The 52067-nt window shown below is 62.2% G+C and carries 46 protein-coding genes; 24 read left to right on the plus strand and 22 right to left on the minus strand.

Going from position 1 to position 52067, the window contains the following annotated elements:
* Window positions 1–66: 66 nt before the first annotated feature.
* Window positions 67–951 carry a hypothetical protein gene (locus AC1Q7O_RS26095; RefSeq protein WP_492662130.1) on the minus strand — a complete coding sequence of 295 codons (885 nt, stop codon included), beginning with the start codon at window positions 949–951 and terminating at the stop codon, window positions 67–69.
* Window positions 952–1246: 295 nt separating this feature from the next.
* Between AC1Q7O_RS26095 and AC1Q7O_RS26100 the strand changes: the two genes are divergently transcribed.
* Genes AC1Q7O_RS26100 through AC1Q7O_RS26110 form a run of 3 tightly spaced genes read left to right on the plus strand, consistent with a single transcriptional unit; the run spans window position 1247 to window position 3755 of the window.
* Complete coding sequence (locus AC1Q7O_RS26100; RefSeq protein WP_492662770.1) at window positions 1247–2713, plus strand: hypothetical protein; 1467 nt, start codon at window positions 1247–1249, stop codon at window positions 2711–2713.
* Window positions 2714–2721: 8 nt separating this feature from the next.
* On the plus strand, window positions 2722–3327 hold the full coding sequence (locus AC1Q7O_RS26105; RefSeq protein WP_492662132.1) for a hypothetical protein: 606 nt from the start codon (window positions 2722–2724) through the stop codon (window positions 3325–3327).
* Window positions 3327–3755 (plus strand): hypothetical protein, encoded by a 429-nt coding sequence (locus AC1Q7O_RS26110; RefSeq protein WP_492662133.1) that lies wholly within the window; start codon window positions 3327–3329, stop codon window positions 3753–3755. Before AC1Q7O_RS26105 ends, AC1Q7O_RS26110 begins: the two co-directional genes overlap by 1 nt.
* A gap of 113 nt (window positions 3756–3868) precedes the next feature.
* Here the strand turns inward: AC1Q7O_RS26110 and AC1Q7O_RS26115 are convergent, their stop codons facing one another.
* Genes AC1Q7O_RS26115 through AC1Q7O_RS26125 form a run of 3 tightly spaced genes read right to left on the minus strand, consistent with a single transcriptional unit; the run spans window position 3869 to window position 7739 of the window.
* Window positions 3869–5602, minus strand: a complete 1734-nt coding sequence (locus AC1Q7O_RS26115; protein WP_492662134.1) for a hypothetical protein — start codon at window positions 5600–5602, stop codon at window positions 3869–3871.
* A complete protein-coding gene (locus AC1Q7O_RS26120; RefSeq protein ID WP_492662135.1) occupies window positions 5599–7542 on the minus strand; it encodes a hypothetical protein in 1944 nt (647 codons plus the stop codon). The genes AC1Q7O_RS26115 and AC1Q7O_RS26120 overlap by 4 nt, the downstream gene beginning before the upstream one ends.
* Complete coding sequence (locus AC1Q7O_RS26125) at window positions 7539–7739, minus strand: hypothetical protein (protein WP_492662136.1); 201 nt, start codon at window positions 7737–7739, stop codon at window positions 7539–7541. Before AC1Q7O_RS26125 ends, AC1Q7O_RS26120 begins: the two co-directional genes overlap by 4 nt.
* A gap of 422 nt (window positions 7740–8161) precedes the next feature.
* On the opposite strand from AC1Q7O_RS26125, the gene AC1Q7O_RS26130 reads away from it, so the two are divergent.
* Window positions 8162–9346 (plus strand): ABC transporter substrate-binding protein, encoded by a 1185-nt coding sequence (locus AC1Q7O_RS26130; RefSeq protein WP_492662137.1) that lies wholly within the window; start codon window positions 8162–8164, stop codon window positions 9344–9346.
* Window positions 9347–9489: 143 nt separating this feature from the next.
* Here the strand turns inward: AC1Q7O_RS26130 and AC1Q7O_RS26135 are convergent, their stop codons facing one another.
* From AC1Q7O_RS26135 to AC1Q7O_RS26180, 10 genes are all read right to left on the minus strand, one after another.
* On the minus strand, window positions 9490–11037 hold the full coding sequence (locus tag AC1Q7O_RS26135; protein WP_492662138.1) for a methyl-accepting chemotaxis protein: 1548 nt from the start codon (window positions 11035–11037) through the stop codon (window positions 9490–9492).
* A gap of 266 nt (window positions 11038–11303) precedes the next feature.
* The gene (gene pcaF / locus AC1Q7O_RS26140; protein WP_492662139.1) at window positions 11304–12506 is read right to left on the minus strand and encodes a 3-oxoadipyl-CoA thiolase; all 1203 of its coding nucleotides are present in this window, start codon (window positions 12504–12506) and stop codon (window positions 11304–11306) included.
* Entirely contained in the window at window positions 12503–12928 is a 426-nt protein-coding gene (locus tag AC1Q7O_RS26145) for a MaoC family dehydratase (protein WP_492662140.1), read from the minus strand. Before AC1Q7O_RS26145 ends, pcaF begins: the two co-directional genes overlap by 4 nt.
* On the minus strand, window positions 12925–13698 hold the full coding sequence (locus tag AC1Q7O_RS26150) for an enoyl-CoA hydratase/isomerase family protein (protein WP_492662141.1): 774 nt from the start codon (window positions 13696–13698) through the stop codon (window positions 12925–12927). The genes AC1Q7O_RS26145 and AC1Q7O_RS26150 overlap by 4 nt, the downstream gene beginning before the upstream one ends.
* Entirely contained in the window at window positions 13695–15173 is a 1479-nt protein-coding gene (locus AC1Q7O_RS26155; protein ID WP_492662142.1) for a 3-hydroxyacyl-CoA dehydrogenase, read from the minus strand. Before AC1Q7O_RS26155 ends, AC1Q7O_RS26150 begins: the two co-directional genes overlap by 4 nt.
* Window positions 15170–15964 carry an enoyl-CoA hydratase-related protein gene (locus AC1Q7O_RS26160; protein WP_492662143.1) on the minus strand — a complete coding sequence of 265 codons (795 nt, stop codon included), beginning with the start codon at window positions 15962–15964 and terminating at the stop codon, window positions 15170–15172. The genes AC1Q7O_RS26155 and AC1Q7O_RS26160 overlap by 4 nt, the downstream gene beginning before the upstream one ends.
* 78 nt (window positions 15965–16042) lie before the next feature.
* The gene (boxA, locus tag AC1Q7O_RS26165) at window positions 16043–17305 is read right to left on the minus strand and encodes a benzoyl-CoA 2,3-epoxidase subunit BoxA (RefSeq protein ID WP_492662144.1); all 1263 of its coding nucleotides are present in this window, start codon (window positions 17303–17305) and stop codon (window positions 16043–16045) included.
* Window positions 17306–17393: 88 nt separating this feature from the next.
* On the minus strand, window positions 17394–18821 hold the full coding sequence (boxB, locus tag AC1Q7O_RS26170; RefSeq protein ID WP_492662145.1) for a benzoyl-CoA 2,3-epoxidase subunit BoxB: 1428 nt from the start codon (window positions 18819–18821) through the stop codon (window positions 17394–17396).
* Between the two features lie 10 nt (window positions 18822–18831).
* Window positions 18832–20511: a 2,3-epoxybenzoyl-CoA dihydrolase gene (boxC, locus tag AC1Q7O_RS26175; RefSeq protein ID WP_492662174.1), complete on the minus strand. Its 1680-nt coding sequence runs from the start codon at window positions 20509–20511 to the stop codon at window positions 18832–18834.
* 119 nt (window positions 20512–20630) lie between these two features.
* Complete coding sequence (locus AC1Q7O_RS26180; protein WP_492662146.1) at window positions 20631–21566, minus strand: helix-turn-helix transcriptional regulator; 936 nt, start codon at window positions 21564–21566, stop codon at window positions 20631–20633.
* Between the two features lie 94 nt (window positions 21567–21660).
* On the opposite strand from AC1Q7O_RS26180, the gene AC1Q7O_RS26185 reads away from it, so the two are divergent.
* The 11 genes from AC1Q7O_RS26185 to AC1Q7O_RS26235 all read left to right on the plus strand — a co-directional run bounded on the left by AC1Q7O_RS26185 (window position 21661) and on the right by AC1Q7O_RS26235 (window position 33982).
* Entirely contained in the window at window positions 21661–22128 is a 468-nt protein-coding gene (locus AC1Q7O_RS26185; protein WP_492662147.1) for a 4-hydroxylaminobenzoate lyase, read from the plus strand.
* A gap of 1 nt (window position 22129) precedes the next feature.
* The gene (locus AC1Q7O_RS26190) at window positions 22130–23686 is read left to right on the plus strand and encodes a 3,4-dehydroadipyl-CoA semialdehyde dehydrogenase (protein ID WP_492662148.1); all 1557 of its coding nucleotides are present in this window, start codon (window positions 22130–22132) and stop codon (window positions 23684–23686) included.
* Window positions 23687–23719: 33 nt separating this feature from the next.
* On the plus strand, window positions 23720–25327 hold the full coding sequence (locus AC1Q7O_RS26195) for a benzoate-CoA ligase family protein (RefSeq protein ID WP_492662149.1): 1608 nt from the start codon (window positions 23720–23722) through the stop codon (window positions 25325–25327).
* The gene (locus tag AC1Q7O_RS26200; protein ID WP_492662150.1) at window positions 25324–26115 is read left to right on the plus strand and encodes an alpha/beta fold hydrolase; all 792 of its coding nucleotides are present in this window, start codon (window positions 25324–25326) and stop codon (window positions 26113–26115) included. Before AC1Q7O_RS26195 ends, AC1Q7O_RS26200 begins: the two co-directional genes overlap by 4 nt.
* Before the next feature lie 18 nt (window positions 26116–26133).
* Window positions 26134–27285, plus strand: a complete 1152-nt coding sequence (locus AC1Q7O_RS26205) for an ABC transporter substrate-binding protein (protein ID WP_492662151.1) — start codon at window positions 26134–26136, stop codon at window positions 27283–27285.
* Between the two features lie 107 nt (window positions 27286–27392).
* Entirely contained in the window at window positions 27393–28271 is an 879-nt protein-coding gene (locus AC1Q7O_RS26210; RefSeq protein ID WP_492662152.1) for a branched-chain amino acid ABC transporter permease, read from the plus strand.
* 10 nt (window positions 28272–28281) lie between these two features.
* Window positions 28282–29301 (plus strand): branched-chain amino acid ABC transporter permease, encoded by a 1020-nt coding sequence (locus AC1Q7O_RS26215; protein ID WP_492662153.1) that lies wholly within the window; start codon window positions 28282–28284, stop codon window positions 29299–29301.
* Entirely contained in the window at window positions 29298–30056 is a 759-nt protein-coding gene (locus AC1Q7O_RS26220) for an ABC transporter ATP-binding protein (RefSeq protein ID WP_492662154.1), read from the plus strand. Before AC1Q7O_RS26215 ends, AC1Q7O_RS26220 begins: the two co-directional genes overlap by 4 nt.
* 1 nt (window position 30057) lies before the next feature.
* The gene (locus AC1Q7O_RS26225) at window positions 30058–30765 is read left to right on the plus strand and encodes an ABC transporter ATP-binding protein (RefSeq protein ID WP_492662155.1); all 708 of its coding nucleotides are present in this window, start codon (window positions 30058–30060) and stop codon (window positions 30763–30765) included.
* 47 nt (window positions 30766–30812) lie between these two features.
* Window positions 30813–31673, plus strand: a complete 861-nt coding sequence (gene fdhD, locus AC1Q7O_RS26230) for a formate dehydrogenase accessory sulfurtransferase FdhD (RefSeq protein ID WP_492662175.1) — start codon at window positions 30813–30815, stop codon at window positions 31671–31673.
* Between the two features lie 26 nt (window positions 31674–31699).
* Window positions 31700–33982 (plus strand): FdhF/YdeP family oxidoreductase, encoded by a 2283-nt coding sequence (locus AC1Q7O_RS26235; protein WP_492662156.1) that lies wholly within the window; start codon window positions 31700–31702, stop codon window positions 33980–33982.
* A gap of 229 nt (window positions 33983–34211) precedes the next feature.
* On the opposite strand, the gene AC1Q7O_RS26240 is transcribed toward AC1Q7O_RS26235, so the two are convergent.
* The 3 genes from AC1Q7O_RS26240 to AC1Q7O_RS26250 form a co-directional block, all read right to left on the minus strand.
* Complete coding sequence (locus tag AC1Q7O_RS26240) at window positions 34212–36053, minus strand: translation initiation factor IF-2 N-terminal domain-containing protein (protein ID WP_492662157.1); 1842 nt, start codon at window positions 36051–36053, stop codon at window positions 34212–34214.
* A gap of 77 nt (window positions 36054–36130) precedes the next feature.
* Window positions 36131–36865, minus strand: coding sequence for a hypothetical protein (locus AC1Q7O_RS26245; protein ID WP_492662158.1), 735 nt, complete (start codon window positions 36863–36865; stop codon window positions 36131–36133).
* The gene (locus AC1Q7O_RS26250) at window positions 36862–37380 is read right to left on the minus strand and encodes a hypothetical protein (protein ID WP_492662159.1); all 519 of its coding nucleotides are present in this window, start codon (window positions 37378–37380) and stop codon (window positions 36862–36864) included. The genes AC1Q7O_RS26245 and AC1Q7O_RS26250 overlap by 4 nt, the downstream gene beginning before the upstream one ends.
* 200 nt (window positions 37381–37580) lie before the next feature.
* Between AC1Q7O_RS26250 and AC1Q7O_RS26255 the strand changes: the two genes are divergently transcribed.
* The gene (locus AC1Q7O_RS26255) at window positions 37581–39080 is read left to right on the plus strand and encodes an alpha/beta hydrolase (protein ID WP_492662160.1); all 1500 of its coding nucleotides are present in this window, start codon (window positions 37581–37583) and stop codon (window positions 39078–39080) included.
* 520 nt (window positions 39081–39600) lie between these two features.
* Window positions 39601–41241, plus strand: coding sequence for a hypothetical protein (locus AC1Q7O_RS26260; RefSeq protein ID WP_492662161.1), 1641 nt, complete (start codon window positions 39601–39603; stop codon window positions 41239–41241).
* A gap of 96 nt (window positions 41242–41337) precedes the next feature.
* Here AC1Q7O_RS26260 and AC1Q7O_RS26265 read toward each other — a convergent pair whose 3' ends face one another.
* A complete protein-coding gene (locus tag AC1Q7O_RS26265) occupies window positions 41338–42123 on the minus strand; it encodes a helix-turn-helix domain-containing protein (protein WP_492662771.1) in 786 nt (261 codons plus the stop codon).
* 344 nt (window positions 42124–42467) lie between these two features.
* On the opposite strand from AC1Q7O_RS26265, the gene AC1Q7O_RS26270 reads away from it, so the two are divergent.
* From AC1Q7O_RS26270 to AC1Q7O_RS26285, 4 genes are all read left to right on the plus strand, one after another.
* Window positions 42468–44306 carry a tannase/feruloyl esterase family alpha/beta hydrolase gene (locus AC1Q7O_RS26270; protein ID WP_492662163.1) on the plus strand — a complete coding sequence of 613 codons (1839 nt, stop codon included), beginning with the start codon at window positions 42468–42470 and terminating at the stop codon, window positions 44304–44306.
* A 254-nt stretch (window positions 44307–44560) separates the two neighbouring features.
* Window positions 44561–45022 carry a cache domain-containing protein gene (locus AC1Q7O_RS26275; protein WP_492662164.1) on the plus strand — a complete coding sequence of 154 codons (462 nt, stop codon included), beginning with the start codon at window positions 44561–44563 and terminating at the stop codon, window positions 45020–45022.
* 33 nt (window positions 45023–45055) lie between these two features.
* Complete coding sequence (locus AC1Q7O_RS26280; RefSeq protein WP_492662165.1) at window positions 45056–46573, plus strand: methyl-accepting chemotaxis protein; 1518 nt, start codon at window positions 45056–45058, stop codon at window positions 46571–46573.
* 124 nt (window positions 46574–46697) lie between these two features.
* Window positions 46698–47816 carry a porin gene (locus AC1Q7O_RS26285; RefSeq protein ID WP_492662166.1) on the plus strand — a complete coding sequence of 373 codons (1119 nt, stop codon included), beginning with the start codon at window positions 46698–46700 and terminating at the stop codon, window positions 47814–47816.
* Window positions 47817–47912: 96 nt separating this feature from the next.
* On the opposite strand, the gene AC1Q7O_RS26290 is transcribed toward AC1Q7O_RS26285, so the two are convergent.
* The gene (locus tag AC1Q7O_RS26290) at window positions 47913–48275 is read right to left on the minus strand and encodes an H-NS histone family protein (protein WP_492662167.1); all 363 of its coding nucleotides are present in this window, start codon (window positions 48273–48275) and stop codon (window positions 47913–47915) included.
* 116 nt (window positions 48276–48391) lie between these two features.
* Between AC1Q7O_RS26290 and AC1Q7O_RS26295 the strand changes: the two genes are divergently transcribed.
* The 3 genes from AC1Q7O_RS26295 (at window position 48392) to AC1Q7O_RS26305 (ending at window position 50210) form a co-directional block, all read left to right on the plus strand.
* Window positions 48392–48721 (plus strand): hypothetical protein, encoded by a 330-nt coding sequence (locus AC1Q7O_RS26295; protein ID WP_492662168.1) that lies wholly within the window; start codon window positions 48392–48394, stop codon window positions 48719–48721.
* A gap of 122 nt (window positions 48722–48843) precedes the next feature.
* Complete coding sequence (locus tag AC1Q7O_RS26300; protein WP_492662169.1) at window positions 48844–50037, plus strand: diguanylate cyclase domain-containing protein; 1194 nt, start codon at window positions 48844–48846, stop codon at window positions 50035–50037.
* Between the two features lie 38 nt (window positions 50038–50075).
* Entirely contained in the window at window positions 50076–50210 is a 135-nt protein-coding gene (locus tag AC1Q7O_RS26305; RefSeq protein ID WP_492662170.1) for a hypothetical protein, read from the plus strand.
* Between the two features lie 47 nt (window positions 50211–50257).
* On the opposite strand, the gene AC1Q7O_RS26310 is transcribed toward AC1Q7O_RS26305, so the two are convergent.
* The 3 genes from AC1Q7O_RS26310 to AC1Q7O_RS26320 form a co-directional block, all read right to left on the minus strand.
* Window positions 50258–50722, minus strand: a complete 465-nt coding sequence (locus AC1Q7O_RS26310) for a hypothetical protein (protein WP_492662171.1) — start codon at window positions 50720–50722, stop codon at window positions 50258–50260.
* Window positions 50723–50761: 39 nt separating this feature from the next.
* Window positions 50762–50959, minus strand: a complete 198-nt coding sequence (locus AC1Q7O_RS26315; RefSeq protein ID WP_492662172.1) for a hypothetical protein — start codon at window positions 50957–50959, stop codon at window positions 50762–50764.
* A gap of 82 nt (window positions 50960–51041) precedes the next feature.
* A complete protein-coding gene (locus AC1Q7O_RS26320) occupies window positions 51042–51659 on the minus strand; it encodes a hypothetical protein (RefSeq protein ID WP_492662173.1) in 618 nt (205 codons plus the stop codon).
* Window positions 51660–52067: the final 408 nt, after the last annotated feature.

Raw genomic sequence — 52067 nt, forward strand, 5'->3', positions numbered from 1 at the left:
CATCCGAACATCATCCCGACGCCGCTGCTGCCTTGCCACCAGATCAACCCGGAAGGCAGACCTTAATCAGCGTAGCCTTAGTCCGAAGAACGTACCCACAATAAAGGCAATCGTCGGATCGGTCGCAATCTGTGCGGTCGAATATGAACCTAACTTCAGTTCGACGATGCCGCTGGTGAACAGCAAACCGAACAGCATCGTCAAGGTGCCAATGAACAGCAATCGGGTAGACGGGGGAAGTCGGTCAGGGCTTGGACTTATCAGATCTGTCAGCGTGAGCGTAGTGGTACGGATCCCATACGACAAGCACACGCCAGTGAAGCAGCCGATCCACAGAATCAGGAAATTGGCCAAAACAGTGCGGTCGATTCGCAGCGTAGTCAGCATCTTGTCAATGTCGCCCTTGCCGGCGACAAGCAACACGAAGTAAGCAATTGCCAACGGCAGCGAGAGCATCAGCGCCGTCTCGCCGAGCTTCGAGATGTTGCGTGTCTTGACCCCGAATCCTTCATCTTCAATCAGAGAATCCTTTAGTGTCTTGAGCTCGCTAAGCGCGGTCTTTGGCACTGGATCGCCCCCTTCCAAACCGACCTGCGCAAGACGGAAGATGCGAACGTAGTAGCGCCTGAACCGTGTTGCATCACGCCGCAGCGGGTCGTCCAGGTAGAGCCGTTGGACGACGGTGAGTACGTGCCCGACATCTTCGAGAAGCGTTTGCTGATCGTCGGTTGGACGGCTGTTGGGATGCGGGTAAACGTAGAGTTCGGCGGCCTCCGGATTGCCTGGATCCGGATCGTCGAAATGCTGTCCCTCCCGTGTCGCGGTCAGAACGGTGTACGCCCCGACCTTTTCATCGGCTGGTGCCGCGACTGCGGCCGGCTGCTGCGGCGGTGCAGCGTCTTTGATCTGTGGCTTGTCGCCTGACTGAACTACAGACTTCTCCTCCGCCATCGCCGGTCCCTCCGTGACGTGTCGTCGCCAGAGTGTTGCATCAGCTTGTTCGCACGAGCCTAGGCTTCGATGCTTGAGTCATTAGGGTTGATGAAGTGCTCATCCCGAAAACTGAGGATGACCTGCCGAGGTGGCCTCTGCATCCTCCGCCCCTCGACAAAGAGGGGGATGCATGCAAGGCGTTAGATTCATAGTCGATGAAGGCCCTGGTGCCGCGCCGAGAAAATCGGGGTCAGGTCGTGCCATAACCGGCCGGATGTGTTGGATCTCGGTCGCTCTTGCGGCCTGCCAAACCATGACTGGCTGCGCGCTGCTGCACCGGCCGGATGACGACAAGATCGCGCAAAGCGCTTCCAAATCCTTCGACGAGGCAGCGCTCGGCAAGACGCTCGACGCTGAGCGTGATGCGCTGTCCAAGACGCAGCAGGAACGTCAAGAGCTGGTCAAGCGCTCCGAGTTCGCGCTGCGCGACGCGATGCTCGCCGCCGTCATCGGTGGAACGACTCCTGACACGACTTGGGGGGCCTTCAAGGATGCGGTATCGCTGCGCATCAGGTATCTGCAGGGCTCGGAGAAGGTCACCCTTCCTGACGGTTGCAATCCGTCCCTCAGTGTCGCCCAGTCAGACGCCGGTTTCGACAACACCAAGGTCCTCCTGACGGAGGACAAGGTCAAACAGTCGGCTCTGAGCGCGCACGAAACCGTACCCTTGTCCTGCTCCAAGCAGCCTACCCAACTTACGCCCAGTCAGGCTTCCAACATCGAGCTCAAAGGCCTTGTACAAGCCTATGACCGGGCATGCGATGGCTTGAACCGCAGGAACGTTTGCGTTAGCGCACACCTGTCCAGCGGCGGCGAAGTGAAGCTGGCCCAGACCAGGATCGAGACCGCTGAGGGTGAGCGTCAACGGGTGAAGGACCAGATCGCTAAAGCGACCACGGCGTATCAGGAAGCGCTTAAGACGGCCGACGCCGCTAAGCCCACGGCCGGGGCAGCGCGGCAACTGGCCAAGACTCTTCAGGATCGCCTTGACGACATCGGCGCCCTCGCCAAGAAGGCAGCGGACGTGAACGATAAGGCGGCCAAACTCGGCTTCGCCGAGCTTGCCAACCTTGAATCGCTGGAGCAGCGCAAGGAGATCATTGAGAGCTACATCAAAGCGCTTCAAGGCACCGACCCAGGTGCGAAGGAGCTGGCGCAGCACCGAACATTCCTCATCGCGAACCTGGTCAACCGCGCCAGCGAGAAACCAGCGCCGCCGACGGCGGGCATCGTGCTTCAGGCTGAGCTCTATCGGCAGCAGATCGCGAACTCGCAAGCGCGAATGCGGCGGGTCGATGAGGCGCTACAGGCACTCAAGGCGCGCCACGCTTCCCTGGTGATCGAGCTCGCGGAACTGCAGAAGGCGTCCGCCTACCTCGCCAGCGCAGCCGGTGCGCAAGGCGGTTGCAACCAGACCGTCGCCTTCTACGAGAGTTTTTCGGCCGGCAAAGGCTGCGAGATCCATACAGGCGGCGCGCTGCTTGCCTTTAACAACGCCTGGACCTTGGGGCGAATGCCCGCGGAGCAGGCTGACTATCGTCAGATCGACGTGCAGGAGCAGATCGCGCTGGATGAGTCGGAGGCAGGGCTGAAGCAGACACAAACGGTGCTTCGCGCGTCGCTCGATCAGATCGTCAAGCTCAACGCCGCAGGCATAAGGCCTGAGAACGTCGCCGCGCTCTGGCAAGCCCTAGGCATCACCGTGATTGCGTTCAAGTGAGGTAGCACATGCGGTTCCCCATCACTCACCTGGGCCTGAGCGCGCTGGCCGCGTCCTGGCTGCTGTCCGGCTGTGGCGGCATGCGAAGCCTTGAAGATACGCGCCAGGACACCCGCACCGTTGGTTTGCTGGTCAAGTCTGTGTCGAGCAACGTCGAGAGTTTTCAGAAGCAGCGCGACGCGATCGCGGTCTCTTCGATGCGCAACCGACAGGCGCTCGAAGCTCTGGCGGTGCAGTACGAGGCCAGTTCGGCAGCAACCATCGCTGTTTGGGAAATCGGCGGCGATCCCAAGCGAAAGGAACTTTTCACGCGTGTGCATACGCAAGCCGATGCCTTGGCTGCGGCCCAAGAACAGCGTGCCGCGCGCAAGGCGGAGCAGGAGAAAGAACTGTCCAAGGCCCGCAGCGCCGTGAATGCCAACACCGCCAAGCTGGCGGAGGCCTCAGTCGCGCTCATCAAGCTCGGCGAGGCAAAGAACGTCAATGACGAGGTGGCCTTCTACCTCCAGTTCGCGAAAGAAACGCAGGCCGAGATTGCCAAGGCGAGCGAGGCCGCAGCGTCCGCCGCCAAGGGCGCGGCCGTCGACACCACCACCGGCAAGGGAGCCCCGTGATGCCAAAGAAGAAAATTCAATTCGCCACATTGGCCTTTCCGGTCGAGATGGCCGCGGCAGCTGCACCGCAACCCACTTCCGAAGGTGAGCGCTATCTGTTGGCGCTGCTGGACTCGCAGCGTGCGTTGGATGTCGCGCTTGACGCGCTGATCGCGCGAGCGGCCGCTGCCAGCCAGGAGGAGTCCGCTTACATCGAAGTCCAGAAGGGCAACATCAAGGCCGACTACTTAAAGATGGACGCGATGCTCAACGCCTACCTTTCCTCGAAGGCGATCTTCAAGCCGATCAGCGATCAGGAACTTGCAAACATCCGAGCCATCCTGGACCGTATGCAGGCGTTCACCGCGAAGAAGGACAAGGCCAGCGCGGTCATGCAAGCGGTCACCGACCTCTTGAACGAGTGGAGCCCCGACGACGCTGAAGCTTGAAGCGTCTGGTCGAATGAGCTTGGTGGCAACGTGGGACTGGCACCCGGTCGGGGAGTTCGCTTTGCGATCAGCTCGGCTTTGTGCGCCGGCGTTGTGACCGCGCCTCCATCACGCTAGAGCCGTGCGGACTCTGCTGATGTGCTCGCCGTCTGCCCGTACGCCCGATACCAAGCGGATGCGGGCAGCGGGATGCGGAAATGTCTGCAGGCGATGAAATCCAGCGCGCCGAGCCCCGCGTCACGACTTGGCGAGCTCCCAAGCCACTCGTACTCGGGCTTCGCCAGGAAGTCCGCGATCCGCTGACGCATCTCGTCGACCTCCTCGGGTAGCGCATACGGCGCCTCGCTGTAGCCGCTTTGCGTGGCGTCGCCGAAGTACCAACGCTCAGCCCAATCAGACGTGGGATGCCACAGTTGGGGGCACACGCTCTTGTACGACTTGGAAACTCCACGGGACAGCATCTCGTAGTGCTGATCCAAGCCCAACACCGCGCACCATCCTGCGATGGTCGCCACGCACCACGACGCCCGCATCAGCTCCTGGTTTCGCTCGGTATCTCCGGGAAATAGTTCCAGGTCGACGAGGTCTTCCAGCGAATCGGTCGATACCGGAAACCGGGTCTTTGTAATGAAGCAATAGTCCAGTCGTTCCGTCAGCTGTCCGAGCCAGGTCGTCGCCTGTTCGACACGACCTACGACAACCAGGAACTCCAGGGCGAGGCAAATGTCGATAGCGTGCCGGTCCAGTCGTGGGGACGCGCTGGCGGGATTGTTTTGAAGCAGCGCGCACAACGAGTCCGCCACCACTTCGGCGTTCGCGCGCATCGCGCGATTACCTTCGTCATCGCTGACACGCTGAACCATGCAAGTCATGCCGACCGAAGCATGGAGCCCGATGTGTTCGAGGAGCACGATGGCGAACTCAGCGCCTTCGCGCCCGTAGCCAGCCAATCCATCGCGCACAAACACATGCGGCTGTAGAACCTCGACATAGCGCTTGGCAGCTGCCGTGTAGGAAATCAGCAGGGCGCCGATCTCCGGATACAGGTGCTTGCGGTGCTCTGCTGGCAGGAGCTGAACGCGATGCCAAGCCCAAAGCAAGGCCCGCTCGCTGACCCACAGCGCCTGTCGACTGTCAGCGTCGGTCTCATCCTCGGTCCAACTCGCGCAGATCCCCGCAGCCAAGTGCGCTCGGCGAGTCGCCTTGCGCAAAGTCCGCGCGTCCGTCGCCGCCGTGGCCAAGCTGCCATCGGCGTTCAACCCGAGTTGGCGCAGCAACAACCAATTCAGGTGCCGAAAATCGTAGTCACCGTCGCCGGCAAGTGCGAGCGCCTTGCGCAGATCCGCGCGATCCTCATCGACGAACAGGTGCTCGTCGAGCATGTGCACCTCAAGGAGTCCGGCGACCATGTCGGCGCCCCAGAAATCGAACTCAGCTCGGGCGGCGTTGCTTTCCTTGAAGCCCGTCCAGACAAAGTCGACGTCCTGCTTGAAGTCGCCTGTGGTGGCAAGGATGATCTTCTTTCTACGCGCCGCATGCTCTGGCGGGATGAGCTTGGTCAGGTAAAGGTCCAGCACCTCGTTGAGACTGGGCCTGATCGATGTGGGTTTGCCGTTGTCCCAGTCGTTCCGGCCTACGTCGCCGCGTTTGATGACGAACAGCAGGAGTTCATCGGTGCCGTCCGCCGCCTTGCCAACTGCAGCCAGGTCAACCCCATACTGGCGAACCCCAGTTTGCGGCTTGGCCAAGGGCACGTACCCCATGGCCACCAACAGATCTGGGAGCAGTCGATCAAACTCGTCGCGCTCGCGGAGGGTGCGCAGGTACTGGGAGAGGATGAGCCTCATGCCGCACCCTTCTTTGCCAGCCTGAAGTTCATGATTCTGATTTCGTTGCCCACGGGGTCAAAGACTTTGCGGCGCGGCACCTCTATGGAGTGGGAGAACGAGACCATCTTCATAGGCGGTCCGTATGAAGCATTGAAGTAGCTGAACGACCCTTGCCCGGCCTTGACGGGAATCTCGGTTGCCATCTGGCTCAAGAGCGTGCTTTTCCTGGCGCGATCCATGTCCTCGTTCATCTTGCGCCAGCGCGCGACCAAAAGCTGGTGTCGCAATCCGGCTGGTGGGTGCAGTTCCCTCCGGCGCGGCAACGCCTCAAGCGACCTGTCCAAGGTCTCGAGAGCCTCCACCACTGCATTTAGGAACTGCACCGTCTCCTCGGCGGCGCCATCCACGGCAGCCCTGCACGCGTCGGCAGTGCTTCCAGGGTAGTCATAACCGATCTCATCGACGAGCAACAGGCGCAGCAGGGGGAAGATCCGATCCTTGGCATCGTGAGACTCCACCATGGACAGGGCCAGGTTCGTGACCTGTTGTCGATCGAGGACAAAGCCCAGCATGCGGCGAGCCAGGAAGTAAAAGTCGTCCTCGCTCAAGCTGTCGAGGCGCTCCTTGTGCAAGTGCAGGCGATGAGCATCCAGTTTTTGCAGCTTGCTGAACAAGCAGGCGAGGTTCGCGACGTGCTGACGGGGTTCGCGTAGCAGCCAATCGGTCAGCAGCGCAGACCACGCAGGTTCCATGGTGCAGAGCTTTTCGAACGTGCTATCGAAGCTGGTGGCGACCGTATCGTCGAGCAGAGCCTGCGTACCATGTCGCTCGGTCCAGCGCGTGATCATCGCAACCACCACCGGCACCTTGTCGGGCTGGTCCAGCACGCGAGACAGCGCGAAGTCGAGGCTTCTGATGGCATTGCTTTTTCCGGGGGCAAGCCCATCCATCAGATCAATCCACTCATTGCAGTCCGATCGCTCGTTCATCTCCTTGCTGCGCAGGAACATCGACGTTGCCACGCCGGCAAGCACGTCCTGATCCCCACCGACCGCCAGCTCCTTCAGCACGTGGTCAAACGCCGGCACGAGATGCATCGAACGGGTCGCGACGACGATGGCCTGCTTGCGCACATCCTCAAGGGGACTCTCCATCAGACCAGATATCGCCGTGCAGACCTCGTCATGCATCGCCGCAGTAGAAGGTACGTTCAGCAGACGACCCAACGTCCAGATGCCGACCCTGGCTCGCAACATCGACGCATCAGTCGCGTCGTCCCTGGCAAGTTCGAAGGCGCCGGCGTAGTCCATCATCGCCAGCCCCACGATCGCGCTGCTCAGCAGATTGGCCGTCGCATCACTTAGGCGGGCAACCAGGGCGCGATGGAGCTGCCTGGCGGTGGCGGGTCGGCTCCCGAGCCATGACTCCAGGGGCTGATGAAAGGTACCGCTGGCCAGGTCGTCCTTCGTTCCCTCGAACTTGGCATCGCACAAGTCGACAAGCGACTCGACGGTCATGTTGTCCAGAAATGGGACGGCGGCTTCCAGGAGGAGGAGTACTTCAAATGGATCGTGACCTTCTCGGATGCGCTGAGCCGCGAGAGACAGGACATCGACCTGCTGCGCTGCTAGCGCCAGCAGCCTCGCCGACGCGAAATCATCGTAGGCGCTCTCGCGACGCCATAGCTCATTTGCTCGTTCGAACAGCAGACCTGGCGTGCTCGCAAGGTCCTCGGCGACGTGCGCGTAGGCCAGGTCAGCGACCCGCCGGTTCCTCTGCGCCAGCGACGCAAACTCGATGCTGTCGACGGCCAGCTCGTAGCCCTCTCCAGGCTGGGCGTCCGCGATCGCTGTGCCGGGCTCCAGTTCGAGTCGAAGCGCGGGCTTCTCGGTCTGGTGCAGCCTAAGGGCGAGTTCTGCAACAGTGATTGGAGACGACATGGTCTGCAGCCGGCTCACGGCCCGCCATCCTTGAAGAAGAAGCTGAAAGCCCCTTGTGATGGTCGGCGCAACAAATGCTCTGGCTTCAGGTGAAGACGTGCACTTGAAGGAACCCCGTCTTCTCCGAGCACTTGCACCTGCCGATCGGCGGTCAGTTTCAGCAACGCCCTCTCAACCATGTCGCGCGTTGCCGGTGTCGAGTTGATCACCCGCATGAAGAAGTCGTCGAAGGATATGCCGTCGGAACCTCACTAAGCAGCCGGGGAATCTGTTCCGGCATGGTGTCTTGACTCACCGTGGCAGCTACCTCGGAGAAGTCGAACCCTGACTGCAGCTTACCCCAGACCACCTTCGAGAACGTCGGCCAATGGCGCCTGCGCATTTCACGCAGTTGCCAGACGCCCACCGGCTGCGCCACGACCTCAACAGCACGCCCGTCTTCTGGTTGCGCGCGAACCTCCTGTTACACGCCAAAGAGCGGCAGGTGCGGCGCTGCGCGACGCCTCCCAATCCGTTGAAGTGGTGCTTCCAGTCCTCCAACTTGACCGCATGGCGTAAACCACGAGCACCACACATCAATGCATGAACTATGCTGCCATAAACGCACTATTGTGCAAAAAAACAAGACGGAGACAGCATGGCGAGTTTCAAGCTGGGGCACGTTGAGCGCCCCCAAAGGCGGAGCTATTGTCTTTTCAACGTGGCACGGCTTCGAATCTGGCTTGGGCTTCTGTGCTTAGTCTTCTTGCCTCCCGCAGCACATGCAGGAGAGATCGTAATCGCCCAGGTGGCGCCCAAGAGCGGCCCCCTGGGTCCCAATGGAATTGGCAACTATATTGGGGCAAAGGCAGTATTTGACGACGTGAACGCCCGGGGAGGTATTCACGGGCAGAAAATACGATTCATCTCTGAAGATGACAAATACCAACCAAGCGAAACGGTTCGGCTTCTAAATCTGGTCGGCACCCGAGAACGTCCCGTCCTGTTTGTCAATCTGCTTGGATCCGCCAATGTGACGGCTGTGCTCAAGGACCAGACGCTGGAAAAGTTGGGCATCCCTGCCGTGGGGGTCACGCCCGGCGTAGAGAGCCTACGATCGCCAGGTAGTGCGCTGATCTTCCACACCCAGGCAGGCGACAGGCTGCAGTTGGAGCGAGCGGTTGCTCATCTCTCAACGGTAGGCATCAGGAGCCTCGGCGTCGTCTACCAAGACAATCCCTTCGGGCACAGTGGCCTGGCGTATGTAGAAGACTCAGCCAAGCGCCTTGGCCTGGCGCTTTTGGGCCGAGTGGCCGTCAAGGTTGGCGCGGACGACCTCACTCACGCTGCCGCAGAGTTGAAGGCAACAAACGCGCAGGCGTACATCATGGTGCTTGCCTCGAACAGCGGGGCCGCATTCGTCAGAGATGTCCGCAACGGCGGGGACAGAACGCTGATCTACGGCATGTCGTACGTGGCTGTTGCCGAGGTAATCGAGAAAGCCGGCGCCAACGCGGCCGAAGGCGTCGCCCTGACACAAGTCACTCCGAACACATTCAACGAGGGCGCCGGAGTCGTCCGCTCCTTCCGAGCGCTGATGCTTCGACAAGCCCCCAAGGAGGTGCCAACGCAACTCCACTTCATCGGATATCTCGCCGCACGGGCCGCAGTGGATGCACTACAACGAGCAGGTGCTTCCGTCACCCCAGCCACAGTTGCAAGCGCATTGAAAGCCGTGCGAATTGACGAAAACGGGTACACCCTAGATTTCACGAAGGGAAATATAGGTTCGTCTTACGTCAATATAGGTATGATTGACCGGCGCGGCCGGCTGATATTCTAAAAACCTGAAAACACTGCTCCGCGTTTTATCGAAAACCAGCGGATAGGAGCTGCGGGGCAAGGCCAAGGAACTTGCACCCCGGAGGCAATCGAACGTCGCCGACAAGCAAGATCTTGCTAGCCGACGCCGCGAGCCCGCCCTTGTCAGCCCTCGGTCTTGAAGACAGAGACGGTCAACGCCAGACGCTTTGACTGATCCCTGAGCGACGCCGCCGCCGCCGCTGCTTCTTCCACCAACGCTGCGTTCTGCTGCGTCACTTGGTCGATGTGGCTGACCGCATGGTTGATCTTCTCCAATCCGCTGCACTGCTGAACTGAAGCCGCGGATGCGTTGGCAATCAGACCAGCAACCGCCTGAACGCCAGTCACCACGCCGTCGATCACCGACTTGGCGACGCCGACCTGCCGGGATCCAGCCTCCACGGTCTCCGATGACTGCGCAATGAGCGCCTTGATCTCACGAGCCGCCTCACCGCTTCGCTGCGCCAGAGTTCGAACCTCGCTCGCCACGACTGCGAAGCCCCTGCCCTGCTCTCCCGCACGAGCCGCCTCGACCGCAGCATTAAGCGCCAGGATGTTGGTTTGGAACGCGATGCCGTCAATCACGCCAGTGATGTCGGCGATCTTGCGCGACGCCACCGTGATCTCTTCCATCCGCGCCACAACCTCAGCGACGACCTGGCCACTCTGAATGGCGGAGTCACGCGCCTCGCTCGCAAGCTGGTCCGCTTGAGTCGCGATCTGGTTGGACTTCTGTGCGCTTGCCGTCGCCTCATGCAGGTTGGAAGCTGTCTGCTGCAGGCTCGAAGCCGTTCGCTCAGTGCGGTTGGATAGATCCAGGTTTCCTGCGGCGATTTCAGAGGACGCGCTGTCGACCATCTCGACGCCTTGCCGGACTTCATGCACGACGTTGCGCAGCTTCTGCCCCATGGCATTCATGGCATCCATGAGCCTGCCGACTTCATCTCGCCGGTCGACAACGTGGGTTTGCCTGAGGTCCCCAGTCGCGATTCGTTCTGCTGACGCCACCGCGGTGCCGAGGGGCCCAACGATCGACCGAAGCAGAAGAGCAGTGGCCGCCAATGCAACCAGCAGTACCGACACAACCTGGACCACGGCCCACGTAGCGTTCCTGTCCAAGCTTGCCTGCGCCTGCGCCAATGCCTCGTCGCGCTTCGACTCCTGCAGCTTCAGCATGTCCAACTGCGCTTTGTCATAGCCGGCCAGCGCGGGCATGAACTCTTGCTCGACAAGTTTTCGAGCCCCGTCCATGTCACCCTGCTTTCGAAGCGCGCCAATCTTCGGAATGACCGCAAGCACTGCCTTGCGCTTCTCCTGCATCTGTTCAGCCTGGGCCTTGTCCCGGTCTGACTGCGCCAGTTCGCCAATACGTTTTTGCAGATCAGAGCTTTCCGCGATGCCGTCCTTCAGGCGCTGAGCGAAGAACGCGGAGTCAGCGTCATCTCTGTTCAGATGGGTGGCGAGCGTTCGATCGGTGTTGCGCTGGCTGATCATTCGCCACTGCGTCACGAGCGTGATCAGCTCGTCGGCGCTTCGAAGCTTCGCGGTGCTTTCGTCGTGAATTCGGCGCGCACTTTGCTGGAGCAGCACCGTGACTGCTGTCGTCGCCAACAGCAGGGCAACTACCAGACTCCAGAGCTTCGTCGAGATTGGAACGTCGTTGATTCGCACCGTGATGTCTCCACTTGATGTTGCAGCGATGCCGTCTGCTCTGACGGTCTATGGCGGATCGGAAGCCGCTCACAATGTTGTGCTTGTCGGGAGATTTTTTCTAGCCTGTCCGCAGAGCTCTTCGTGAATTGATGCAGGTCTAGTGACGGTCAGAGTGATCAGTGGTTGCTCCCGAGCATCGATGTCATCGGCTCCTGCGACAGCCTATGGCAAGGAATCGCAACGACATCGACTCGCAACTGAAGTCGATGTCGGCCAGGCGGGTATCAAACTCGCTCGACAAGCAGCGCGATCCCCTGGCCGACACCAATGCACATGGTGCAAAGCGCGTACCGGCCATTGATCCTGTGCAGTTGATTGATCGCGGTAGTGACCAGGCGCGCGCCACTAGCTCCGAGTGGATGGCCGAGTGCGATAGCGCCGCCATTGGGATTCACCCGACGATCGTCGTCGTCAATTCCCAGGCCGCGCAGGACCGCCAGACCTTGCGCAGCGAACGCTTCGTTCAGTTCGATGACGTCCAGCTGATCGATCCCGATGCCAAGCCGATGCAACAGCTTCTGCGTTGCAGGCAGGGGACCGATGCCCATGATGCGCGGCTCCACACCGGCCGTGGCCATGCCCAGGACGCGAGCTCGTGGCTTGAGCCCCTGGCTGGCACATGCTGCTTCGTTTGCCAGGATCAAGGCGCAGGCGCCATCGTTGACGCCGCTTGAGTTACCCGCCGTAACGGAGCCTTCCGGCCTCACGACGCCCTTCAGCTTTGCCAGGGCTTCAAGGCTCGTTTCACGAGGATGTTCGTCCTTCGCCACAAGGATCGGATCACCCTTCTTCTGCGGAACGGACACGCCAACAATCTCGGCGTCGAACACGCCGTCTCGCTGCGCGGCAAGGGCCTTCACCTGACTTGCAAGTGCCATCCTGTCCTGCGCCTCCCTCCCGATGCCGTATTGGGCAGCGACGTTCTCAGCGGTCTCTGGCATCGAGTCGATGCCATGGGACTTCTTCATCAGCGCATTGACGAAGCGCCATCCGATGGTGGTGTCTTCGATCTTGGCGCTGCGGCTGAAGGCGGACTCCGCCTTGCCCATGACGAACGGCGCGCGGCTCATGCTCTCGACACCGCCGGCGAACATGATCTCGGCTTCGCCAGCCCTGATAGCGCGTGCAGCGGTGCCCACGGCATCCAACCCAGATCCACACAGCCGGTTCAGCGTGCTGCCCGGCAACGTGACAGGCAGGCCTGCCAGCAACGAGCTCATGCGGGCGACATTGCGGTTGTCTTCGCCAGCCTGGTTGGCGCAGCCCAAGATGACATCGCCCACTCGATCCCAGTCAAGGTTCGGATATCGAGCTGCCAAAGCGCGCAGGGGGATTGCGGCGAGATCGTCCGGGCGAATGCTGGACAGTGCGCCACCGTAGCGGCCGAAGGGTGTACGCAGCGCGTCGCAAATGAAGACGTCAGTCATGGCTTGAAGAGGCTTGTGGCCTCGAGGTCGAGTACCTCTTGGCCGTTCTGGTTGTGAAGCTGCCAACGCCACCGCAGGATGCCGAGGCCGCGACTGGAGAGCCTCGCTTCGATCACGGTGGCGGTGAGTTGGAGGCGGTCATCCGGGCGAACCGGGTTGGGCCACTTCAGGCCGGCAAGGCCGGGCGACGCGTAGCTCTCGGATCCGGCCAGCGCGGCATCGGCGACGAGACGCATGGCGATGCAGCACGTGTGCCAGCCGCTCGCGATCAACCCTTCGAAAGGACCCTCTGCTGCAGCTTCGGGATCCGTGTGAAACCACTGGGGGTCCCACTGGCTGGCGAACGCCACGATGTCCTGCTCTGACACAACATGAGGACCCGCCGTGATGACCTGGCCAGCGCGAAAGTCCGCGAACTTCATGCGGTGAATCTCGGAGCGCGCTTCTCTTGGAGGGCGGTGAGCCCCTCGCGAGCGTCAGCTCCAGAGAAGCCCAGGATCTCCAGCGCCAGCGAATGCTCGAAGGCTGGCCAGGCGGCGCGCAGCCAGTGGTTGAGGCTGCGCTTCGTGAACGCCATCGCCGTTCGGCTGCCGGCGGCGAGTTGATCGGCGACGGCGCGCGCCCGATCTAGAAGTTCATCGGCGGGCACACACAAACTGATCAGTCCGATGCGCTCCGCCTCCACACCCGTCAACGGCGTGCAGGTCAGCAGATGGTATTTGGCCTTGGCCATGCCGCAAAGCAGCGGCCAGATCACCGCGGCGTGGTCGCCGGCTGCGACGCCCAGCTTGGTGTGGCCGTCGATGATCTTGGCGTTCTCCGCGGCGATCGAAACGTCCGCCAGCAGTGCCAACGCGGCGCCGGCACCGACGGCCGCACCATTGATCGCGGACACGATGGGCACATCGCAGTCGATCATGCCCTGCACGAGATCACGCCCCTCCTTCAACACACGCAGTCGAGCCGCCTCGCTGCTGAGCATTTCCTCGACCAGCGAGATCTGGCCACCAGCGCTGAATCCCTTCCCCTCGCTGCGAATGAGGATGCAGCGCGTCTCGCTGTCGGAAGCCAGTCGACCCCATACGTTGGCCAGCTCTGCGTGCTCCTGTGCATCACAGGCCGGCAAGGTGCCTTCCGGGCCGAGGATCAGCTCAACGACACCGCCAGCGCGTCGCTCAACACGAATACTCATCCCAGCCTCCTCAGAACCGGGCTGACGCGATAGCGCTCGCCGCGGTAGTAGCAGTCCAGAGCCTCAACGAACGAGACCACGCGGCGTGCGCCCATCTGCTCCAGCCACTCGAACGGCCCCTTCGGATAGTTCACGCCCAACTTCATTGCGTCGTCCGCGCCGGTCGGCGTGCAGACACCCTGTTGCACGGCGTCCGCTGCTTCGTTGATCAACATGCTCAGCGTGCGAGCGACAACGAGCCCAGGCACGTCCGCAACTGCGACGGGCTGGAAACCGAGAACGCTCAGCCATCCGCCCGCTTGGCGGCGCCATTGCTCATTGCCAGGCGCTGTGAAGGCCAGCGCGCCTGCCGAAGCGCCGACAATTTCGTCGAACAGCGCCACTTCGGAGATCTCGCACTCAAGCGAGACATCGAAGGCGGTCCGACCATCCGTGCGGCGCAGTTGTGCCTCGCCCACCTGCAGCCCGGTCCAGCCACTGGCCGGCTGATGCTGAGGAGCAAAGCCTTTGGACTGCAAAGTGGACCACCATTGCCTGGCCAAGGCATCGTCCCCATGCACGATGACCTGCTGCGCCTTGTCGGGCTCAATGATCTCGGGTGCGACCAGTGCTGGCGCACCTTCCGGATAGCGGTAGAACCCTCGACCGCTCTTGCGCCCGAACAGGCCACCGTCTACCAACTCCTGCTGCACCAGCGACGGCGTGAAGCGCCGATCAAAGAAGTTCGCCTCGAAGACCGAGGTCGTGACGGAGAAATTGGTGTCGTGTCCGATGAGGTCCATCAGCTCGCAGGGGCCCATGCGAAAGCCCGCGGCTCGCAGGCAGGCATCCAGACCCTGCGGTGATGCGGCCCGCTCCTGAAGCAGCATCAGCGCTTCGGCATAGTACGGGCGCGCGATGCGATTCACGATGAAGCCCGGGGTGCTGCGCGCGGTGACAGGAACCTTCCCCCAGGCCTTGGAGAGCGCCGTGATGCGATCAACAACGGCGTCCGAGGTTTGGATGCCGCGCACGACCTCTACGAGCCGCATCAGCGGCACAGGATTGAAGAAGTGCATGCCGACGACGCGCTCCGGATGGCGAAGGCCGGCGGCAATCTTGGTGACGCTGATCGAAGACGTGTTCGAAGCGAGGATTGCGTCGGGAGGCAGTAGCGCTTCAAGTTCAGTCAGCAGGCTGCGCTTGGCGTCTAGCTTCTCCACGATGGCTTCAACGGCCAAAGCTGCGGACTTCGCGTCGTGCAGGTGCTGCAAAGGGACGAGCCGCGCAAGAGTGGCATCGGCCGCGTCGCGTGTTCGCTTGCCTTTCGCGACGAGCTGATCCAGCTGGGCCGCAAGTGCCTCACGCGCCTGCGGTGCAGCACCCTGGCGAAGATCGAACAGGAATACACGGTGGCCAGCTTCCGCTGCCACCTGTGCAATGCCGATGCCCATGACGCCGGCACCGATCACCAGCACGTCGTCGAGTGTGTTCATTGGGGAATCCAGTTGGCAGGACGCTTCTCGAGGAATGCCGAGAAGCCTTCCTTGGCTTCTTCGCTGGTGCGCACGCGCGCGATGGTTTGGGCGGTCAGCTCTCTGACGCTTGAGTCGACGGGTCCAACGTAGAGCCGAGAAAAAAGCACCTTGATCTCCTGCTGTGCGGTCGGACCGCAGATGAGCAGATCAGCCAGAGCTACATCGATCGCTGCGTCCAACTGGTCGGCTTCGACGATCTCTTGGACCAGACCGATCTGCCTCGCCTCGGAAGCACCGATGCGGGTAGCCGTCAGCGCGAGGCGGCGCGCGTTCCTGCGCCCCACCGCGTTGACCAGGTGTGGCCCGATGACAGCAGGAAGGATGCCGAACTTGGCTTCACTGACGCTGAAGGTTGCCTTGTCTGCCGCGATGGCGATGTCGCAGGCGCAGGCGAGACCTACCCCACCACCAAGGGCCGCGCCTTGAACCCGGGCGATCGTCGGCTTGGGACAAGCCTCGATGCAGGACAGCGTGTCGGCAAACCGGCGGGCGTCGCTCAGATTCCAATCGGTGTCAGCGGTTGATGCGCGCTTCATCCACTGCAGATCGGCGCCTGCGCTGAAGTGCTTGCCAGCCCCTGCAAGCACGATGGCACGCACCTCTGGATCCTTGGCCAAGGCCCGGAAGGCCACGCCCAACTCCTGGATCATGCGTTCGTCGAACGCGTTGAAGACGTCGGGGCGCGACATCGTGACTTGCGCGACGCCAGGCGCCCGAGTCGTCACCTGGATGGTTTCGAAGTCCGTCATGTCGATGAACGGCCGCCTGGCAATGCCCTTCGGCCGAGTTGCGTGAAAGGAAGAGGCAGCAATCGCAGCCTCCGATGCTCAATAGGTCTCGAGATGCAGCCGGCCTTCGCGCTTGAGCGTCGCGCCAACCTGCTCCCAGTCCAATCCCGCTTCGTGTGCCACTTCGCGCAGTGCCAGCACGACGCCTTCTTCCATGGCCTTCAAGCCGCACACGTAGAAATGGGCGTGAGGGTCGGTCAGCAACGCAGCCAGGTCGGCGCTGCGCTCGCGCATCGCATCCTGCACATACTTCTTGGGCTGACCGGGTGTGCGCGAGAAGGCGAAGTTGGTGTCGATGAAGTCGCGGGGCAGCGTCTGCAACGGGCCGAAGTACGGCAGCTCTTCCTTGGTGCGGGCACCGAAGAACAGCATCAGCTTGCCGCCATCAAACTTTCCACCGGCGCGCAGACGGCGTCGCCATTCCGTCATGGCTCGCATCGGTGCCGACCCGGTACCGGTGCAGATCATCACGATGTGGCTCTTCGGGTGGTTCGGCATCAGGAACGTGCTGCCGAACGGTCCCATGACCTGCACGGTATCGCCTACCTTCAAGTCACACATGTAGTTGCTCGCGACGCCACGAACGGGATTGCCGTCGTAGTCCTCGAGCACTCGCTTGATGGTCAGCGAGAGATTGTTGTAGCCGGGTCGCTCGCCGTTTCGGGGGCTCGCGATGGAATATTGACGTGCGTGGTGTGGTCGACCTTTAGCGTCGGCGCCAGGCGGCAAGATGCCAATGCTCTGCCCTTCCAGCACAGGGAACGGCAGCGCGCCGAAGTCCAGCACGATGTGGTGGGTGTCGTACTCCTTGCCCACTTCGGTGACGCGCACGTTACCGGCCACCGTGGCGGTGATGAACTTCTCGGCGGCCTTGGGACCGTAGAGGTTCGTATAGGCGTGAGCCGCGCTCCACGGCGGCTGGGTCGAGCCGTAGGACGAACTCTTGAACGCGCCATCCAGGTCCGCGCGCGCCGGCAGTTGGGGAGCGAGGGGCTCTTCAACTGGAACGCCACCGCCCAGTTGATCAGCCGGCAGTTCTTCGGGGAGGCTGTCCCAACCAAGTTGGGCTTCGATGCTGTAGGCGAGCGCCTTCGGCACGGTGCGCCAGTTGTCGATCGAGCCCGTCGGGCACGGCGGAACGCACGCCATGCAGAAGTTGCACTTCTCGGCATCCACCACGTAGTTGCGGCTGTCGTGGGTGATGGCGTCGACCGGGCAGGTCGCTTCGCAGGTGTTGCAGCGAATGCAGATCTCGGGGTCGATCAGATGCTGCTTGATGACGATCACGTCGGATGCGTCCATGTCTAGATCTCCTATGCACCGGTTTCGGCGCTCGCCCGGCGTCTTCAGGAATTTGTGCCGGGGCCGCGGCCCCGGCTTCTACGTTCGCTTAGGCGAAACGCACGTACTCGAAGTCCACGGGCTGGCGGTTGATGCCCATGACCGGCGGCGCAATCCAGTTTGCGAACTTGCCCGGCTCGACCACGCGGCCCATCAGGCTGGAGACGAACTGACGGTCACCTGCGGTGGGCAGCCATTCGGGCGAGCGAGCCGACCATTCGGCTTCGCTGATCACGTTGCCTTGCGGGGAGATCTTGGCGCCGGACAGCGAACCGATGTTGCGGTGGAAGGCCTTGTGCGGGACGGTGAGTCGGAACGGGATACCGGCCTTTTCGATGACCTTGTTCCAACGGTCCACGCCGGCGATGCTGTCCTTGATGTAGTCGTCGCGCAGGACTTCGTTGAGCGCGTTGAGCATCGGCACTTGCTTTTCGACAAGGCGGCCGTTCTCCACGTGCAGCACCGGGTAGGTCTGACCCTTCAGGATGTGGTCGTCGACGCGCTTGCCTTCTTCGTAGCGGCCCTTCAGGCCGGTGGAGTAGAAGGTGGCAGCGTTGCTGGACTCGTCGGCGCCGAACAGATCGATCGTGACGCTGAAGTGGAAGTTCAGGTAGCGCTGGATCGTCGGCAGGTCGATGACGCCGGCTTCGCGCAACTTCTTCGGATCGTCCGTCTTCAGGTCGTTCATCACCTGGCAGGTGCGGTTGATGACGCGGCTCACGCCAGACTCGCCCACGAACATGTGATGGGCTTCTTCCGTCAGCATGAACTTGGTGGTGCGGGCCAGCGGGTCGAAGCTGGATTCAGCGAGCGCGCACAGCTGGAACTTGCCATCGCGGTCGGTGAAGTAGGTGAACATGAAGAACGACAGCCAATCCGGCGTCGGCTCATTGAACGCCTGCAGGATGCGCGGGTTGTTCTCCTGGCCGCTGCGGCGCTCGAGCAACGCTTCGCCTTCCTCGCGACCATCACGGCCGAAGTACTTGTGCAGCAGGTAGACCATCGCCCACAGGTGGCGGCCTTCCTCGACGTTGACCTGGAACAGGTTGCGCAGGTCGTACTGGCTCGGGCAAGTCTGACCCAGGTGTCGCTGCTGCTCAACCGAGGCCGGCTCGGTGTCGCCCTGCGTCACGATGATGCGGCGCAGGTTGGCACGGTACTCACCGGGCACGTCTTGCCAGGCGTCCTCGCCCTTGTGGTCGCCGAAGTGGATCTTGCGATCCTGCTCGCCCGGGTTCAGGAAGATGCCCCAACGGTAGTCGGGCATCTTGACGTGGCCGAAGGTGGCCCAGCCCTGCGGGTCGACGCTCGTGGCGGTGCGCAGGTAGACGTCGAAGTTCTGGGAGCCGTCCGGACCCATGTCGTCCCACCAGGACAGGAAGTTGGGCTGCCAGCCTTCGAGCGCGCGCTGCAGCGTGCGGTCGTCGTTGAGGTTGACGTTGTTCGGGATCTTCTGGCTGTAGTCGATGGTGCTCATTGCGTTCTCCTCAAACCCGGTTGAAATCGAAGGCGGCCTTGTCGCCCTTGCCGAAGACCTTCAGCGCACCCTTTTCGCCAACGGCGTTGGGACGCTGGAAGATCCAGTTCTGCCAGGCGGTCAGCCGGCCGAACACACGCGTGACCATGTTCTCGGGGCCGTTGAAGCGCAGGTTGGCCTCCATACCGGTCAGCGCATCGGGGCTCATCGCAACGCGCTCTTCGATCGCGATGCGGGTTTCATCCGCCCAGTCGATGTCGTCCGGGTTGCTGGTCACGAGGCCCAGCGCGAAGGCTGCGTCTGCGTCCAGCGGGCGACCTGCCTTGGCGCGGACCTGCTCCAGTTCAGCGACGTCGTCGTAGAAGCGACGGCCCAGGCGACTTTGGCCTGTGGCCATCGGGAACAGACCGAAGTTGGCTTCGTCCACCGTGATCTTCGGAGCGCGCGCGTCGTCATCAGGCAAGGCCAGGTGATAGATGCGATCGCAAGCCAGCGCGGTTTCGAGCAGCGAGCCGGCGAAGCAGGAGCCCGGCTCGATCAGCGCAAACAGGCTGCGCGAGGACACGTCCAGGCGGCTGAAGGTGCGACGCAGATAGCCGATGGTTTCGCGCACCAGCCAGTGATCCTTGTTGGCAAGTAGCACGGCGTCACTGGCCAGCACAGCTTCGGCATCGCCTTCTGTCTTAATCAGCCAGGTGCCGATGTCCAGCTCGTTGGTGCGCATGGACAGGATGGCGTCTTCGAGATCGCGGGCCAGTGCCAGCGGGTACCAGGCGGCGCCCTGGGCGACGATGCCCTTCACGTCGGTCGGCACAGCCTCCTTCGGGCCACGGATCAGGAACGTCGCGAGGCGCTTGGCGCGGTCGATGTCAACGCGAACGTAGGTGTAGCTCAGCGAATCGGGTTCGGCTGAACGCTGCAGCGGCGGGAACACCACACCCACCTCACCGGCCGGACGATCACTGCCTTCGGCGAGCTCGAGCGCGCGTGCCTGCACCTTGGCGGCGAACTGTGCCGGCTTGGCAATGTCATCGACCAGGCGCCAGTCCTTTGCGCGCTGGCCACGAACGCCTTCTGTCGTCGTGCAGAAGATGTCAGCCAGATCGTGGCGGACCTTGCGCTTGTCGGTGACGCGGGTCAGGCCGCCAGTGCCCGGCAGCACGCCCAGCAGGGGCACTTCCGGCAAGCTCACGGCGCTGGAGCGGTCGTCGACCAGCAGGATCTCGTCGCAGGCCAGCGCCAGCTCGTAGCCGCCGCCGGCGCAGGCGCCGTTCACTGCCGCCAGGAACTTCAGACCGCTGTTGGCGCTGGAGTCTTCGATGCCGTTGCGGGTCTCGTTGGTGAACTTGCAGAAGTTGACCTTCCAGCCATGGCTGGAGACGCCCAACATGTAGATGTTGGCGCCCGAGCAGAAGATCTTTTCCTTGTTGCTCGTGACGACCACCGTGCGCACTTCGGGGTGCTCGAAGCGGATGCGCTGCAGCGCATCGTTCAGTTCGATGTCGACGCCGAGGTCATAGCTGTTGAGCTTGAGCTTGTAGCCGGGGCGCAGGCCACCGTTTTCGTCGAAGTCGGCCGCCAGGCGAGCGACGGGACCTTCGAAGGTCAGCTTCCAGTGCTTGTACTGGCTCGGGTGGGTTTGATAGTCCACTCGCGGCGCGATGGACTGGACAGGGGAAAGATCGCTCACGGCACGCTCCTTGGATCGCAAAACAGTGCGGCCCAATGGCCGCCCGATGCAATGCAGTATCGTGCGTGTACGTTTTCAGTTCAAGCAGTAAAGTGCACTTGCGTGCTCGGTGCTTACCCTTAGTTTGCGATGAGGTGCTTCACCCGGTCGTGCAGCAGTTCGAAGGTTTGCGGCAGCGATTGCGAACTCGTGTTCACGTGCAACTCGGCCTTGGCGTAGAAGGCTGCGCGACCCGCAAGGATGGCGCGCAGATCGTCCATTGCTTCCTTGCTTGCGGCCATCGGTCGCATGTCGCCCTGAGCAGCAACCCGTTCCATGTGATCTTCTGGATCGGCCTGCAGCCAGACCGTCGAGCAATGCCCAAGCAATAGATTGAAGGTCGCAGGATCTGACACGATGCCACCAGGCGTCGCGATAACAGCCTCCGGATAGATCTGAATCGCTTCTTCGAGCGCTCGGCGCTCGTAGCGCCTGTACGCCGCCTGGCCATAGAGCCCCTGGATCTCACCCACGCTGCAGCCGGCGAACTTCTCGATGTCGCGGCTCAGTTCTACAAAGGGGAAGTCCAGCGCCTCGGCCAGCATTGAGCCCAGCGTGCTCTTACCGGCGCCGCGCAGCCCTACGAGTGCAATGCGCAGGCTTCTTGGCCTGTCCTCCTGGCTTTGCCCCCCACCCAGCAGATCGCCGATGGCGATCCGCACCTTGCGCAGCGTGCCTTCGTCGCGACGCTCCAGCAGTTCTCGAATGAGCAGCCACTCAGGGTTGGACGTCGTCACATCGCCAATCAGCTCGGCCATGGAGCACTGCAGCGCCTGGGCCACCTGAAGCAGGATCAGGACGGAGGCGTTACCGGTCCCGTATTCAAGATTGGCCAAGTGGCGCTCGCTGACATCCGCCAAGCCGGCCAGCGTCTTGCGCGTAACCCCTCGGCGTGAGCGCAGAGCGCGAACGCGCTCTCCGAGCTGACTAAGAAATGGGTGCCGTTCCGGGGCATCCCCGGCTTGGGTGTCTTCACTAGGTGATAACCCGTCAACATGCATTATCGTGCTTGACATGGGATGGTGGTGGTTCTAAATTGCCTGTACGCACAATACTGCATGACGGCACTGGCCTCAAGTCTGCCACGTCATGCGCCAACAAGGTGAATCAATGGACCCCCAGGAATTTCGTCGCAACCTGTCCGCACTGACTGTCGAACTGCAGCAGCGCCCTCTGGACAGTGGCCTGCGGGACTGGCTGAACACGCACCACGCGCCCGGCACCTCCACTTTCGACGCGCTACGGCTGGCGTGTGAGACCGGTGTACGCGAGGGCTGGCTCTGCCAACGTGAAGGTGGCGGCATCAAGTACGGCCGCATCTTCAAGCCGACGGACGACCTGCACGGATTCTCGGTGGACGTCGTGGACATGGACTCGATCGCCGGGCCGCATCACGTGCACCCGAATGGCGAGATCGACCTTGTCATGCCGCTTGATGAATCTGCCCGCTTTGATGGGCAAGGCGCTGGATGGGTCGTCTATGGCCCCGGCAGCTCTCATGCACCGACCGTCACCGGCGGCCGTGCGCTCGTTCTCTATCTGCTGCCCCAGGGCGCCATTGAATTCACGAAGGCCTGACATGTTCATCGAGACCCTTTCTAACTACATCGGCGGGCGCTGGGTCAGCGGCGAAGGCCCCGGCACCGCATTGTTCGATCCGGTGCTCGGCACCGAACTCGTTCGCGTTGACGCCACAGGTTTGGACCTGCCTGCAGGTTTCGAGTTCGCCCGCTCCCGCGGCGGCGCGGCCTTGCGTTCCCTCACCTATCGTCAGCGCGGAGAGTTGCTGGCGGCCGTGGTTCAGGTGCTTCAGAAGAACCGTGATGCCTACTACGAGATCGCGACGGCCAACAGCGGCACGGTCAAGAACGACTCAGCGGTGGATATCGACGGTGCGATCTACACGCTGTCCACGTTTGCCAAGCTCGCAGCACAGCTGCCCGATGGTCACTATCTCCCTGATGGCGACGCGATCAACTTCGCCAAGGACGGCAGCTTCCAGAGCAAGCATCTGCAGACGCCAGTTGCCGGCCTGGCGCTGTTCATCAATGCGTTCAACTTCCCAGCATGGGGCCTGTGGGAGAAGGCTGCACCAGCGCTGCTGTCGGGCGTTCCGGTTGTCATCAAGCCAGCCACGTCGACCGCCTGGCTGACGCAGCGGATGGTCAAGGATGTCGTCGATGCTGGCGTCCTGCCTGCAGGCGCCTTGAATGTGGTGTGCGGCAGCTCGGCCGGCCTGCTGGACGCGTTGCAGCCGTTCGACGTCCTCAGCTTCACCGGGTCTGCGGAGACCGCGGCGACCCTGCGGTCACATAACGCGATCACCCGCCTGTCAGTGCGCGCCAACATCGAAGCGGACAGCATCAACAGCGCCGTGCTGCTGCCTGGCAACGTGGCCGGCAGCCCAGTCTTCGACCTGTTCGTGAAGGAACTCAGCAAAGAGATGACGGTCAAGTCGGGCCAGAAGTGCACTGCCATCCGCCGCGCGTTCGTGCCGCAGGAACTGCTGCCACTGGTGACTGAAGCGCTGATCGATCGCCTGAACCGGACCACGATCGGCAACCCGCGCAACGAGAACGTGCGGATGGGTTCGCTCGTGAGCCGCTCCCAGTACAACAGCGTGCGCGAGGGCATCGACAAGCTCGCAGCCAGCGCGGAGATCGTGCTCGACGGCCGGCGCCCGACCCTGATCGATGCCGACGCTGCCGTGGCCTGCTGCATCGCTCCCACGCTGTTCGCACTCCCGAGCGCCAAAGCGGTCGAAACGACATCCGCTGTCCATGACATCGAGGTCTTCGGTCCCGTGGCGACCCTGCTCCCCTACCGCGACCTGCCCCAGGCAGCACAGCAAGTGCAACGCGGCCTTGGCTCGCTCGTGGTCAGTCTCTATGGCGATGACGCCCAAACGCTGGCAAACACTGCCAAAGCACTCGCCCCGTTCCACGGTCGCGTCCATGTGGTGAGCCCGGAGGCTTGCGCAAGTCAGACCGGGCATGGAAACGTGATGCCGCAATCGCTGCATGGTGGTCCCGGCCGCGCTGGCGGTGGTGAGGAGCTTGGCGGCCTCAGGGCGCTGAACTTCTATCACCGGCGAACGGCCATCCAGGCCGCACCCAGCGTGATCTCGGCGCTCTGAGCTTGAAAAGAAAACATATCAGGAGACAAGCTTATGAGCCCGACCACCATTGCCAGCCCCACCGACGTCCCCGCGCTACCGGAGACGTTCAATTGGGCTGAGCACCTTCTTCACCAGAACGCCTGCCGTCCCGAGAAGATCGCCTTCATCGATGACCTCGGCACGTTGAATTACGCCCAGTTGGACGAAGGCGTGCGACGCGCGGCGACTGGCTTGCGCAGCCTTGGCGTGAAGCGCGAGGAGCGGGTGCTGCTCTTGATGCAAGACGTCAACGACTGGCCGATCGCATTCCTTGGCGCCATGTTTGCTGGCGCAGTCCCGGTCGCGGTGAACACACTGCTGTCGCCCGACGACTACGCGTACATGCTGGAGCATTCCCGTGCCCAGGTAGTGCTGGTCTCTGGTGCCGTGCTTCCCATCCTCAAGACGGCCCTCGTCAAGAGCGATAACGAGGTGCAGAAGGTCATCGTGTCCCGCCCGGTGGCGCCGCTGGACTTCGGTGAAATGAACTTTGGGTCGTTCATCAATGCTCATGCGCCTCTGCCCAAGGCGGCTGCCACGCATCCGGACGATCCAGGCTTCTGGCTGTACTCCTCGGGCTCGACCGGTCGTCCCAAGGGTACGGTGCACTCACATGGCAATCCGTACTGGACGGCGGAGCTATACGGCAAGCGGATCCTGCAGCTGCGCGAGGACGACGTCTGCTTCTCCGCAGCCAAGCTCTTCTTTGCGTACGGCCTGGGCAACGGCTTGAGCTTCCCCCTCGCCGTGGGCGCCACGACAGTGCTGATGGCCGAGCGCCCCACGCCCGACGCCACGTTCAAGCGGCTGACGGGTGGCGTTGGCGGTGTCCGCCCGACTGTGTTCTTCGGCGCCCCCACCGGGTTTGCCGGAATGCTGGCCTCCGCCGCACTTCCCAAGCGTAGCGAGACCGCCATCCGCCTGGTGTCCAGTGCCGGAGAGGCTTTGCCGCCTGAACTTGGCGAGCGCTTCCAAGCTCACTTCGGCGTGCCCATCGTCGATGGCATCGGCTCGACCGAGATGCTGCACATCTTCCTGTCCAACCGGCCCGAAGCAGTCCGCTACGGCACCACGGGTTGGCCTGTGCCTGGATACCGGGTGGAACTGCGTGGCGAGGATGGCCAGGCGGTACCGGACGGTGAACCAGGCGATCTCTACATCGCCGGCCCGTCCAGTGCGCTCATGTACTGGGGCAACCGGGAGAAGAGCCGCGAGACCTTCCAGGGCGGCTGGACCAAGAGCGGCGACAAGTACGTGCGCAATGCCGATGGAACCTTCACCTATAGCGGTCGCAGCGACGACATGCTCAAGGTCAGCGGCATCTACGTCAGCCCCTTCGAGGTCGAGGCGACCTTGGTACAGCACCCGGCCATCCTCGAGGCCGCAGTGATCGGCGTCGAGGACGCTGAGGGTCTGATGAAGACGAAGGCCTTCGTGGTCCTGACGCCCACGGGGCAAGTGACTGCAGAAGAGTTGAAGGCCTTCTGCAAGGACAAACTCGCGGCGTACAAGTACCCGCGCCAGATCGAGTTCGTCGGTGAATTGCCGAAGACGGCAACGGGCAAGATCCAGCGCTTCCGCCTGCGCCAGCTCGAAGCCACCGCCAGGACAGCAGCATGAACCCGCGTTTTGCGCGCATCCAGTTCGGCGATCGAGTGATCGAAGTCGAATACGTCTGGCTCAACGCTGAGCTGACGGATGCGCCGGTCATGGTCTTCCTGCATGAGGGGCTGGGCTCGGTTTCGATGTGGAAGGACTTCCCACGTCAACTCTGCGAACGCCTCGGAGTGCGCGGCCTTCTGTACTCCCGCCCGGGATACGGCCGCTCCACGGCACGCCCGGAAAGCGAACAGTGGTTGTCGAACTTCATGCACCGCCAGGCACATGAAGTGCTTCCGGAGCTGATGGAGAGATTCGGCATCGAGCGCCCATGGCTCTTCGGTCACAGCGACGGCGGATCGATCGCGCTGTTGTACGCCTCGCGCTACGAGTGCGCCGGCGCCATCGTGCTGGCGCCGCACATCGTCGTCGAGGACATCTCTGTGACGTCGATCTCGGCAGCGCGCGATGCCTACTTGAATACCGATCTGCGTGAGCGCCTCGGCCGGTACCACGATGACCCGGACTCGGCGTTCTGGGGCTGGAACCGCATCTGGCTCGACCCGGAATTCCGCGCCTGGGAGATCGGCGAAGAGATCGAAACCATCGACTGCCCACTGCTTGCCGTCCAAGGGCTGGACGACGAGTACGGGACGCTCGAACAGATCCGAGGCATCGCGCGGCGCGTACCGCAAACGCAGCTCCTCGAGATCACCAACTGCCGTCATTCACCCCACAAGGATCAGCCGCAAGCGTTGCTGGACGCCTGCGACAACTTCTATCGACAACACCAGCGAGCCCATACCTGAGGGGCACAGGAGACCATCATGATTCAACGCGTAACCCTTCTGATCGCGGCCCTGCTGACCGCCGGCGTCGCGCACGCCCAAGGCAAGCTCAAGGTCGGACTGATGCTTCCGGCGACGGGAACCTTCGCCCAGCTGGGCACGGCGATCGAGAACGGCTTCAAGCTCTATGTGACGGAGCAAGGCGGCAAGCTGGGTGGCCGCGAGATCGAGTACGTCAAGGTGGACGATGAGTCCGATCCCGCGAAGGCGACGGACAACGTCAACAAGCTGATCAAGCGCGACAACGTCGATGTCCTGATCGGCACCGTGCATAGCGGCGTCGCCATGGCCATGGCCAAGTCGGCCAAAGAGTCCGGCACCTTGCTTATCGTCCCCAACGCCGGTGCCCATGCGATCACGGGCCCGATGTGCGCACCGAACATTTTCCGCAGCTCGTTCAGCATGTGGCAGTCGGGCTATGCGATGGGCGATGTGATGGCCAAGAAGGGCGTCAAGAAGGTCGTGACCATCACCTGGAAGTACGCCGCCGGTGACGAGTCGGTGGGCGGCTTCAAGGAATCCTTCGAGAAGGCCGGCGGCCAGGTCGTCAAGGAACTGACGCTGCCCTTCCCGAATGTCGAGTTCCAGGCGCTACTGACCGAAATCGCCGCGACCAAGCCGGATGCCGTCTACACCTTCTTCGCGGGCGCAGGCGCCGTGAAGTTCGTCAAGGACTACGCAGCGGCTGGCCTGAAGAAGTCGATCCCGCTGTATGGCGCAGGCTTTGTCACTGACGGCACCCTGGAAGCTCAAGGTGCCGATGCCGAAGGCATGTTCACCACCCTGCACTACGCCGACTCGCTAGGCTCTGCGCGTGACAGCGCCTTCCGTCTGGCCTATGCCAAGACTTTCAAGCTGCAGCCCGATGTCTATGCCATCCAAGGCTACGACGCGGCGCAAGTCCTGGGCCTGGGCCTCGCAGCGACCAAGGGTGACGCGAAGAACATCCAAGCCTTCGATGCCGCCATTGCCAAGGCGAAGGTCGACAGCCCACGCGGCGCCTTCACGCTGGGCAAGAACCACAACCCTGTGCAGGACATCTATCTGCGCCAGGTTGTGGGCAAGGAGAACAAGCTCGTGAGCGTCGCTGCCAAGGCGCTCGCCGACCCGGGCCGCGGCTGCCGGATGTAAGGCTCAACTGGCGCGCGATTCCATCGCGTGCCCCTCTTGCGAGTCGTCGCCGACGGCCGGTCAAACCGGACCGTCGCGGCTAGCCGCACACCCAACACGTTTGAGCCATGGACCTCGCCACCTTTCTCATCCAGTGCCTGAACTCGCTTCAGTACGGGCTACTGCTCTTCCTTGTCGCCTCCGGCCTGACGCTGATCTTCGGCATCATGGGCATCATCAACCTGGCCCACGGCAGCTTCTACATGATCGGGGCCTACATGGCCTACGCGCTCGCTGCGCCAGTGGCCGCGACGTTCGGTGGCGGGTTCTTCAGCGTACTGCTGGTAGGCATCCTGCTGTCGGTCGTGCTCGGCTACGCGCTGGAGTGGGCATTCTTCAGCTACCTCTATGACCGGGATCACCTGCAGCAGGTCTTGATGACCTATGGCCTGATCCTCGTGTTCGAGGAGCTGCGCAGCATGATCGTCGGCGACGACGTCTACAGCGTCACCGCGCCAGCTTTTCTTTCGGGATCCATCCCGTTGGGCGAGTTGATGACCTACCCGGTCTACCGCCTCTTCGTCAGTGGCGTCTGCGTGTTGCTGGCTATCGGCATGTGGTGGGTGTTCACGCGCACCCGGCTGGGGATGATGATCCGTGCGGGCAGCCAGAACCGAGAAATGGTTCAGAGCTTAGGCATCGACATCCAGCTGCTGTTCCGCATCGTGTTCGCCGCCGGTGTCGCCCTCGCGGCCCTGGCAGGCATGGTGGCTGCGCCGGTATCGAGCGTCTATCCCGGGATGGGCAGCTCCGTCCTCATCATCTGCTTCGTCGTCGTCGTCATCGGCGGCATCGGCTCCGTCCGTGGAGCGCTGCTAGCTGCCCTGCTGATCGGCTTCGTCGATACGTTCGGCAAGGTCCTGCTTCCACAAGCCTCTGGCGTGCTGGTCTACGTGCTGATGGCAATCATCCTTCTCTGGCGCCCCATGGGCCTCTTCAAGTCTTGAAAGCACGGTGATGAAAACTCAAATTGCCGTTCTGCTCGGGGCGCTTGTCTTCTTGGCCGCATGGCCATGGGTCGGCAGCTCCTACAGCGTGGACCTGGTCAACAAGATCATGATCTACGCACTCCTCGCACTGAGCCTCGAACTGCTCGTTGGCGGAACAGGTCTGGTTTGCTTTGGCCAGGCCGCGTTCTTCGGCATCGGTGCCTATGCCGCCGTGAAGTTCACACCGGCTTCGGGCGAACCCGCATCGCTGCTGGTCACCTTGCCGATCAGCATCGGCTTGGCAGGGCTCTACGCATTGATCGTGGGCGCGCTGTCACTGCGCACCCAGGGCGTGTACTTCATCATGGTGACGCTCGCGTTCGCTCAGATGGCGTACTACGTCGTGCACGACACGCCGCTGGGTGGAGGCACCGACGGCATCTACCTCTATGCGAAGCCGATGCTGGGTGACTGGCTCGACCTGGACAAGCCTCTCGTGATGTACGGGTTCACGCTGTTCAGCCTGGTCGCAGCCTTCGTGCTGTTGGCGGTTCTTCGACGCGGACAGTTTGGACGCGCGCTGGATGGCATCCGCGTCAACGAACTGCGCATGCGGGCCACGGGCTTCTCGACCTATCCGTACAAGCTGGCTGCATTCACGCTCTCCGGTGCGATTGCAGGCTGGGCTGGCTTCCTGTTCGCGGTGAAGGACGGTTTCGTCAACCCGGAGCTGATGAGCTGGCATCTGAGCGGCTCGGTGTTGATCATGGTCATCCTTGGCGGCATGGGCCATTTGCGCGGCGCAGTGCTGGGCGCATTCGCCTTCACCCTGCTGCAGGAGCTGTTCCGCAGCGAGGCCGTGTTCGGCAGCTTCGCCAAACACTGGCACCTCGGCTTGGGGCTGTTCATCATCCTCAGCGTCGCCGTGATGCCCAAGGGCTTGGCTGGCCTTCCACGACAAATTAGAGAGCGCCTGGCCGGCAAGCTGCTGGGCACGAACCGAATCAAGGCCGGCGAGGCCCCGCGTTCTCAGGAGCACAGCGCATGAAGTCTTCCGCCAACCCGGCTCTCTTGCGCTGCCATCAGCTCACCCGCCGCTGGGGTGGCCTCGTCGCAGTCAATGAGGTCAACCTGGATCTGCTTCAAGGTGAAGTCCACGCGGTGATTGGCACCAATGGTGCGGGCAAGAGCACGCTGATCAATCTGCTCTCCGGGCAGTTCCCCCCATCGGGCGGTCGTGTCGAACTGCTGAACCGGGACGTCTCGCTTTGGTCTCAGCCCCGCCGCGCGCGGGCTGGGCTCGGCCGCAGCTATCAGCGCAACACCATCTACGGCGAGTTCAGTGTCATCGAGAACTGCCGACTCGCCGCCCAGGCCGCGCGACAACGCCCCTGGCAATGGTGGCAGTCGGTGCACGCGCAGGCCGACCTCATGGAGACGGCCTGCAGCGTCGCGAAGCGAACCGGGTTGTCCGACTACCTCAGTCGACCCGCTGGCCTGCTCAGCCACGGCCAGAAGCGCCAGCTTGAGATCGCCATGTGCCTCGCGACGCGACCGAAGGTGCTGCTTTTGGACGAGCCGCTGGCCGGCATGGGCGCCGAAGAGACCGAACGCATGCTGGCGCTGCTGCGTGACCTGAAGGCAGATCACGCGATCCTTCTCGTCGAGCACGACATGGATGCCGTGTTCCGCATCGCCGATCGCATCACCGTGATGGTCAATGGCAGCGTCATCGCCACCGGCTCTCCGGACGAGATCCGCAGCAACAAGCTCGTCCAGAGCGCTTACCTCGGAGATCACTGACATGGCGGCATTGCTTGAGGCGCGCGACATCCACGCCTGGTATGGCAGCAGTCACGTGCTGCACGGTGTCGGGCTCATGATTGGCAAGGGCGAGACGGTCGGGCTGATGGGCAGGAACGGGATGGGCAAGAGCACGCTCATCCGAACCCTCCTGGGCCATGTCGCTCAGCGACGCGGTGAAGTCTCACTGCGTGGCCGCAACGTGTCACGCTCGAAGCCGCACGAGGTCGCCCGCATGGGTGTGGCCTATGTGCCCGAGGGGCGCGGCGTGTTCGGCAATCTGTCCGTACGCGAGAACCTGGTGATGGCGGCGCGCCGAGGCAAGGACGGTCGGCACGACTGGCCGTTTGAACGGGTGCTTGCCACGTTCCCTCGGCTGAGCGAACGCCTGTCTCACCTCGGCGGTCAGCTTTCTGGCGGCGAACAGCAGATGCTGTCCATCGGCAGAGCGCTGATGACCCACCCCGACCTCATCATCCTCGACGAAGCGACTGAAGGCTTGGCACCGCTCATCGTGGCGGACATCTGGCGTGTCATCGACGAGATCAAGGCGAGCGGCATCGCGACGCTGATCGTCGACCGCGACTTCAAGAAGATCCTCAGCCGCAGCGACCGGGCCATCGTCCTTCAGAAAGGTCAGATCGTGCTGCAGGGCAGCTCCGCCGAGGTCGCCAACAGCTCGACGTTGTCGGCGCTCCTGGGCGTCTGACGCGGACGCAGACGCGCTCGCTTGATCCGATCTTGCGGTGGACTCCCGTGGCAGTAGAGGCGGCAGATACGTGCACGGCGGATAGTGAACCCGGTCAGCAGGTTCCCGGTTCCGCCCACGTAACGGTTCTGCTGAACCGGGGCGGGAGACAGGCCCAGACCACGGATTGGGTCGCGGAAGAAGTGCCCGTGTCCCTGGTGTTCAATGGGCTGTCCCATGCGGTCATGCTTGCGACACCCCTGGACATCGAAGACATGGCCATAGGCTTTGCCTTCACCGAGGGCTTCCTGCAACGAAGAACCGAGTTGTACGGCGTGGACGTCGAGACAACCGCGCTCGGCATCGAAGCCCACCTTGAGGTATCCAGCGCTTGCTTCGCGCGGCTCAAAGACCGCCGACGAAATCTGGCGGGGAGGACGGGCTGTGGCCTCTGCGGCACAGAGAGTCTTGAACATGTCCACCTCTCACCGCCTCCGCTTCGAGCGCGTCCAGCGGTGCAAGCCACCGCCATTGCGGAAGCCCTGAAAGCTGTCCAGCGATTCCAGGTCTTGCAACGATCGACGGGCGCAGTACACGCTGCGGCCTGGTGCGACCTAAATGGCTCGGTGGTCCTTTGCAGGGAGGATGTCGGCCGCCACAACGCGCTCGACAAAGTGATCGGCGCCATGCTCGTGCGACAGATAGACCCGTCGACGGGGTTCTTGCTTGTGACCAGCCGGGCAAGCTTCGAGATGGTCCAGAAGACGGCCATGGCGGGCGTGTCCATGCTTGTGGCCATATCTGCCGCTACGGAACGCGCACAGCGCGTCGCCACAGGCGCCGGCGTCTGCCTGATCGGCTTTGCCCGCCAGAGCAACTTTGTGGCTTACACCTTCCCCGACCGCATCCTCTTCCCGCGTCGCGGCTGAGTGGCTGGCGACTGGAGTTTCATGCGATGAGCGAACAGAAGATTGAGTTCTACGATGGCCCCGCCGGTGGCTGGGGGGCGCTGAAGAGCGTTGGCCAGGCGCTCTTGCGCCAAGACATCCCCCTCAAGGGCGCGAAGACCCTGCTCTCCGCCAACCAACCCGACGGCTTCGACTGTCCGGGCTGCGCCTGGCCGGATCGAAACCACGCTTCGACGTTTGAGTTCTGCGAGAACGGGGCAAAGGCGGTCGCGGCAGAGGCCACCGCTCGACGGGTCACGCGCGACTTCTTCGCAACGAACACCGTCACCTCGCTCATGCAGAAGAGCGACTTCTTCCTCGAGGACCAGGGCCGTCTGACTGAACCGATGGTCTACGACGCGACCACGGACCGCTACGTGTCGATCGCTTGGAACCAGGCGTTCGCTCTGGTCGCTCGCCATCTCAACGCCCTGCGTGATCCGAACCAGGCCATGTTCTACACGTCGGGGCGCGCCAGCAACGAGGCCGCGTTCCTGTACCAACTGTTCGTTCGCCAGTACGGCACGAACAACTTCCCCGACTGCTCCAACATGTGCCATGAGCCCAGCGGCTCGGGCATGCGACCGCAGATCGGTGTCGGCAAGGGCACGGTCACGCTTGAAGACTTCGAGAAGGCCGATGCCATCTTCATCTTTGGCCAGAACCCCGGCACCAACCATCCGCGGATGCTGGGCGAACTGAGGGCTGCGTCGAAACGCGGAGCCAAGATCGTCAGCTTCAATCCGCTACGAGAGCGCGGCCTGGAGCGGTTCGCCGACCCTCAAGACAAGCTGGAGATGGCAACGCGCGGCTCCACACCAATCAGCACGCACTACCTTCAGGTCAAGGTCGGTGGCGACCTTGCCGTGGTCAAGGGCATGATGAAGCACCTGGTCGAACTGGAGGACGCACAGGGCGGTGTGTTGGATCACGCATTCATCCAGGAACACACGGAGGGCATCGATGCCCTACTTGAGGACCTCCGCCAGGAATCGTGGTCGCTGTTGGTTCAGGAGTCGGGCATCAGCGAAGAGCAGATCCGCGCTGTCGCGGAGGTCTATCGCAATGCGGGCAGCGTGATCGCCTGCTGGGGCATGGGCATCACGCAGCATCAGCATTCCGTGGCGACCATCCAGACGATCATCAACTGGCTGCTACTTAGGGGAAACATCGGTCGACCAGGCGCAGGCGCTTGTCCAGTGCGAGGCCACAGCAATGTGCAGGGCGACCGCACGATGGGCATCTGGGAAAAGCCGCCTGCCTCGCTGCTCGACAGGTTGAAGGAAGTATTTGACTTCGAGCCTCCGCGCAAAGATGGCGTGGACACTGTCGAATCCATCCAACTGATGCTGAGAGGTCGAGGAAAGGTCTTCGTGGCCTTGGGCGGGAACTTTGCCGCCGCGACGCCTGATACCTATGAAACGTGGCGCGCCCTCAGGAAGTGCGACCTCACGGTCCACATCACCACGAAGCTCAATAGAAGCCACCTCGTCCACGGTCGCGAGGCACTGATCCTTCCGTGCCTTGGCCGGACCGAGATCGACATGCAGGCCGAAGGGCCTCAAGGCGTGACGGTTGAAGACTCGATGAGCATGGTGCACCTCTCTTATGGCATCAACGCGCCCGCCTCCGAGAACTTACTGTCCGAGCCAGCCATAGTCGCGCGGTTGGCTTGTGCAACTCTGGGCCCGTGGACGAGGGTGCCATGGCTGTGGCTGATCGAGGACTACTCGCGCATCCGAGACAAGATCGAAGAAGTTTTCAGCGACTTCAAGGACTTCAACAAGCGCGTCCAGGTCCCAGGTGGCTTTCGTCTTCGGAATACTGCAAGCGAGAGGGTATGGGCGACGGCCTCGGGAAAGGCGTCCTTCCTTGCACATGGCGTCCCCACCGATACGCCAGTGCATCGCGCACGAGAAGGCAGACGAGACACCATCGTCTTCGCGCTGTTTACCACCCGATCGCACGACCAGTACAACACCACGATCTACGGCATGAACGACCGCTACCGCGGTGTGTTTGGTCAGCGCAGGGTCGTGTTCATCCATCGTGAGGACATCCGCGCGCTTGGCCTAAAGGACGGTGATCTCGTTGATCTGAAAACCGTCTGGGATGACGATCAAGAACGTCGGGTGGATGGCTTCAAGCTCGTCAGCTACGACATTCCGCGGGGATGTCTCGCAGCCTACTACCCAGAGACAAACCCGCTTGTGCCACTAGCAGCCACAGCGATATCGGCTGGCACGCCGTCATCGAAGTTCATCCCGGTTGTTCTGGTCGCCCAACATTAATAAGAACCCTTTGGCTGTCCTCGGTGACGGCTGCATGCGGATGCCGGCATGACAGGTGCCAGGCTTGGAGTGATCGCTCTGGAGGTGGTTGCCGAGATGGACATGCAGGTCATGGCCTTGGGCTATGGAGGAGGGCCTACATCCGAGCCGGCACCGAGGCCGCCCTGCGAAGCTTGGTCGCTGTCTTCGGCGCTGCCCGCAGCTTCAGTCGCTGCAGACGGTCGGACGATCAGATCCCGGCTATGAGCGGCTCGGTCGGGTCAATGAATCGGACTTCACGATGTGCGTACTTGCCCGTAGCAATGATTGATCGAAACTTGCTCTCAAGCTGGCTGCGGAGCAGCGCATGTGGCGCCCTGCGCTTAGAGAACTCCCTATTCCCCACCATGGCCGTTTCACGGTCTTGCGCCTGCAGGTCAAGGACGAACTCATCAATCATGGCCAGGCCAGTACCTTGCGCCAACGCGATCCGCTCGGCGCCAAGCGCGGCGGGATGGGCAGCTCCAAACTTATCCGCGACTGCCGTGATCCATGATTGGTAGAAGCCGCTGGCAAGCGCGTGCCATTCCCGCAGGCACCATCCCAGCGACCAGAGGTCACTGCCGAAGTCAATGCCACTGAGGTATGGCGCGGCCTCATGCTCGGAGAACTCCAGCGCCTTGTTAAAGCATGCGGCAGCGAATGGAGAGGTCCGCTCGTCTGGAAGTCGTGCGATGCGAAGGGTCCTCGGGTTGAAGGCCGTCTCGAAATCGATGAAGCGGACAGTCAGAGACGACAGTTCGATCGTCGCCGACTGGAAGGGGTGTGCCAAAGAGCTCTTCCTTGGCAGTTCCAGGCACAGATTGCGATCGTAGATATCGTTGTGCACGACACCGAACTCGCTGAGCTTCTCCAGCCCAATGAGCGTCTGGCGCGTGACTGCCGCAAGAAACTCCGGCTGCGCAAAGATGGGGATAGGCCACTGCTCGACGACACTTGTAGGACACCAGCTCAGCCAAGCCTCAAGATTGGGACCGCAATCGAGCGTCTCCATCAAGTCAAGCCGAGACCCTTCGCCGGCATATGTTCCACGCAGCCATCCGACATGCTGCCTCAGGCCTTGCCGCTTGTCACCGTCCGCACGGCCTATGTAGTGCAGGTTCAGCGATTCATTTTCTTCCCAGCGATCGTCGCCCTTGCTAAATCGCTTGCGGAAGAAGTATCCCCCGTTGCCGTCGGCGATGCGAACCACAGTGCTCCGACCCGCGCCCTCAGGAACTTTCGACAGTCCGCCCTCCGCCAAACGCCACCATTCCAACGCCCTGGCAGCCGCCTTATCGATCGTTCCTGCTCGCGGAGTCAGTTGTTGCAAAACGATGCGTCGAGCAACTCGTCTTGCCCAATCTTGATCAGCGGGGCTCGGCTTCCACGCAGTCGGGTGCTCATCCGGCTCTCTAGGCGCCGCGCCAGAGGGCGGAGCAGCCGAGGCCTGGGCAGCCATGTCGCTGAGCTGAAGCTCCAGAGCGCCCCCTGACGAGCCCCTGTTCTGATCAGAACGGATGGTCGGCGATTGCGCCGCAGTGCGCGCGGCCAACATCGCTCGAATACGCGCTGCTTCCGCCTCGGCGGCCTCGCGACGTCGGTCAGCCTCAACAGGCTGGGGTCGGAGCTTGGCAGCGGCGGCATCAGCGCTGCCGAGTACCGCGCCCTGTGGCTGCGCCCCAGAAGCGTCGTCCGCGCCAAGTGCAGTGGCGCTGGTTGCAACCGCTGCTGATTGAACAGTTCCACCACCCGGCTTAGGTGAGAAAACTCGGGGCTTCTTTACCTGAACTTCAATGGTGCGGGACTTGCCACTGGGGGCAGAGCCATCGGCCCAGCCGGACTGCTTCTTAACGAGGGTGATCTTCTTGCGATCTGCGCCAGCGGTGCCATGGGCGGCCCTGAGATGATCAAGCAATCGCTCCTTGTCGGCCTCAGTTAGCTGCTCTTGCGCCGACCCCTTTCTGACGCCAGCAGCAGCCAACTGTTCCATCAGCGTGGCCACCGGCTTACTCAACTCGGAGGCAAACTGGGCGACGGTAGTACGTGACATTGCGGGTGCGTTGGATGTGCTGGCGGGAAACTAACATTCTCTTTGACGGCCGCGCTCTCGGCCGCCCGGTCTTGGCTTCAGAGGAATTTCTTCAGCCGTTCGGCCATCGCTCGCTTGCGATACGCAACGGTTGCCTCCGAGACGCGATTCAACGCTGCAATCTCCTTCTGTTGAAGATCGGAATCCTGCAGCAGCAAATCCAGAACAGCTTGATCAATAGGATCAAGCGCTGATCGGAACGCGTCTAGCGCGGCCACCAAGCTGCGGTCCCCCTCCGAGAATTCGTCCGCGAAATCCAGTAGGTTGCCAGTGCTGTCGACCGGCCAATCGGTCTCGTTCAGCGGGCGAATCCCGCCGATCAAGGCTGCCCGAAGTTCAGGATTCCTGGCTGCTCTCTTGGGATCCGCAGCGCGTTGCAGGGCTTGGCTCACATCATGGAGGTAGTGCTGCACCAGCCGCCTCACGTAGCCCTCCAACCCACCATCGCCATCGTTGCGAAAGCCACCAACGACCGCGGTCAGGAAGGTGGCTCGGTCCTTCGCCTTCAGCGCGTTGGCCTCCAAGAATCCGTTTGCCATAGCGCTGGCGGGCTGTTGCTTGATAACCGGACTGCCATGCCGGCGGATCTCCTCGCTCACGAGCTTGGTCAGGAGATCGCCCTTCAGAAGATGAGTGTTGCCGTCGCTCGCGCTGGACCACACAGCGCCGGCCAACGCCTTCGCGATGCGGCTCCGCAGCAGGGGACGACCAGGGTTGGTCGCGCCCATGGCGTTGTACTCAAGCACGAGCGTGCGCAGTTCCTCCCAGTTCATTGGAGCTCCCCCTCCTGTTGCGTTCTATCAGGCTCAACGCCCTTGCCACCTTGCGTGCCAATGACGAGGGCGCGTGACTTGTTGGCGGCCGACCTGCGCCGCCGGGCGCGCTGGCTACGGCGGCGCCTGGTGATTTTTGCAGGCGCCTCGTCACTTGTGCTGCGACCATGGGGATAGAGCAAGGACCAGAGCGTCAGGCGATTGGGCCAGTCCCAAGCAATCTGTGCCTCCGGTGCCGCCATCGACATCAGAATATGCAGGGCAGCCAAGACCGCGTAGAGCTCCGCGACCCAAGCGCGACCAACGGCGTTACGCAGCAGCAGGCAGACGATGAGGGCCAGTTTGAGGCCAGGCCAGATGACGGGCGCCGGCACATCCGCGCCCTGGCAAATCGCGTGCGGCGAGTTGCCGTGCAGGTGAACCAGCGCTCCAATCAGCAGCTGGAGCAGGTTGACGAGTGCCGGCTTGGCGGCCAGGTGGAACTTGGACATGACATGGCGTTCATAGTGGGTCATGCCCGGGTAGTCTTGCTAACGCCCCGTCAATTCAATGTCCGACGGCTTGCTACACGCAGAAGTTGGACTCACCCAGGACAGGGATGGTCTAAGAGCGGACGATCTGTCGTGAGATGGCGTCGCACATGGTGCATTTGTCTATTTAATTGAGCTGCATTGCTTGATAAAAGTGCGCCACAAGATCGCCATGCAGGGATGGGATGCCAACAGATTTCGATATTCAAGTCGCAATTGCGGCTTTGTTCATGCTGCAAAAGCAGCCCAAGGGCCGACGTCGGGCGATGCTGCAGGAACTCGTGCAGCTGTGGCAGTTGCATCTGGGGCCGGGCCTCGCAGATGAGGTGTTAGGCGTTTGGAAGAAGGCCAGTCCGTCGGCGGCCACAACCTTGGCGACGCTAGCAAAGGACATCGATCCCGACAGCGAGGCCGCCCTGCGCATCACGGACCAACTGGAAGAATTGGCCCGCTTGGGCATCGAGGGGGATCCGTTTGCTGACGGCCTAGACCTTGTGGACGATCTCCAGGTGGCAATCCGCACGAAGGCCAGCGTCGAAGGCCCGAAGACTCAACTGGTCAACGGCAACCTGCGCGTGCAACGGTTGAACGGGCGCAGGCTCCGACCGATCGCGGATGGCGAGAAGCCAGCCGATCCACAACTGGAGCTGGCGGTGCAAGCGTCGGTGAAGGCAATTGGTCGCGCGCCAGAGCCTGCCGAGAAACGCGGCGAAGCTGGCTACGAGCTGCTGCCGATCTGGTTTGGTACTGATCGCCAGAACTCGGCAACCGCGATGGAGCGCGCACGATTTGGGGCACAGCGTAGCAACTCCGGTGTTGCCTATGGCATGGCCATGGTTTCCATCCCGAAGACGCATCGACAAGGCGAGATTGAGCGGCCAGCCAAGTGGTGGAACGTGTTCGGCGACGACACGGAGTACGCCGCCTCTCACATCGTCATTCACTCTGTCGACACGGTGAACAAGGCCGCCTGGGTCGCAAAGCTGGCCGATGAGGAGCCAGCCGATGGCCTGCTGTTCATCCATGGCTACAACACGTCGTTCGACGAGGCAATCTGGCGGACGGCCCAGTTGGCGCACGACCTGAACTTCCCCGGACAAGCTTTTTGCTTCTCCTGGGCGTCTGTCGCCAAGCTGCGTGGATATCCTGACGACGAGGCGACGATCGATTGGTCGACGGCCAATCTGCAGGAGTTCTTGAGCTCGGTGTGTGCTGATCTGGGCTTGAAGCGGTTGCACGTCATCGCCCACAGCATGGGCAACCGGGCCTTCTTGGCGGTGCTGGAGAAGTGGCAGCAACAGCAGCAGGGCACGCGCATCAGTCAGATCGTCCTCGCGGCCCCCGACATCGACGCGGACCGCTTTCGGCAGATTTCCGCCGTGTTCAACCAGTTCGACCAGGTGACCCTCTATGCATCCAAGCGTGATCGGGCGATCTGGCTGTCCAGGGGGGTGCATGGCAAGCCGAGAGCCGGGGACTCGGACCCTCCGCTGGTCACCCCCCATCTCGCCACCGTGGATGTGACGAAGGCAGGAGGCGGTTTGCTTGAGCTCGCCCACAGCTACTTTGCCGATGTGAAGGCGGTGTTCGACGACCTTATCTGCGTGATCAACGACGGCAAGACGCCTCAGGATAGAGACTGGCTACAGAAAGTAGAGCCCAATGGGCACTACGAACTCGTGTAGGACACGCCCGGTAGCGCGACGCGCAGCATGACGACATGCAGGGGACGCAGGAGAGAAGATGATGTGCTCAAGTTGTCAATTTTCACGACACCCCCAGATGCATAGCCGCCATCAGCACTCCGCACGTTGTGAGGGGCATGGGCTGCATGGTATGTTCCGTGCTACAGGGAGGCGAAAAATCGCCCCCCCACAAAGCCAATATTCAGGGATAGAATCCTCGGTTAACCCCATGATGGATGCCTACTATGCACACCAAGTTGCTTAGGTTGCAGGATGTTCTGGGGCCCGAGGATCTCGCTCAGCTTCGAGCTGCAGCCCAGCAGAGCCTTGGGGCTCCGGCTGGAGCGCTAGTCTCAGTGCCGCTTGCGGCGTTCCGCAAGCTGGAAGCTGCGGTGGATCAGCGCTTTGAACCTCAACTAGAAGCTGTTCGCCAAGCGGAGCGCATGCCCTCGGCTGACGCCGTGAAGCTTCGAATTCGCTGACGCAGTTGCAGGAAGCCCACTCGCCTGAACCCGGGAGAGTGGGCAACCGCTATTGGTTGATCCGATTTGACGCCAACCGCGTTCCAGCGGAACTCCTGTCGGAGATCTTGCAGCGAGCCGCCCCCGACAACGCGATCTACGCCGACTCGCTACCCGAGAAGCGGGGCCGTCCCTGGGACGAGGTGTTCCAGCACTTCGTTCAGCTTCAGTGCGTCACGCTGCTGATCCAGTGCGGGATCACCGACCCGGACTACCTCGACGAGCACGCTGCGTTCTACGCCAAGCAACACAAAGACGTGTCGCGCCGGTGCATACGCGTCCATGGCTTCGTGCTTGATGCACCGCCGAATGGCGAAGACCCACAGGCGGTTCTCGAGTTCCTGGACAGCGCCGTCCGAACTGAGCGCGCATACCTTGGGTTCGCGACGCTGAGACCCTTGCGTCACGCTCGCGTCGGCGCCTCGATCCTGACGGCGCCGGACACCGTGACGGTCAGGGACTTCTTTCCGGTTCACATCGGCGGCAACAACTTCCACGTCGACGGCACGCCCTTCCTGCAGCAGGACAGCGCTGTGGGGGCCTGCGCGCAGGCCAGCATCTGGATGGCACTTCGTGCAATGCGCCGGCGCTTTGGCAACGCGGCCTACAGCGTTGCCGAACTCACCGTGGCGGCCACCCGGTTCCTGGCGCTAGATCGCGTGTTCCCTGGCCGTGATGGACTGGAAATCTCGCAAATGCTTGAGGCCATCCGCTTCACTGGCCACGACCCGCTGCACCTGGACCTCAGTCGATCGCGCAAGAAGAAAATCGCCGAAGCGCGCAGTCACGCCGAAGAGGTCATCAGCAGGGCTGGCCCTTACATCGAGTCGGGCCTGCCTGTGATTCTGGCACTGGAGTTCGAGCATGCAGGGCACTCGCTGGTAGCGGTGGGGCGAGCAGTCGACTCGCTCACCCTCGCTGATACGCGCTCGCAGAAGCGGCCGAATTTCCGCAATGCAGAGGACTGGTTGGTAGAGTTGATCGTCCACAACGACAACACCGGCCCCTACATGCGAATGACCGAGCGGTCGACAGCAGATCCCGACGAGGAGTACACGCTCGACGACGTCGTCAGCCTCATCGTGCCCCTGCCAGATGCCGTCTTCACAACAGCCGCAGAAGCACGCGAGCTGGGCGCAAAGACACTCGAGTTGATGTCGATGTACTTCTGGGGCTCGTTTGTTAGCGAAGAGCCAGGGGCCCCTCCCGACTTTGACAATCTCCCAGCCGTGCCGCAGCACGAGGAGGTCACAGCACGGATTTACCTGTGCAAGCGCCACGATTTCCGGCGCTGGGTCAAAGACGTGTCCGACCTGGATCCGGGCATGCGCCAGATCTACCGCACGATGGAACTGCCGGCGCTCATCTGGGTCGTCGAGTTGCACCTGGCAGACCACTACAACCCCAAGGACCGCGCATCGAGCAGGTGTGGAGAGATCCTGCTTGACGCCGCGGCCGATGCGCTGCATGGCGATGGGCTAATTGCAGCACGCATCACCGGGCATCTTTTCCCGGACACGATCGTCGCCAACTATCAGATGCTCTTCGTTGACTCGTCGACCAAACCAGGCTTCAAGGTCGTGCAGGCAGGCCAGTTGGGTCAAGCCCTATGGGAGCCCTGGCGAACAGACGATCACTGAGCGCCGCATCGTCGAGGCCGTCAACCATATGCGCCGAAGGGGCTGGAAGAGGCCGCTACGGCAACGCGCTGGCCTCGGCACCCTCGATCCTCCAGCTCAGCTGCCGCGCCAGTTTCCGGGCGTTGTCCCGATCTTTCGCCGAAAAGTCTCCGTGAAATGGGATTGGCTGGAGAAGCCAACGGAGCCTGCGATTTCAGCAAGAGGGGTGCCCGGCTCCGCCTTCAGCCTCTTGCAAGCCGCGTCGATGCGTTGCTCGACGACAAAGGCATGAGGCGTCACGCCGAACGCTGCTTTGAAGCTGCGGGAGAAGTGCGTAGCGCTCATCTGTAAAGTGGCCGCCAAGTCCTCCAGCGCCAGCGCCTCGACGAGGTGCTGATCGATGTACTCAAGGATTCGCTTTCGCTCCGCAACGGACAGGCCCACACGGCGAGGCGGATTTGACGGGTGATGGGCCCCGTGCTCCTCGATGAGCAAGCCCAACATTGCCATCGATATTCCCTCGGCATACAGCCGTCCGCGAGGACTCCTGCCCGAGGCCTCAGCCCACAGCGCCACCGCCAGGTCGGTCAGTCGATGGTCATACATCTCATGGGTTGTCGCAAACCTGAAACCGGCCCCTTCCGCATGCAGCAGCCGGTTCACCATTGCCGTCGGAAACTGGATGCTCAGAACCTCCCCCAACTCGCCATCCCAGTTCGCCTGATCAATCGCGTGGTCCGGGCTGTAGAGCTCGAACATTGATGGCGCCGAATACAGGTAGCGCGCGGAACGGCCAGACGCATACCTGCGCTTCCCACGCCCCTTTACAGCAATGGCGAGCGTCGGGAAGAAGTGCTGGAGATCCTTGACCTCCGCATCGGCGGGGAGGATCACCATCTCCATCGGCAGACCGGACCACGAAGGATGCGTGACGGCTACAGGGCGGCGGAACAACTCCCTGTCCGCCCCCGAAATCTCGCTGCAACTTCCCCAAGCGGTTTCCATGCGCCTCCGGTAGTGAACTGCCTACTTAGGCCAACAAAATGCACTTTAGTGCCTGATCGCACTGCAGCCACCCGGGAAAACACCGGCTGGCGCAAGGTTGGATTTCGACAAACACCAATGGGATTTCGATATATGGCCGAGACCGCGCTCCCTACTATCCACTCCCATCGGGACCGAGAAAAAGCACTTTAGTGCGTATCCATGCTTGGATCCCGATGCATACAAGACATTAGGAGACAAGCTTGGAAAGCATTCTGAGAACCCGCGCCCGCCTTCAGGCGCTGGCGCCAACCACCGCGCTTTGTGCCGTCGCCGCAGCCATGCTGAGCGGCTGCTTTGGAGGGGATTCGTCGCCGCCGACGGAGGCCGCAGCCGCGCCGCTCACCTGCGATGACACGCTCAAAACGAGCTTCAAGCCTGATGCGAACACGAGCGTGGTCGCAGTCAAGGCGTTCAAGAAGGGCGACGCCTTGGTCGTCAGTGGCACCGCACCCGCTGGCACACCCGTGGCCGCCAACGACGTGTGCATGGTCAAGCTCAACGTCGGGCCCGGCAACTCGGGACCGGACGGCGCGCCATCGACGTCCCCAGGCATAGGGATCGAGGTCTGGCTTCCCGCCAAGACTGCTTGGAACTCGCGTGTGCACGCGCTCGGCGGTGGCGGTTGGCAAGGCGGCCCCGCTGGCAGTGCGACAGCGATTGCAAGCACCGACGCCGCAGGTGTTGCCGGCAACGAAGGCGCCGTGTCGTCCACCACGGATACCGGCCACGCATCGCTCGCCGGCGGCTCCTTTGCGATGAACCCGGACGGGACCATCAACAAGACTCTGTGGACTGACTTCGCCGTTCGAGGCATCCACGAGCAAGCCGTCAAGACAAAGGCGCTGGCCACGGCCTACTACGGTACCGCCCCCAAGTATTCGTACTGGGAGGGCGGATCGACGGGTGGTCGCCAGGGCTTGAACCTCGCGCAGAACAACCCGACAGACTACGACGGCATCATCGCCAACTACCCGGCCATCAACTGGAGCCGGTTCATCACGGCCGAACTGTTCCCGCAAATCGTCTTCCAACGCGATCTCGGCGGCGTTCCGCTGACTGCTGCACAGCAGGACCTGGTCTCCAACGCCGCCATCGCATCGTGTGACGTGGTCGGCGGCCAGCATCTCGGCTATGTGCTCGACCCGTCGTCCTGCAACTATGACCCGACAGCAGACGTGAGCGTCCAGTGCACGTCGGACGGCGGCACGAATGCAACCAGTGCCTGCGTCACGAAAGTTCAGGCAGCAGCACTCAACAAGATCTGGTACGGGATGACCGCTGATGGCTCGGCGCCCTCGCCGGCGACCGACAACGGCTGGACGGGCGCATCCTCCTCTGCGCTGCTCGGCTCTGGAAATCACCGTTGGTACGGGCTGACACGCGGCACGTCGTTGTACGGAGCGATCTTCTCCACCTTCGGCTTGAACGGCCTGGCCAGTCCCAACGGCGCGTTCCCCATCTCTTCGGATCAGGTCGCGCTGGAGTTGCAAAACCCCACCATCGGTGACCCGTCGTTCGTCAACGCCACGGGCAACGGACAGTCGCTTTGGAAGCAGTTGAGCTACGCCCAACTCAACAACGCCTATGACCGCGGGGTGACGCTTCAACCGCAATTCGGGAACATCAACACCGACAACCCGGACCTCTCCGCATTCAAGAACCGTGGCGGCAAGTTGCTGACTTGGCACGGCCTCGCCGATGAGTTGATCATGCCGCAGGGTACTGTCAACTACTACAACAGCGTCGTCGCCAAGACGGGCACGCTGAGCGATGTCCAGAGCTTCTATCGCCTCTACCTGGTACCAGGTGCAGGCCATGGCACCCCGAACGGCACATCGAATCCCACCGCTGACGTTCCGAACTTCGCGCCGGGCCAGCTTTACAGCGCGCTCACTGCTTGGGTGGAAAAGGGCACTGCGCCGGACACGCAGACGCTGGCCAGCATGACTGGGAAGACTCGTCCCGTCTGCGTGTACCCCAAGAAGATCACGTACACGAGCGGGGATGTCGGCCTGGCCGCGAGCTACACCTGCTCCTGAGAAAGAGCTGCCTGCGAGCCATGAGATGAGCAGGCGGTTCAAGGTCGATCGACCTGAACCCCTGCTCTGACGGCCCACTCAACGGCATTCCCCCACTGAGGCGCCCGTCCTGTGATGGCGCGCCCACCGATCCCTCCTCCGTAGGGTGCCAACGACGCCCGGCACAGCAGGCGACGTTGCGCGATATCCGGCCAGTTCACCAACCAGGTGAGCAGCCCCTTGTCTTAGCGACTTTTCAACCAACGGAGTAATCCATGTTCAAGCACCTGCTCGCATCGATCCTCGCGGCTGTTCTCGCAGTCGCCATGCCCATTGCTTCCGCTCAAGAGCGAGGAACCAAGGAAGAAGCCAAGGCGATGACTGAGGCCGCCGCCGCACATGTCAAGAAGGTTGGCGCCGAGAAGGCCTTCCACGACTTCAACAACGACAAGGCCACCTGGACCAAGAAGGACCTCTACATCGTCGCCTTCGACTTTGCCGGCAACTGCCTGGCTCACGGCACCAACGAGAAGCTCGTCGGCAAGAACTTGATCGAGCTGAAGGACCAAACAGGCAAGCTGTTCACCAAGGCCATCATCGAAACCGGCAAGGCCGGGGCCGGCTGGACGGACTATGAATGGGTCCATCCGGTGACCAAGAAGCTCGAGCTGAAGTCCACGTACTCCATGCGTGTGCAAGGCGTGGAAGCTGTGGTCGGCGTGGGCGCCTATCGCTGATCTGCCGCAGGCTGGTCATCGCAAGGAATGCCGATGAGATTTCAACTAGATAGCCTTTCCCTAGGGCAGAAGCTGGCGTTGGGGCCGCTGTTGGTGACTATCTTCCTGTGCGTAGTCACCGCTTCGAGTGCAGTCGGAAATCTGCGCACGCGAGACGTCGTCAAGGACCTGGCTGAGTCGAAGCTGGCGCGGATTGCAAGCACAGGTGCATTGGCTGAGCGGCTGGCGAATCTGAACAGCATGTTCATGCAGAGCCTCGCGTGGGAGGGTGTCGGCCTCAAAGCCGAAACCATCGCAGGGCTCGACAAGAAGATCCTTCTCGAACTGGCTGAGATCGAGACGGGAATGGGCGCCGTTCCAGCCTTGGCCGAGCCCATGAAGACCTACAGGACCGGCGTGAAGGACACGCTGGACATGAAGACGATGGGTCTCGCGTCAGCCTACGGAATGATGTCCCGCGCCGAGAAGTCCTATGGCGAGCTTCGCCGAGCACTCGCCGAGATCACGGACTCGAACGTCAAGGCAGGTTCTGATCAAGCCAATGTGGCAGCAGAAGCCGTGACGACCACGTTGACGCTCGCGTTCACCCTGACCGCAGTGGCTGTGGTTGCTTCCGTGGTCACCACCTGGTGGATCACGAGGAACACGCTCGCGCCACTACGCAGGGCTGTCGAGGTGGCGCAGACCGTCGCCTCTGGCGATCTGACGTCACGCATTGATGCGCGCGGGCGTGACGAGACCAGCCAGCTGATGCGCTCCCTTGGCGAAATGAACGCCAGCCTTGTGGATCTCGTCGAGCGGGTCAGGGAGTCGTCCGACTCCATCGCTACAGGTACAGCGGAGATTGCTTCCGGCAATGCCGATCTGAGCATGCGCACCGAGCAGCAAGCAGCAAGCCTGGAGGAAACCGCGGCATCAATGGAGGAGTTGACCGCCACGGTGAAGAACAACTCTGAGAAGGCTGCCACCGCCGCTCAACTTGCTGAGAGCGCCTGCGCCGTGGCTGAACAAGGCGGCCGAGCGTTCGGGCAGGTGGTGAGCACCATGCATGAAATCAGCGCGGCATCGACGCGGATCGCCGACATCGTGGGCGTGATCGACGGCATCGCCTTCCAGACCAACATCCTCGCTTTGAACGCCGCAGTCGAAGCTGCGCGGGCAGGCGAGCATGGCCGCGGATTTGCAGTTGTGGCGGCTGAGGTGCGCGCCCTCGCACAACGCTCCGGCACTGCAGCTCGCGAGATCAAAGGCCTCATCACCTCAAGCGTCTCTTGCGTCGAGTCCGGCGGCCGCCTCGTCGACGAAGCCGGCACCTCGATGGGCGAAATCGTCACACAGGTCAAGCGAGTCAACGACCTGATCGGCGACATCAAGTACTCCACCGAAGAACAGGCGCGGGGCATCGCGGAGATCAACGAGGCCGTCGTAGCACTGGACCAGGTCACCCAACAGAACGCCGCGCTGGTTGAGCAATGTGCAGCCGCGTCGGACGGCCTGCAGCAGCAAGCGAATCAGATGGTCGCCGCCATCAGCACGTTCAAGACCGGCTAGCAGCGCCTGCCCTCCCCTTTGAACACCTCAGCGAGGGTCTCTCAGCGCGTACTGAGACCCCTCGGCGTGAGCGATCACGCCCCTTTTTTCCCTTCCCTCCCATCAACTAAACGGAGACATCGCCATGAAGAAACAACGCCACATGATCAACCTGCTCTCGTCTTGCGCAGGCGCCGCCTGCGTCCTGATGGCCAGCAATAGCCACGCGCAGAACGTCACCATCTACGGCCTCCTGGATGCTTCCGTGGAGCATCTGAGCTCGACGGCTGCCGGTGGCTCCCTGAACCGCATGCCAGGCCTCACCAGTGGCTTCCCTTCCCGTCTGGGCTTCCGCGGCACCGAGGACCTGGGTGGCGGCCTGAAGGCCTCCTTCACGCTGGAGCAAGGCTTCGGTGTCGACGTTGGCACGTTCAACCAGGGCGGCCGTGCCTGGGGTCGTCAGGCCTTCGTTGCCCTGTCCGGCTCCTGGGGCACGGTGAGCCTGGGCCGCCAGTACTCCATGATGTTCTGGTCGCAAGTCGACGCAGACATCCTCGGCCCGGCGATGTACGGCACCAGTTCGCTCGACAGCTACCAGCCCAACGCACGCGCTGACAACTCCATCGCTTACCGGGGCACCTTCGACGGCCTGACTGTGGGTGCCACGTACAGCTTCGGTCGCGACGCCGTCAACGCTGGCCCAAGCCCCTCCGGCACCAACTGCGCCGGCGAGAACAGCTCGGACAGCTCGGCATGCCGCCAGTGGTCCGTCCTGCTGAAGTACGACGCGGGCACCTGGGGCGCGACCGCGGCCATTGATGAGATGCGCGGCGGTGCTGGCGCCTTCGGCGGCCTGACGCTCAGCTCGATGAAGGATCGCCGCTCCACGGTGACTGCATGGTTCAAGCCCACCGCTGACCTGAAGCTCGGCGCCGGCCTGATCGCTCGCAAGAACGACGGCAGCGCCACTACCCTGAAGAGCAACCTCTGGTACGCAGGCGCGTCATACAGCATCACTCCCGCGTGGGTGATCGACGGCGAGGCGTTCAAGCTGGACTACAAGGACAGCGCCAATGGAGCAACGCTGTATGCGGCTCGCGCCAGCTACCTCTTCTCCAAGCGCACGACCGCCTACGCCATGGTGGGTCACATCGCGAACGATGGAACGCTGGCTGTCAGCGTGAGCGCGGGCGCTGCAGGCGGTGCGCCTGCGGCGGGCGGCTCGCAGAGCGGTCTGGCTCTGGGTCTGCGTCACTCGTTCTGACGCATTGAGCTGAAGGATCTGGGCGGCGACCACGCCGTCCAGCCTTGCAACACTGGCAACTGGCTGCGAGCTTGCTGCAGCACAGTTGCCGATTCTTCAGGCTTCGGTACCTTTGATCAGCATCGACTCAGGCGTCTTGCCCTCCGCGAGTGCCTCGACGAACCAGGCTGGACGCTTTCCGCGGCCGGTCCATGTAAGGCCGGTGACGTCTTGGTACTTCGGGACGCCAGAGCCCTTCTTCGCTGCTTTCGCCACTTTGGCGCGAGTAGCGCGGGCAGAAGGCGCCGCCTTCGCTTTGCGGGCTTGGGCTGCGAACAGTTCTTCAGCCGTCAAGCCGTAGTGCGCAACGGCCTCTTGGATGCGTGCGATGACGCCAAGCCGCTCCTTCTGCTTCAGGGCGTCTGCTTCGACTTGCAACTTACCAATTTGCGCGAGCAGCTGCTTCAAGTTCTTCGCCATCAACGTCTCCAAGAAAACAGCCGCCATGGTAACGGCGACCTCAAGGCCTATCTCGCAGTCGCGGGAGATGACCAGACGCCCTCATCGACGGCACACCAAGCCTGACGAGCAGCTGGTTGATCTCCACCATCTTGGATGAAAGGAAAGTCGGGATGACGTCCTGGAACATTGGCCTGGAGGGCCGGCAATGGACAGGTGAAGAGCTATCCACCAGAGAAGATGCGATCCCCGCGGGAATAGAGCTGATCCGGGGCCAGATCCTTTGGTCCGAAGACGAGCGCCTCACGCTGCTCGCCATGCTCCTCGAGATCGTTGGCGCCAGGGCTGCGGTGAGGATGGGCAGCCCTGACATCTGGAGACGTGCGTTGGAAGAGGTCAACAACGCGTCAGCCACGATCGCTCGGCGCTCTGGTGCCAGGGATCGCGAGTCGATGCAGATTGACTAGATCCATTCGACATAGCCCGCAAATCGCGCCATAACGCCGAGCGATTTACATAGCCCGGCAGCCTGCCACAGAATGGAAGACGCACGGCCCAGGCGACATGGTGGGCCATCGAAGGTTCCGACATGGTCAACCGAGAGCGCAGTCAGCCAACTTTTCGCAAGGCGCTGCGTCATTGCGGGATCGCGGCTTTCGAATGGCTTACTCGCAAGCCGACACCGGAGCGTGCGGAGGTCCATGAGCAGTTGCTACACACGCTGCCGGACAGCCCGGCAGTTTTTGGCGTCTACGCTTTCTGGATGCTGGCTCTTCCAGGGCTCGCCCTCTACTTCAACGGGTCAGCCTGGGGAGCGTGGCTTCTGGTCATTCAGAGCCTCGTGAATCTAGCGCTACTTCGACTTCAGATCACATATGCCAGGGCGCTTGCGACGCATACACGACCACCTCGAGAAGCCGTGCTGTTCGTCAGAACTGTCTGGTATCTCGGATTGATGTTGTCGATCTGTTTGTCGTACGTAGAAGGGCATGTGGTCTTGATCGCGTTGGCCACGGGATCCGCCATGACGTTCTGCGGCTACACGTGGAGTCGCATGGCGGCTTTCCCGCGGCTCGCCCTCTTGATACTCACAGTCAACTGGATCTTCGTTGCGATGGGCTGCTATCTGACGCCGGTGCCCGGCTTCAAAGTGCTGCTCTTCTTCGTTCTTCCCGGCTTAGTGGCTTCCATAGCCACACTGAAGATGGAGCATGAAAAGTTGCTGTTCATTGTTCGTGCGCAGTACGAGCAACGTCGACTGGCTACGCACGATCCATTGACAGAGTTGGGCAACCGCTTGCTCCTCGGCGAGCGCCTTGACGAGCTGTGCCGCCTTGCGGTCTCAAGGCAGTCCCAGTCCGGGTTTGCGCTGCTTGCCCTGGATCTCGACGGGTTCAAATCCGTCAACGACACGAAGGGGCATGCTGCAGGTGATCGGCTGCTGCAGAGGGTTGCTGCAAGGCTTCAAGAGTCAGCGCGTTCCATTGACTTGGTTGCGCGCTTAGGTGGCGACGAGTTTGTGCTCGTGTTATCAGGCATGTCTGAGGATCACGCCAAAGAGGTCGCTCGCCGAGTGATGGATGCAGTGCAAGAGCCCGTTGAGGTGAAGCCTGGCTCACTCGTCATCCCTCGCACGAGCATCGGAATCGCCATGGCTCCTCGCGATGGCGCGTGGCCGGATGACATCATGAAGGCGGCAGATCGAGCGCTATACGCAGCCAAGGATGCAGGCAAAGGTCGTTGGGCGACTTCACAAGGTGAAGTAGAGCAGGCTCGCACCTAAACTCCTCTGCCAGTCTGCACGGGGAGGCTGATCAGAGCGTGGACAAAGGCGACTACCTTGAGTACGCGAATCGTGGTTGGAACCTGGCAAGCCGAACCGACAGCGCTGGCACCGATGCCAACAAGATTCTCAAGCTCCTTGAGGAGATTGAAGCTTTCTATCCACGACGCTGATTGCGCATGCCGATGTCAGCGTCCCTCAGACCAAGCCGGGGGCGTGGTCATCCGGCACGCAATGCCGCGTGGGCGTCCGCCGCCTTGGGCACGGCGTCCAAGCGATCGGGCCCCGCCAAACCCAGCAGGTCGCGCACCGCGCCGTCGACCGGATGAGGCCGGATCAGCTTCCCGACCAGTACCTCCACCGGCGTCAGCCCATTCAGCAGGTCGGTCATACCGGCGAGAAAGCCGTAGAGATCGGTCGGACTGAGGCCCGTCAAGCGGGCCAGGATCTGCTGAAGCGGTGCGCCGGCTACGCCAGGCCAAGCCTGGAACGCCGGGTACTCTCGGCAGAGCCCACGTCCCGGACGCAGCACCGAGAACAGCTCGCCGGCGCGCTCGCGCTGCCGCACGGTCTCATCGCTTGGACTACCTAGAGAACTTCCCAGCTCCACGGCGTAAAAGCCACGCATGGGATCGTCGCCAAGTATTTCGGGCATTGCGGCGCCGACGGCAGCTTGGGTTTGCATGTGGTTTCTCCACGGTCGTTCCTGCCGACGCGAGCCATCTCATCCATGAGCGCGCTCCCTGGCCAGAGCCGCCATGCCTTCGGCAAGGCACTTTGCCTCGTGCGCGTTGGCTTCCTCATGATTCTTGTAGCGGAAGACGCCCTTGGGGAACATCACACGGCCGCCAGCCAGTCTGGTGAGATCAGCATTGAACGCCACCGCTGAAGCTAGTGCGACTCCGCTCACTTCCATCGTCATGGGCGGCTCTCTGCGGACTCCAATTTCTCTCATTCTGCGACTTTCCTCGATCAGTTGGCGATGTGCGCCTCTCTTTGATCTCTCAGTCACACAGGAACCACCCGATCGGCCCAGTCCAGATCACTTCGGGACGGAAGCCCGCGGGCGCAAGCGCTGGTGAGCGTACGAAGAACGCACGCGTGATGGAGACCTTCATGCGCGAGTCGGTGAAGTCCTCAACATACCCCATGTAGCGCACACCATCGCGATCTTGGCAAACCGCACGTCCGCGCTCGCGCATGCGAGGCCACGCGGCCTGCGCTCTTAACTCTTCTGCCTCAGCTTTAGCTGCTGCAGCGACTTTTTTTTCCGCAAGGACCCGGTTCGGCACGAAACCCGCTCGCTGCAGCACGAGTTGGTAGTCGGGGCTCGGAGGCTGCACGGTCGGCTCTACGAAGATGATCTCCGTTGACGCCGAGCCGTCGTAGACCCAGGTCTTCAGCGCCACCGCGAAGAGGATCTTGTCCGGATCCTGGCGATCGTGGCAGAGCAGCTTGGCGTCAAAGTCGCCCTTCGAATGAAAACAAGCTCGCCGGAACCCTTCGGTCCACCGGCTCTCGGTGGCCGCGCCACCAGGCTTGCTGAACAACGTCAGCATCCGAATTCCGTCGCCAGGCTTAACCATCGGCCTCGGCAGGTACTTCGTGGTGTCGATGTTCACGGGCTCCGGGCCGTCCGCCCAGGCAAACGCCCAGCTCACCGGGTGATACCTCTCCAGCGGAGGTGTTGACGCGCAACCAGCCAGAAGTCCTGCGGCAAGTGCACACGTCAGCCAGCTGCCTGCCGCACCGCGCTTCAGCCGCTGGGCCACAACTGACGATCCAAGGTCACGAGATGAAGTCATCAATCCTCCTTGATGGCGAAGACCTGGCCGGGACGCCGGGCGCCTCGATGTAGAGATGTGCGAATTAGTGTGTGTTTGAATGAGTGTACTTTCGACAACCTTCCGGGGTGTCTCAGGCATCCCCCAAACCCCGATCGCGCGCCAAGGCTGTTGACGCTCGCGACCGACTGACCCAGGGTGCTCGTCCAATACTGACCCACTCCTGAAGGCTACCCGAGGGAGCCT

Source organism: Roseateles sp. GW823-FHT07B05 (assembly GCF_058794515.1).

What these genes read in the sequence shown, in the direction of transcription:
- AC1Q7O_RS26210 (WP_492662152.1), top strand. Translation starts at nt 27,393, where the DNA reads ATGGACCTCGCCACCTTTCTCATCCAGTGCCTGAACTCGCTTCAGTAC.
- AC1Q7O_RS26100 (WP_492662770.1), top strand. Translation starts at nt 1,247, where the DNA reads ATGACTGGCTGCGCGCTGCTGCACCGGCCGGATGACGACAAGATCGCG.
- AC1Q7O_RS26180 (WP_492662146.1), bottom strand. Translation starts at nt 21,566, where the DNA reads ATGTCAAGCACGATAATGCATGTTGACGGGTTATCACCTAGTGAAGAC.
- AC1Q7O_RS26160 (WP_492662143.1), bottom strand. Translation starts at nt 15,964, where the DNA reads ATGACGGACTTCGAAACCATCCAGGTGACGACTCGGGCGCCTGGCGTC.
- AC1Q7O_RS26185 (WP_492662147.1), top strand. Translation starts at nt 21,661, where the DNA reads ATGGACCCCCAGGAATTTCGTCGCAACCTGTCCGCACTGACTGTCGAA.
- AC1Q7O_RS26265 (WP_492662771.1), bottom strand. Translation starts at nt 42,123, where the DNA reads ATGGAGATGGTGATCCTCCCCGCCGATGCGGAGGTCAAGGATCTCCAG.
- AC1Q7O_RS26215 (WP_492662153.1), top strand. Translation starts at nt 28,282, where the DNA reads ATGAAAACTCAAATTGCCGTTCTGCTCGGGGCGCTTGTCTTCTTGGCC.
- AC1Q7O_RS26285 (WP_492662166.1), top strand. Translation starts at nt 46,698, where the DNA reads ATGAAGAAACAACGCCACATGATCAACCTGCTCTCGTCTTGCGCAGGC.
- AC1Q7O_RS26235 (WP_492662156.1), top strand. Translation starts at nt 31,700, where the DNA reads ATGAGCGAACAGAAGATTGAGTTCTACGATGGCCCCGCCGGTGGCTGG.
- AC1Q7O_RS26105 (WP_492662132.1), top strand. Translation starts at nt 2,722, where the DNA reads ATGCGGTTCCCCATCACTCACCTGGGCCTGAGCGCGCTGGCCGCGTCC.
- pcaF (WP_492662139.1), bottom strand. Translation starts at nt 12,506, where the DNA reads ATGACTGACGTCTTCATTTGCGACGCGCTGCGTACACCCTTCGGCCGC.
- AC1Q7O_RS26110 (WP_492662133.1), top strand. Translation starts at nt 3,327, where the DNA reads ATGCCAAAGAAGAAAATTCAATTCGCCACATTGGCCTTTCCGGTCGAG.
- AC1Q7O_RS26095 (WP_492662130.1), bottom strand. Translation starts at nt 951, where the DNA reads ATGGCGGAGGAGAAGTCTGTAGTTCAGTCAGGCGACAAGCCACAGATC.
- AC1Q7O_RS26280 (WP_492662165.1), top strand. Translation starts at nt 45,056, where the DNA reads ATGAGATTTCAACTAGATAGCCTTTCCCTAGGGCAGAAGCTGGCGTTG.
- AC1Q7O_RS26220 (WP_492662154.1), top strand. Translation starts at nt 29,298, where the DNA reads ATGAAGTCTTCCGCCAACCCGGCTCTCTTGCGCTGCCATCAGCTCACC.
- AC1Q7O_RS26225 (WP_492662155.1), top strand. Translation starts at nt 30,058, where the DNA reads ATGGCGGCATTGCTTGAGGCGCGCGACATCCACGCCTGGTATGGCAGC.
- AC1Q7O_RS26250 (WP_492662159.1), bottom strand. Translation starts at nt 37,380, where the DNA reads ATGACCCACTATGAACGCCATGTCATGTCCAAGTTCCACCTGGCCGCC.
- AC1Q7O_RS26125 (WP_492662136.1), bottom strand. Translation starts at nt 7,739, where the DNA reads ATGCGGGTGATCAACTCGACACCGGCAACGCGCGACATGGTTGAGAGG.
- AC1Q7O_RS26275 (WP_492662164.1), top strand. Translation starts at nt 44,561, where the DNA reads ATGTTCAAGCACCTGCTCGCATCGATCCTCGCGGCTGTTCTCGCAGTC.
- AC1Q7O_RS26255 (WP_492662160.1), top strand. Translation starts at nt 37,581, where the DNA reads ATGCCAACAGATTTCGATATTCAAGTCGCAATTGCGGCTTTGTTCATG.
- AC1Q7O_RS26200 (WP_492662150.1), top strand. Translation starts at nt 25,324, where the DNA reads ATGAACCCGCGTTTTGCGCGCATCCAGTTCGGCGATCGAGTGATCGAA.
- AC1Q7O_RS26245 (WP_492662158.1), bottom strand. Translation starts at nt 36,865, where the DNA reads ATGAACTGGGAGGAACTGCGCACGCTCGTGCTTGAGTACAACGCCATG.
- AC1Q7O_RS26130 (WP_492662137.1), top strand. Translation starts at nt 8,162, where the DNA reads ATGGCGAGTTTCAAGCTGGGGCACGTTGAGCGCCCCCAAAGGCGGAGC.
- AC1Q7O_RS26115 (WP_492662134.1), bottom strand. Translation starts at nt 5,602, where the DNA reads ATGAGGCTCATCCTCTCCCAGTACCTGCGCACCCTCCGCGAGCGCGAC.
- AC1Q7O_RS26300 (WP_492662169.1), top strand. Translation starts at nt 48,844, where the DNA reads ATGGTCAACCGAGAGCGCAGTCAGCCAACTTTTCGCAAGGCGCTGCGT.
- AC1Q7O_RS26310 (WP_492662171.1), bottom strand. Translation starts at nt 50,722, where the DNA reads ATGCAAACCCAAGCTGCCGTCGGCGCCGCAATGCCCGAAATACTTGGC.
- AC1Q7O_RS26145 (WP_492662140.1), bottom strand. Translation starts at nt 12,928, where the DNA reads ATGAAGTTCGCGGACTTTCGCGCTGGCCAGGTCATCACGGCGGGTCCT.
- AC1Q7O_RS26290 (WP_492662167.1), bottom strand. Translation starts at nt 48,275, where the DNA reads ATGGCGAAGAACTTGAAGCAGCTGCTCGCGCAAATTGGTAAGTTGCAA.
- boxB (WP_492662145.1), bottom strand. Translation starts at nt 18,821, where the DNA reads ATGAGCACCATCGACTACAGCCAGAAGATCCCGAACAACGTCAACCTC.
- AC1Q7O_RS26190 (WP_492662148.1), top strand. Translation starts at nt 22,130, where the DNA reads ATGTTCATCGAGACCCTTTCTAACTACATCGGCGGGCGCTGGGTCAGC.
- AC1Q7O_RS26150 (WP_492662141.1), bottom strand. Translation starts at nt 13,698, where the DNA reads ATGAGTATTCGTGTTGAGCGACGCGCTGGCGGTGTCGTTGAGCTGATC.
- boxA (WP_492662144.1), bottom strand. Translation starts at nt 17,305, where the DNA reads ATGGACGCATCCGACGTGATCGTCATCAAGCAGCATCTGATCGACCCC.
- AC1Q7O_RS26315 (WP_492662172.1), bottom strand. Translation starts at nt 50,959, where the DNA reads ATGACGATGGAAGTGAGCGGAGTCGCACTAGCTTCAGCGGTGGCGTTC.
- AC1Q7O_RS26155 (WP_492662142.1), bottom strand. Translation starts at nt 15,173, where the DNA reads ATGAACACACTCGACGACGTGCTGGTGATCGGTGCCGGCGTCATGGGC.
- AC1Q7O_RS26195 (WP_492662149.1), top strand. Translation starts at nt 23,720, where the DNA reads ATGAGCCCGACCACCATTGCCAGCCCCACCGACGTCCCCGCGCTACCG.
- AC1Q7O_RS26205 (WP_492662151.1), top strand. Translation starts at nt 26,134, where the DNA reads ATGATTCAACGCGTAACCCTTCTGATCGCGGCCCTGCTGACCGCCGGC.
- AC1Q7O_RS26240 (WP_492662157.1), bottom strand. Translation starts at nt 36,053, where the DNA reads ATGTCACGTACTACCGTCGCCCAGTTTGCCTCCGAGTTGAGTAAGCCG.